General features: G+C 69.1%; 64 protein-coding genes (2 of these 64 running past the window's edge). 55 read left to right on the forward strand and 9 right to left on the reverse strand.

From position 1 onward, the window contains the following. A protein-coding gene (locus ACFVYA_RS01510) for a thiamine pyrophosphate-dependent enzyme (protein WP_285988083.1) crosses the window boundary here: on the forward strand, positions 1–336 show its final stretch. It extends 357 nt beyond the left edge of the window; only the last 336 of its 693 coding nucleotides appear in the window; the start codon falls outside the window, past its left edge; it ends in the stop codon at positions 334–336. After that, positions 333–1,244, forward strand: a complete 912-nt coding sequence (locus ACFVYA_RS01515) for a transketolase family protein (RefSeq protein WP_387041107.1) — start codon at positions 333–335, stop codon at positions 1,242–1,244. Before ACFVYA_RS01510 ends, ACFVYA_RS01515 begins: the two co-directional genes overlap by 4 nt. 317 nt (positions 1,245–1,561) lie before the next feature. On the opposite strand, the gene ACFVYA_RS01520 is transcribed toward ACFVYA_RS01515, so the two are convergent. After that, a complete protein-coding gene (locus ACFVYA_RS01520; protein WP_387041110.1) occupies positions 1,562–2,824 on the reverse strand; it encodes a cytochrome P450 in 1,263 nt (420 codons plus the stop codon). A 187-nt stretch (positions 2,825–3,011) separates the two neighbouring features. Here ACFVYA_RS01520 and ACFVYA_RS01525 point away from each other — a divergent pair, with 187 nt between their 5' ends. From ACFVYA_RS01525 to ACFVYA_RS01545, 5 genes are all read left to right on the forward strand, one after another. Next, positions 3,012–3,467, forward strand: coding sequence for a type II 3-dehydroquinate dehydratase (locus ACFVYA_RS01525; protein WP_285988086.1), 456 nt, complete (start codon positions 3,012–3,014; stop codon positions 3,465–3,467). Between the two features lie 623 nt (positions 3,468–4,090). Continuing rightward, entirely contained in the window at positions 4,091–5,299 is a 1,209-nt protein-coding gene (locus tag ACFVYA_RS01530) for a LuxR C-terminal-related transcriptional regulator (RefSeq protein WP_387041113.1), read from the forward strand. An 886-nt stretch (positions 5,300–6,185) separates the two neighbouring features. Further along, the gene (locus ACFVYA_RS01535) at positions 6,186–9,689 is read left to right on the forward strand and encodes a DNA-directed RNA polymerase subunit beta (RefSeq protein WP_387041116.1); all 3,504 of its coding nucleotides are present in this window, start codon (positions 6,186–6,188) and stop codon (positions 9,687–9,689) included. A gap of 88 nt (positions 9,690–9,777) precedes the next feature. Then, the gene (locus tag ACFVYA_RS01540; protein ID WP_387041119.1) at positions 9,778–13,689 is read left to right on the forward strand and encodes a DNA-directed RNA polymerase subunit beta'; all 3,912 of its coding nucleotides are present in this window, start codon (positions 9,778–9,780) and stop codon (positions 13,687–13,689) included. Positions 13,690–13,854: 165 nt separating this feature from the next. Beyond that, positions 13,855–15,621, forward strand: coding sequence for a hypothetical protein (locus tag ACFVYA_RS01545; RefSeq protein ID WP_387041123.1), 1,767 nt, complete (start codon positions 13,855–13,857; stop codon positions 15,619–15,621). 54 nt (positions 15,622–15,675) lie between these two features. Here ACFVYA_RS01545 and ACFVYA_RS01550 read toward each other — a convergent pair whose 3' ends face one another. Continuing rightward, positions 15,676–16,464, reverse strand: a complete 789-nt coding sequence (locus tag ACFVYA_RS01550; protein WP_387041125.1) for a M15 family metallopeptidase — start codon at positions 16,462–16,464, stop codon at positions 15,676–15,678. Positions 16,465–16,510: 46 nt separating this feature from the next. Beyond that, positions 16,511–17,011, reverse strand: coding sequence for an Lrp/AsnC family transcriptional regulator (locus ACFVYA_RS01555; RefSeq protein ID WP_285988092.1), 501 nt, complete (start codon positions 17,009–17,011; stop codon positions 16,511–16,513). A gap of 95 nt (positions 17,012–17,106) precedes the next feature. On the opposite strand from ACFVYA_RS01555, the gene ACFVYA_RS01560 reads away from it, so the two are divergent. From ACFVYA_RS01560 to ACFVYA_RS01595, 8 genes are all read left to right on the forward strand, one after another. Next, positions 17,107–18,279: an MFS transporter gene (locus tag ACFVYA_RS01560; protein ID WP_387041129.1), complete on the forward strand. Its 1,173-nt coding sequence runs from the start codon at positions 17,107–17,109 to the stop codon at positions 18,277–18,279. A 72-nt stretch (positions 18,280–18,351) separates the two neighbouring features. Beyond that, complete coding sequence (locus ACFVYA_RS01565; RefSeq protein WP_387041132.1) at positions 18,352–18,981, forward strand: zinc ribbon domain-containing protein; 630 nt, start codon at positions 18,352–18,354, stop codon at positions 18,979–18,981. A gap of 212 nt (positions 18,982–19,193) precedes the next feature. Next, positions 19,194–19,916, forward strand: a complete 723-nt coding sequence (locus ACFVYA_RS01570) for a Crp/Fnr family transcriptional regulator (RefSeq protein ID WP_387041134.1) — start codon at positions 19,194–19,196, stop codon at positions 19,914–19,916. Between the two features lie 141 nt (positions 19,917–20,057). Beyond that, entirely contained in the window at positions 20,058–20,765 is a 708-nt protein-coding gene (locus ACFVYA_RS01575) for a hypothetical protein (RefSeq protein ID WP_387041137.1), read from the forward strand. Then, positions 20,762–22,783 (forward strand): hypothetical protein, encoded by a 2,022-nt coding sequence (locus ACFVYA_RS01580; RefSeq protein ID WP_387041140.1) that lies wholly within the window; start codon positions 20,762–20,764, stop codon positions 22,781–22,783. The genes ACFVYA_RS01575 and ACFVYA_RS01580 overlap by 4 nt, the downstream gene beginning before the upstream one ends. Then, complete coding sequence (locus tag ACFVYA_RS01585; RefSeq protein WP_387041143.1) at positions 22,780–24,171, forward strand: hypothetical protein; 1,392 nt, start codon at positions 22,780–22,782, stop codon at positions 24,169–24,171. The genes ACFVYA_RS01580 and ACFVYA_RS01585 overlap by 4 nt, the downstream gene beginning before the upstream one ends. Then, positions 24,161–25,501: a DUF4407 domain-containing protein gene (locus tag ACFVYA_RS01590; protein ID WP_387041144.1), complete on the forward strand. Its 1,341-nt coding sequence runs from the start codon at positions 24,161–24,163 to the stop codon at positions 25,499–25,501. Before ACFVYA_RS01585 ends, ACFVYA_RS01590 begins: the two co-directional genes overlap by 11 nt. Before the next feature lie 66 nt (positions 25,502–25,567). Next, the gene (locus ACFVYA_RS01595) at positions 25,568–25,792 is read left to right on the forward strand and encodes a hypothetical protein (RefSeq protein ID WP_285988100.1); all 225 of its coding nucleotides are present in this window, start codon (positions 25,568–25,570) and stop codon (positions 25,790–25,792) included. On the opposite strand, the gene ACFVYA_RS01600 is transcribed toward ACFVYA_RS01595, so the two are convergent. From ACFVYA_RS01600 to ACFVYA_RS01615, 4 genes are read right to left on the reverse strand one after another with little or no spacing between them, the layout of a single operon-like run. Then, positions 25,773–26,378 carry a hypothetical protein gene (locus ACFVYA_RS01600; RefSeq protein ID WP_387041147.1) on the reverse strand — a complete coding sequence of 202 codons (606 nt, stop codon included), beginning with the start codon at positions 26,376–26,378 and terminating at the stop codon, positions 25,773–25,775. The genes ACFVYA_RS01595 and ACFVYA_RS01600 overlap by 20 nt on opposite strands. Before the next feature lie 2 nt (positions 26,379–26,380). Further along, positions 26,381–27,607, reverse strand: a complete 1,227-nt coding sequence (locus ACFVYA_RS01605; protein ID WP_387041149.1) for a hypothetical protein — start codon at positions 27,605–27,607, stop codon at positions 26,381–26,383. A gap of 11 nt (positions 27,608–27,618) precedes the next feature. After that, complete coding sequence (locus ACFVYA_RS01610; protein ID WP_387041152.1) at positions 27,619–27,966, reverse strand: hypothetical protein; 348 nt, start codon at positions 27,964–27,966, stop codon at positions 27,619–27,621. Continuing rightward, positions 27,966–28,511, reverse strand: a complete 546-nt coding sequence (locus tag ACFVYA_RS01615) for a YbaB/EbfC family nucleoid-associated protein (protein ID WP_387041154.1) — start codon at positions 28,509–28,511, stop codon at positions 27,966–27,968. Before ACFVYA_RS01615 ends, ACFVYA_RS01610 begins: the two co-directional genes overlap by 1 nt. Before the next feature lie 156 nt (positions 28,512–28,667). Here ACFVYA_RS01615 and ACFVYA_RS01620 point away from each other — a divergent pair, with 156 nt between their 5' ends. From ACFVYA_RS01620 to truA, 40 genes are all read left to right on the forward strand, one after another. After that, on the forward strand, positions 28,668–28,823 hold the full coding sequence (locus tag ACFVYA_RS01620; protein ID WP_387041157.1) for a hypothetical protein: 156 nt from the start codon (positions 28,668–28,670) through the stop codon (positions 28,821–28,823). An 867-nt stretch (positions 28,824–29,690) separates the two neighbouring features. Beyond that, positions 29,691–30,065, forward strand: a complete 375-nt coding sequence (gene rpsL, locus ACFVYA_RS01625; protein WP_003102113.1) for a 30S ribosomal protein S12 — start codon at positions 29,691–29,693, stop codon at positions 30,063–30,065. Next, the gene (gene rpsG / locus ACFVYA_RS01630; RefSeq protein ID WP_003102106.1) at positions 30,065–30,535 is read left to right on the forward strand and encodes a 30S ribosomal protein S7; all 471 of its coding nucleotides are present in this window, start codon (positions 30,065–30,067) and stop codon (positions 30,533–30,535) included. Before rpsL ends, rpsG begins: the two co-directional genes overlap by 1 nt. Before the next feature lie 63 nt (positions 30,536–30,598). Further along, a complete protein-coding gene (fusA, locus tag ACFVYA_RS01635) occupies positions 30,599–32,698 on the forward strand; it encodes an elongation factor G (RefSeq protein WP_285988106.1) in 2,100 nt (699 codons plus the stop codon). A 129-nt stretch (positions 32,699–32,827) separates the two neighbouring features. Then, on the forward strand, positions 32,828–34,021 hold the full coding sequence (gene tuf / locus ACFVYA_RS01640) for an elongation factor Tu (protein ID WP_285988107.1): 1,194 nt from the start codon (positions 32,828–32,830) through the stop codon (positions 34,019–34,021). Between the two features lie 439 nt (positions 34,022–34,460). Continuing rightward, positions 34,461–34,766, forward strand: coding sequence for a 30S ribosomal protein S10 (gene rpsJ / locus ACFVYA_RS01645; protein ID WP_003102098.1), 306 nt, complete (start codon positions 34,461–34,463; stop codon positions 34,764–34,766). 34 nt (positions 34,767–34,800) lie between these two features. Further along, on the forward strand, positions 34,801–35,457 hold the full coding sequence (gene rplC, locus ACFVYA_RS01650; RefSeq protein ID WP_013222604.1) for a 50S ribosomal protein L3: 657 nt from the start codon (positions 34,801–34,803) through the stop codon (positions 35,455–35,457). Continuing rightward, on the forward strand, positions 35,454–36,143 hold the full coding sequence (rplD, locus tag ACFVYA_RS01655) for a 50S ribosomal protein L4 (RefSeq protein ID WP_103342410.1): 690 nt from the start codon (positions 35,454–35,456) through the stop codon (positions 36,141–36,143). The genes rplC and rplD overlap by 4 nt, the downstream gene beginning before the upstream one ends. After that, positions 36,140–36,451 carry a 50S ribosomal protein L23 gene (gene rplW / locus ACFVYA_RS01660; RefSeq protein ID WP_003102087.1) on the forward strand — a complete coding sequence of 104 codons (312 nt, stop codon included), beginning with the start codon at positions 36,140–36,142 and terminating at the stop codon, positions 36,449–36,451. Before rplD ends, rplW begins: the two co-directional genes overlap by 4 nt. A gap of 15 nt (positions 36,452–36,466) precedes the next feature. Beyond that, positions 36,467–37,303, forward strand: coding sequence for a 50S ribosomal protein L2 (rplB, locus tag ACFVYA_RS01665; RefSeq protein WP_020643204.1), 837 nt, complete (start codon positions 36,467–36,469; stop codon positions 37,301–37,303). 17 nt (positions 37,304–37,320) lie between these two features. After that, the gene (rpsS, locus tag ACFVYA_RS01670; RefSeq protein ID WP_026468892.1) at positions 37,321–37,602 is read left to right on the forward strand and encodes a 30S ribosomal protein S19; all 282 of its coding nucleotides are present in this window, start codon (positions 37,321–37,323) and stop codon (positions 37,600–37,602) included. A gap of 31 nt (positions 37,603–37,633) precedes the next feature. Further along, positions 37,634–38,053 (forward strand): 50S ribosomal protein L22, encoded by a 420-nt coding sequence (gene rplV, locus ACFVYA_RS01675; RefSeq protein ID WP_013222606.1) that lies wholly within the window; start codon positions 37,634–37,636, stop codon positions 38,051–38,053. Beyond that, positions 38,053–38,892, forward strand: coding sequence for a 30S ribosomal protein S3 (gene rpsC, locus ACFVYA_RS01680; protein WP_013222607.1), 840 nt, complete (start codon positions 38,053–38,055; stop codon positions 38,890–38,892). Before rplV ends, rpsC begins: the two co-directional genes overlap by 1 nt. A gap of 3 nt (positions 38,893–38,895) precedes the next feature. Then, the gene (gene rplP, locus ACFVYA_RS01685) at positions 38,896–39,315 is read left to right on the forward strand and encodes a 50S ribosomal protein L16 (protein ID WP_004558864.1); all 420 of its coding nucleotides are present in this window, start codon (positions 38,896–38,898) and stop codon (positions 39,313–39,315) included. Further along, positions 39,315–39,563 (forward strand): 50S ribosomal protein L29, encoded by a 249-nt coding sequence (gene rpmC, locus ACFVYA_RS01690; protein WP_013222608.1) that lies wholly within the window; start codon positions 39,315–39,317, stop codon positions 39,561–39,563. The genes rplP and rpmC overlap by 1 nt, the downstream gene beginning before the upstream one ends. Further along, positions 39,560–39,838, forward strand: coding sequence for a 30S ribosomal protein S17 (gene rpsQ / locus ACFVYA_RS01695; protein WP_043781942.1), 279 nt, complete (start codon positions 39,560–39,562; stop codon positions 39,836–39,838). The genes rpmC and rpsQ overlap by 4 nt, the downstream gene beginning before the upstream one ends. A 91-nt stretch (positions 39,839–39,929) precedes the next feature. Next, positions 39,930–40,298 (forward strand): 50S ribosomal protein L14, encoded by a 369-nt coding sequence (gene rplN, locus ACFVYA_RS01700; RefSeq protein WP_004558867.1) that lies wholly within the window; start codon positions 39,930–39,932, stop codon positions 40,296–40,298. Further along, positions 40,298–40,612, forward strand: coding sequence for a 50S ribosomal protein L24 (gene rplX / locus ACFVYA_RS01705; RefSeq protein WP_013222610.1), 315 nt, complete (start codon positions 40,298–40,300; stop codon positions 40,610–40,612). The genes rplN and rplX overlap by 1 nt, the downstream gene beginning before the upstream one ends. Then, positions 40,612–41,175, forward strand: a complete 564-nt coding sequence (gene rplE / locus ACFVYA_RS01710) for a 50S ribosomal protein L5 (RefSeq protein WP_103342412.1) — start codon at positions 40,612–40,614, stop codon at positions 41,173–41,175. The genes rplX and rplE overlap by 1 nt, the downstream gene beginning before the upstream one ends. Before the next feature lie 4 nt (positions 41,176–41,179). Further along, a complete protein-coding gene (locus ACFVYA_RS01715) occupies positions 41,180–41,365 on the forward strand; it encodes a type Z 30S ribosomal protein S14 (protein ID WP_285988108.1) in 186 nt (61 codons plus the stop codon). Between the two features lie 85 nt (positions 41,366–41,450). Further along, entirely contained in the window at positions 41,451–41,849 is a 399-nt protein-coding gene (gene rpsH, locus ACFVYA_RS01720; protein ID WP_103342413.1) for a 30S ribosomal protein S8, read from the forward strand. 16 nt (positions 41,850–41,865) lie between these two features. After that, positions 41,866–42,405, forward strand: a complete 540-nt coding sequence (gene rplF, locus ACFVYA_RS01725; RefSeq protein ID WP_387041171.1) for a 50S ribosomal protein L6 — start codon at positions 41,866–41,868, stop codon at positions 42,403–42,405. 2 nt (positions 42,406–42,407) lie between these two features. Next, on the forward strand, positions 42,408–42,806 hold the full coding sequence (rplR, locus tag ACFVYA_RS01730) for a 50S ribosomal protein L18 (protein WP_387041174.1): 399 nt from the start codon (positions 42,408–42,410) through the stop codon (positions 42,804–42,806). Between the two features lie 34 nt (positions 42,807–42,840). Then, on the forward strand, positions 42,841–43,488 hold the full coding sequence (rpsE, locus tag ACFVYA_RS01735) for a 30S ribosomal protein S5 (protein ID WP_093949028.1): 648 nt from the start codon (positions 42,841–42,843) through the stop codon (positions 43,486–43,488). Between the two features lies 1 nt (position 43,489). Continuing rightward, positions 43,490–43,675, forward strand: coding sequence for a 50S ribosomal protein L30 (gene rpmD, locus ACFVYA_RS01740; protein WP_013222615.1), 186 nt, complete (start codon positions 43,490–43,492; stop codon positions 43,673–43,675). Next, positions 43,672–44,118, forward strand: coding sequence for a 50S ribosomal protein L15 (gene rplO / locus ACFVYA_RS01745; protein WP_387041179.1), 447 nt, complete (start codon positions 43,672–43,674; stop codon positions 44,116–44,118). The genes rpmD and rplO overlap by 4 nt, the downstream gene beginning before the upstream one ends. A 355-nt stretch (positions 44,119–44,473) precedes the next feature. Next, positions 44,474–45,169 (forward strand): hypothetical protein, encoded by a 696-nt coding sequence (locus ACFVYA_RS01750; RefSeq protein WP_387041182.1) that lies wholly within the window; start codon positions 44,474–44,476, stop codon positions 45,167–45,169. Between the two features lie 20 nt (positions 45,170–45,189). Next, positions 45,190–45,804, forward strand: a complete 615-nt coding sequence (locus ACFVYA_RS01755) for a LysE family translocator (RefSeq protein WP_387041184.1) — start codon at positions 45,190–45,192, stop codon at positions 45,802–45,804. Between the two features lie 254 nt (positions 45,805–46,058). Then, positions 46,059–47,366, forward strand: coding sequence for a preprotein translocase subunit SecY (gene secY / locus ACFVYA_RS01760; protein WP_013222619.1), 1,308 nt, complete (start codon positions 46,059–46,061; stop codon positions 47,364–47,366). Continuing rightward, positions 47,363–47,917, forward strand: coding sequence for an adenylate kinase (locus ACFVYA_RS01765; RefSeq protein WP_013222620.1), 555 nt, complete (start codon positions 47,363–47,365; stop codon positions 47,915–47,917). Before secY ends, ACFVYA_RS01765 begins: the two co-directional genes overlap by 4 nt. Positions 47,918–47,961: 44 nt before the next feature. Further along, on the forward strand, positions 47,962–48,738 hold the full coding sequence (map, locus tag ACFVYA_RS01770; protein WP_285988113.1) for a type I methionyl aminopeptidase: 777 nt from the start codon (positions 47,962–47,964) through the stop codon (positions 48,736–48,738). Between the two features lie 267 nt (positions 48,739–49,005). Next, positions 49,006–49,227 (forward strand): translation initiation factor IF-1, encoded by a 222-nt coding sequence (infA, locus tag ACFVYA_RS01775; RefSeq protein WP_004558881.1) that lies wholly within the window; start codon positions 49,006–49,008, stop codon positions 49,225–49,227. A 33-nt stretch (positions 49,228–49,260) separates the two neighbouring features. Beyond that, positions 49,261–49,374: a 50S ribosomal protein L36 gene (gene rpmJ / locus ACFVYA_RS01780; RefSeq protein ID WP_004558882.1), complete on the forward strand. Its 114-nt coding sequence runs from the start codon at positions 49,261–49,263 to the stop codon at positions 49,372–49,374. A gap of 205 nt (positions 49,375–49,579) precedes the next feature. Beyond that, positions 49,580–49,960, forward strand: a complete 381-nt coding sequence (gene rpsM / locus ACFVYA_RS01785; RefSeq protein ID WP_034285908.1) for a 30S ribosomal protein S13 — start codon at positions 49,580–49,582, stop codon at positions 49,958–49,960. Further along, positions 49,957–50,142 (forward strand): hypothetical protein, encoded by a 186-nt coding sequence (locus ACFVYA_RS01790; RefSeq protein ID WP_013222623.1) that lies wholly within the window; start codon positions 49,957–49,959, stop codon positions 50,140–50,142. The genes rpsM and ACFVYA_RS01790 overlap by 4 nt, the downstream gene beginning before the upstream one ends. 18 nt (positions 50,143–50,160) lie before the next feature. Continuing rightward, positions 50,161–50,568 (forward strand): 30S ribosomal protein S11, encoded by a 408-nt coding sequence (gene rpsK / locus ACFVYA_RS01795; RefSeq protein WP_004558885.1) that lies wholly within the window; start codon positions 50,161–50,163, stop codon positions 50,566–50,568. Positions 50,569–50,591: 23 nt separating this feature from the next. Then, entirely contained in the window at positions 50,592–51,197 is a 606-nt protein-coding gene (rpsD, locus tag ACFVYA_RS01800) for a 30S ribosomal protein S4 (protein ID WP_285988114.1), read from the forward strand. A 103-nt stretch (positions 51,198–51,300) separates the two neighbouring features. Then, positions 51,301–52,371: a DNA-directed RNA polymerase subunit alpha gene (locus ACFVYA_RS01805; RefSeq protein ID WP_004558887.1), complete on the forward strand. Its 1,071-nt coding sequence runs from the start codon at positions 51,301–51,303 to the stop codon at positions 52,369–52,371. A 44-nt stretch (positions 52,372–52,415) separates the two neighbouring features. Continuing rightward, on the forward strand, positions 52,416–52,967 hold the full coding sequence (gene rplQ, locus ACFVYA_RS01810) for a 50S ribosomal protein L17 (protein ID WP_387041191.1): 552 nt from the start codon (positions 52,416–52,418) through the stop codon (positions 52,965–52,967). After that, a complete protein-coding gene (gene truA / locus ACFVYA_RS01815; RefSeq protein WP_387041194.1) occupies positions 52,942–53,871 on the forward strand; it encodes a tRNA pseudouridine(38-40) synthase TruA in 930 nt (309 codons plus the stop codon). Before rplQ ends, truA begins: the two co-directional genes overlap by 26 nt. Before the next feature lie 62 nt (positions 53,872–53,933). On the opposite strand, the gene ACFVYA_RS01820 is transcribed toward truA, so the two are convergent. Further along, entirely contained in the window at positions 53,934–54,653 is a 720-nt protein-coding gene (locus ACFVYA_RS01820; RefSeq protein WP_285988116.1) for a hypothetical protein, read from the reverse strand. Then, positions 54,650–55,004, reverse strand: the 3' end of a protein-coding gene (eccE, locus tag ACFVYA_RS01825; RefSeq protein ID WP_285988117.1) for a type VII secretion protein EccE. Its footprint extends 827 nt past the window's final position; the window shows 355 of its 1,182 coding nt (coding positions 828–1,182); the start codon falls outside the window, past its right edge; it ends in the stop codon at positions 54,650–54,652. The genes ACFVYA_RS01820 and eccE overlap by 4 nt, the downstream gene beginning before the upstream one ends.

The following is a 55,004-nucleotide window of genomic DNA, read 5'->3' on the forward strand; positions in this document are numbered from 1 at the left end:
ACCGCGCTCGGGCTGCGCGCCCAGGGCCGCGACGCCCGCGTGTTCGTCCTGATGGGCGACGGCGAGTTCGACGAGGGCAGCAACCACGAGACGATGGCGATCGCCGGACGGCTCGGGATCGGCAGCCTCACCGCGATCGTCATCGACAACAAGACGGCGAGCCTCGGCTGGCCGGGCGGCATCGCCGGGCGCTTCGAACAGGAGGGCTGGGCCGCCACCACGGTCGACGGCCGCGACCACGACGCGCTGGAGAAGGCGCTCACCGGGGAGACCGACGGACGGCCGCGTGCGGTCATCGCGGAAATCCTCCCGATCGAGGAAGGGAGCACCGCATGACCGCCCAGGTGACCAGGAAGCAGATGCGGACCGTCTTCGCCGAGACGGTGATCGGGTCGCTGGCCACGGACCCGCGGGTGGTCATGCTGACCGCCGACATCTCGTCGTGGTTCTTCTGGGAGGTCAAGAAGGACTTCCCGGACCGCGTCCACAACTTCGGCATCCGCGAGCAGGCGATGATCGACATCGCCGGCGGCTTCGCGCTGGCCGGCCAGCGGCCGGTGGTGCACACGTACGCGCCGTTCCTGGTCGAGCGGCCGTTCGAGCAGATCAAGATCGGCCTCGGCCACCAGGACGTCGGCGCGGTGCTGGTCAGCGTGGGCGCCTCCTACGACGACCCGTCGTGGGGCCGCACCCACCAGGCGCCGGGCGATGTGGCGCTGCTGGACACGCTGCCGGGCTGGACGGTGCACGTCCCGGGCCACGAGGACGAGGTCGGGCCGCTGCTGAGCAAGGCCATCGCGGGCGACAACCGGGTCTACGTCCGGCTGTCCGAACGCGCGAACAGCGAAGCGGTGCCGGTGTCCGACGGGTTCACGGTGCTGCGCCGGGGCAGCGCGGGCGTGGTCATCGCGGTCGGCCCGGTGCTGGACCAGGTCCTGGCCGCGACGGCCACGGCGGACGTGACGGTGCTGTACGCGTCGACGATCCGCCCGTTCGACCACGCGGGTCTCCGCGCGGCGGTGGGCGCGGCGGCTCCGAACGTGGTGCTGGTCGAGCCGTACCTGCGCGGGACGTCGGCGTTCGAGGTGACCGAAGCGCTGGCGGACGTACCGCACCGCCTGAGGTCGTTCGGAACGTGGCGCGACCGCGAGGCCCGTGTCTACGGAACGCCCGAGGAACACGACCGCCTGTTCGGCGTGGACGCCGAGTCGCTGGCGGATTCGATCACCCGCTTCGTCGGCTGAGCCACGAGCGGCCCCCGACCGGCTCCACGCCGCACCGTCAACCCCCAGGCGGTGTGGCGCGGAGCCGGTTTTCGTCGCGCCCTGCTGACGGCCCACGGCCCACGGCGCGCACGGCCCACGGCGCACGGCGACGCGCGGATCGGCGGCTTGATCGCGGGCCAGGGTGCTTCCACCGGCCGCAGATTTCTGGCGGCTGATCGATGCCCAGGCCGAGCCCAGCCCAGGCCGAGTCCCGCTGAGCCACCCGGCGAGCCGCGCGCCCCACACACGCAAAAGCCCGGACCGCCGTCGACGGTCCGGGCCTCTTTCTCCGCGTCCTAGGGAGCGTCCCAGGCGATCGGGAGCGAGTGCACCCCGTAGGTCAGCATGTCGTTGCGCAGGGGGACCTCCTCCGGCGGTACCGCCAGGCGGAGGTTCGGCAGGCGGCGCAGCAGCTCGGCGTAGCCCGCCTGCATCTCCATCCGGGCCAGCTGCTGGCCGAGGCACTGGTGCACGCCGTGGCCGAACGCCAGGTGCGGGCCGCGGGGGCGGGTCAGGTCGAGGTCCGGGTCCGGCCACTGCCGCTCGTCGCGGTTGGTGGCCACCACGGAGACCACCACGGTCGAGCCGGCCGGGATGTGCTCGCCGGCGAACTCCAGGTCCTCCTTGGCGAACCGGAAGATCCCCGGGTTCACCACGGACAGGTAGCGCAGCAGCTCCTCGACCGCGTCGGCGATGCGGGACGGGTCGTCGCGCAGCGTGGCGAGCTGGTCGGGGCGCTGCAGCAGCACGAAGATGCCCAGCCCCAGCATGCTCGCCGTGGTGTCGTAGCCGGCGATGAGCAGCAGGTTGGCGATGTTGATCAGCTCGTCGTCGGTGAGCGCGGGGTCGGCGCCGGCGTGGTGGATCAGGCCGGAGATGAGGTCGCCCGCCGGGTTCTTGCGCTTGTCGGTCACCAGCTCCTGCATGAACGCGCGCAGGGCGTCGGCGTTCTTCACCGCCTCCGCGACCGGGGCGTTCATCTGCAGCAGGGCCGACGCGCGCTGCTGGAACTCCGCCCGGTCCTCGTAACGCACCCCGAGCAGCTCGCAGATCATCAGCGAGGGGGCGGGAAACGCGAACTCGGTCATCAGGTCGGCGGTGGTCCCGCCGGCCAGCATGGCGTCCACCCGGCCGGCGACGATCTCGTCGATCCGGGCGCTCAGCTCGCGGATCCGCCGGACGGTGAACTGCCCGGTGAGCAGTTTCCGGTACCGGGTGTGCTCCGGCGGGTCCATGTTGATGAACGACCCCGCCCGCGCCTTGTCATCACGCAGGCGCTCCCGGAATTCGGGCGACAATTCCTTGAACCGGGGGTGGTACTGGAAGCGGTCGGAGGAAAAGCGCGGGTCCGAAAGCACCGCGCGCGCTTCCTCGTACCCGGACACGAGCCAGAACGGGTCGCCGGCGGCCAGCGTCGCCCGGGCGACGGGACCCCGTTCGGCAACGGCCACCAGAGCGGGCGGCACGTGGAACGGGTCTTCGCGCCGGACGAACTCCGGGGGCAGTGGTGAGCGCAGCGATTCGGTGCTGGGCGCGTTTTCGGTCACTTTGGTCGTCACTGCGGAGGAACTCCATTCCCGGATCGCCGGACAAGCCTCGGCCGGAGCTTAAGTTCCCCGCGGCCGGGTGGGCATCCCTCGGTCTGATAGGTCACCGGGCGCAACTATCAACGTTGGGGTGGTGCCCCCCGAACCGCGTCGACAGCATGAGGTGGTCCGGCCCCCCTGCTGAGCGAGGTGTGTCCCGTTGCCCGACGTCCTTCTGCTGAACGGTCCCAACCTGGGTGTGCTGGGCCGGCGTGAGCCCGAGATCTACGGCACCGACACGCTGGCCGACATCGAAAAGGCGGTCGCCGAGGAGGTGCGGCCCCGTGGGTGGAACGTCGTCCCGGTCCAGCGTGACGGCGAGGGCGAGCTGGTCGGCGCGGTCCACGCGCACCGCGACACGACGGTCGGCGCGATCGTGAACCCCGGTGCGCTGATGATCGCCGGCTGGAGCCTGCGCGACGCGCTGGCCAGCTACGAGCCGCCGTGGATCGAGGTCCACCTGAGCAACGTGTGGGCGCGCGAGCAGTTCCGGCACGACTCGGTCATCGCGCCGCTGGCGAGCGGGGTGGTGGTCGGCCTCGGCGCCTTCGGCTACCGCCTGGCCGCGCGGGCGCTGCTGCACTTGTCGCCCGAACCGCCGAACGGGCTGCGCTGATTGCGCCAGTGCCACCGGTGGCCGGAGCCGGATCGGTAACGGCGATTTTCCGGGCATTCCCGCTGTGACCTGGCCATCTCCCAATGGTCCAGTCCATCGTTACCGTGAACATCGTCCGACCGCATGGTTTGTTGACTACTAACCGTTTGGGCGCTAGGCCATCGGGTTGATTCATGTCGTCGCTTATCGGAGAATCTCCTTGTGAGACAAGGAATGGCGAGTTCACACGGCATTCCAAAGGAGTGTGACCGGGGTCACATGACCGATGACGAAGGGTCTTACCGAAGCTACTGTGAGCCAAGCAAGATGTTAGTTTTTGACATGCCAACCTGGGGAGGTTGTGGTGGTGCGAGCCCGGCGTGCCTGCCGGGACGTCACCACACACTGACTGAACATTCGGTGCTCCGTGTGAACACGTGTTTAACACGGTGCGCATTACATTGGGGGGAACGGCCCCTACGGGGCGTGCCGTTCATGCTCGGTGTCGGGAAAAAATTCCGCTCAAGCGCGGCACGCCGCAATCGATTCCGCTTCGTCTATATCTGGGGGATAGCCGATCGATGTTGGACGTACCAAACTTGCAAATGCCACAGAATCCGTTCGCCGGATTCGGTGACGATTTGATGCAGCGATCCTGCGACACCGCCGGGTTCCTCCGCCGCTCCGCCTCGTCGTGGTTCAACGGGCGGCTCGACGCGGGGTTGCACTGTGCCAGGGCAGCGGCCACGGGCGACCGCCGGGAATCCGACGAACTCAGCCAGCTGGCTCAGTTCTGGTATGTCGGGTTGCTGATCAAGGCCCGGGACCTCGACGCGGGCCGCCGGGTGCTCGAGTCGGCGGATCGGGGCGGGGCAGCCTCCGACCGCATGACCGCCGTCGCGCACAACGTGCGGGGCAGCCTGCTGTTCGCCATGGGCAGCGTCGACGACGCGATGGACGAAATCAGCACCGGGCTGCGGATCGCCGAGCGCTGTGGTGACCGGTCGCTGCGGCCGCCCAGTTACGTGGTGCTGGCGCTGGGTGCCCTTCGCCGCGCGGACATGCGGGCGTGCCGCCATTTCGTCGACAAGCTGTCGGACGAAGCCCTGCTCGGTTACTTCGGGCAGGCGCCGGGAGCGTGGGTGGCCGCCCAGGCGGTGGAAGCCCGCAGCGGCGTGGCGAGCGCGGCGAGCCTGATCGCCGGGATCGTGACGAACCCGGTGGTGCTCAAGCAGCTGCTGGTGTCGGAACCGGCGGCGGCGTCCTGGCTGGTTCGTGCGTGCGTCAAGCTGGGCGCGCACGACCTGGCGAAGGCTTCGGCGGAAGAGTCCGCCGCGCTGGCCGCCGAGCAACCGGAGTTCAGCGTGATCCGCGGATCCGCCCTGCACGCGGCGGGCCTGCTGGAGCAGGACGCGGCCAAGCTCCACGAGGCGGCCGACATCCACCCCGACCGCTGGTGCGCGGCGTCGGCGCGCGAGGACCTGGCGAGCCTGCTGGCCGTCCGGTGTTCCGAGCGCGACCGGACGATCAGGATCCTCGAGTCGGTCTTGGACACGTACGCGTCGGTGAGCGCCACGCGCGACTCGGCCCGGGTGGTGAACAAGCTCCGCGAGTACGGCGTCCGCCGCGGCACGACCCGGACGGTGGAGTGCGAAGGCGCCGTCCCGCACGGGCTGACGAACACGGAGTTCGCGGTGGCCGAGCTGGTGAGCCAGGGCCACACCAACAACGAGGTGGGCCGGCAGCTGTTCATCTCCCGGCACACGGTGGCGTTCCACCTGAAGAAGGTGTTCCAGAAGATGAACATCACCTCGAGGGTGGAGCTGGCGGCGGCGTGGAAGGTGTTCTCGTAGGACGGTGAAGCGAGGCGGGCCGGTGGTCCCCCGTGCGGTTGGGTGCCGTGACGGGAGCGATGACCGGGTCCGGGTGGCCGAGCGGGCACGAAGAGTGGTCACGCCGCAGTGGAGGGCGGCGCGGCCGCGGCGGTCCGGCGGTCCGGCCGCCCCTGGTGCCGGGGGCGGTGGGAGCGGCCGGCGAGCCGAGCCGCGCGGGAGAGGAGTGCCGTCGGCTCCCGGCGGCTCCGTGGGGCCGGGGTGCCTCGGCCGCGGGTGCCACTGGGCGTCGTCACGCCCGTACCGCCGTGGGTGGTGCGGGAGCCGGGGATGCCATCGCGCGTCCTCGCGCGCGCGGTCCGTATAAGCGCTCTCCCGCGCCCTCGAACCGGCTCGCCGAATCCTCCGATCCGCGAAACCCCGCTCCCCGGCACGCCCGGTTCCACTCCGCCCCGGTGGCCTGCGCCATACCCCTCGACCCCGGCAAAACCCCAGGTAGAGCCGCCAAGGTGGCGTTACCGGCTGGTAGCTGGAATGATATTCGGCCGCTCACGCTCCGCTGAACCTCTTCCACGCTGCGCCAACCGGCGGGACCCCCGTGTGGCACCTTGACTGGAGGCGCCGGTGGGGTCACGCTTACTCCCGACGGCGAAACCGGGGCCCTTGCGGGAGGGACCACCGGGTCGCCCGGAGGCATACCTGAAGACGTTGCGAAGCAGGCTGGGCCCCATCGGGAGCGCCCCCTGGACATGCCGCGACGTTCGGGCTAGACTGTCTCTTTGCGCTGCCCTCTTTCAGGCTGCCCGGAGCCGGTAGTTAGGATAGTGGGCACACGGCACCCTTGACAGTCGCTCATAGCTGTTGCTATGGCGGCCGTCACCGCTCATTGTCCCCGGAAGGACGCATCTTGGCAGTCTCTCCCGCGAACCAGGCCACTGCTGCGACCACCTCGGCTGAATCTCGCTCGGAGGCCACGGGAATCCCCGGCGCGCCCAAGCGGGTTTCCTTCGCAAAGATTCGCGAACCCCTGAACACCCCCAACCTGCTCGACGTCCAGATCCAGTCGTTCCAGTGGTTCACCGGGGACGAAGCGTGGTTCCAGCGCCGTGTCGAGGAAGGTGAAGAGAACCCGGTCGGCGGCCTCGAAGAGGTCCTCAACGAGATCTCCCCGATCGAAGACTTCTCCGGTTCGATGTCCCTGTCCTTCTCCGCCCCGCGCTTCGACGAGGTCAAGGCCTCGATCGAGGAGTGCAAGGACAAGGACATGACGTACGCGGCCCCGCTGTTCGTCACGGCGGAGTTCGTCAACAACAACACGGGCGAGATCAAGAGCCAGACGGTCTTCCTGGGCGACTTCCCGGTGATGACCGACAAGGGCACCTTCGTCATCAACGGCACCGAGCGTGTCGTGGTGTCCCAGCTGGTCCGCTCGCCGGGCGTCTACTACTCCAAGGACATCGACAAGACCAGCGACAAGGACGTCTTCAGCGTCCGGGTCATCCCGAGCCGGGGTGCCTGGCTGGAGTTCGACGTCGACAAGCGCGACACCGTCGGCGTCCGCATCGACCGCAAGCGCCGCCAGCCCGTCACCGTGCTGCTGAAGGCGCTCGGCTGGACCACCGAGGCGATCCGCGAGCGCTTCTCCTTCTCGGAGACGCTGCTCGCCACCCTCGAGAAGGACCACACCGCCGGCACCGACGAGGCGCTGCTCGACATCTACCGCAAGCTGCGCCCGGGCGAACCGCCCACGAAGGAGAGCGCACAGACCCTGCTGGAGAACCTGTTCTTCAAGGCGAAGCGCTACGACCTGGCCAAGGTCGGCCGGTACAAGGTCAACAAGAAGCTGGGCCTGTCGACCCCCATCGACAACGGGACGCTGACCGAAGAGGACATCGTCACGATCATCGAGTACCTGGTCCGGCTGCACGCCGGCGAGGACAAGATGACCGCGGCGAACAACACCGAGATCCCGGTCGAGACCGACGACATCGACCACTTCGGCAACCGCCGCATCCGGACCGTCGGCGAGCTGATCCAGAACCAGATCCGGGTCGGCCTGTCGCGCACCGAGCGCGTCGTCCGCGAGCGCATGACCACGCAGGACGTCGAGGCGATCACCCCGCAGACCCTGATCAACATCCGCCCGATCGGCGCGGCGATCAAGGAGTTCTTCGGCACCTCGCAGCTGTCGCAGTTCATGCAGCAGACGAACCCGATCGACGGCCTGACCCACAAGCGCCGCCTCAACGCGCTGGGCCCGGGTGGTCTGTCGCGTGAGCGCGCCGGCATGGAGGTCCGCGACGTCCACCCGTCGCACTACGGCCGGATGTGCCCGATCGAGACGCCGGAAGGCCCGAACATCGGCCTGATCGGCTCGCTCTGCTCGTACGCGCGGGTCAACCCGTTCGGCTTCATCGAGACGCCGTACCGCAAGGTCGTCGAGGGCCGGGTCACCGACCAGATCGACTACCTGACCGCGGACGAAGAGGACCGGTTCGTCAAGGCCCAGGCCAACGCGCCGATCTCCGACGACGGCACCTTCGTCGAAGACCGCGTCCTGGTCCGCCGGAAAGGCGGCGAGGTCGAGCTGATCGACCCGCTCGACGTCGACTACATGGACGTGTCGCCGCGGCAGATGGTCTCGATCGCGACGGCGATGATCCCGTTCCTCGAGCACGACGACGCGAACCGCGCGCTGATGGGCGCGAACATGCAGCGCCAGGCCGTGCCGCTGCTGCGCAGCCAGGCGCCGTACGTCGGCACCGGCGTGGAGCTGCGGGCCGCGATCGACTCCGGCGACATGCTGGTCGCCGAGCAGTCGGGCGTGGTGGAGGAGCTGTCGGCGGACCTGATCACGGTCATGCACGACGACGGCACGCGGAAGAGCTACAGCCTCTACAAGTTCCGCCGCTCGAACCACGGCACCTGCTTCAACCACCGCCCGATCGTCAACGAGGGCGACCGGATCGAAGCCGGCCAGGTCATCGCCGACGGCCCGTCCACCGAAAACGGTGAGGTGGCGCTCGGCAAGAACCTGCTGGTCGCGGTCATGCCGTGGGAGGGCCACAACTACGAGGACGCGATCATCCTCTCCGAGCGCCTGGTGCAGGACGACGTGCTGACGTCGATCCACATCGAGGAGCACGAGATCGACGCCCGCGACACGAAGCTGGGCGCCGAGGAGATCACCCGGGACATCCCGAACGTCTCCGAGGAGGTGCTGGCCGACCTCGACGAGCGCGGCATCATCCGCATCGGTGCCGAGGTCCGTGACGGCGACATCCTGGTCGGCAAGGTCACGCCGAAGGGCGAGACCGAGCTGACCCCGGAGGAGCGCCTGCTCCGCGCGATCTTCGGCGAGAAGGCCCGCGAAGTCCGCGACACCTCGCTGAAGGTGCCGCACGGCGAGACCGGCAAGGTCATCGGCATCCGGGTGTTCTCCCGCGAGGACGACGACGAGCTGCCCCCGGGCGTCAACGAGCTGGTCCGCGTCTACGTGGCCCAGAAGCGCAAGATCCAGCCGGGCGACAAGCTCGCCGGCCGGCACGGGAACAAGGGTGTCATCGGCAAGATCCTGCCGGTCGAGGACATGCCGTTCATGGAGGACGGCACGCCCGTCGACATCATCCTGAACACCCACGGTGTGCCGCGACGGATGAACATCGGCCAGATCCTCGAGCTGCACCTGGGCTGGCTGGCGTCGCAGGGCTGGACGATCGAGGGCGACCCGGACTGGGCGAAGAACCTGTCGCCCGAGCTTCGCGACGTCGAGCCCGGCACGAACACCGCCACCCCGGTGTTCGACGGCGCGAAGGAGGAGGAGCTCACCGGGCTGCTCAGCGCGACCAAGCCGAACCGCGACGGCGAGCGGATGGTCAAGGAGAACGGCAAGGCCAACCTGTTCGACGGCCGCTCCGGCGAGCCGTACCCGTACCCGGTCGCGGTCGGCTACATGTACATCCTGAAGCTGCACCACCTGGTCGACGACAAGATCCACGCCCGCTCCACCGGTCCGTACTCGATGATCACGCAGCAGCCGCTGGGTGGTAAGGCGCAGTTCGGTGGCCAGCGCTTCGGTGAGATGGAGTGCTGGGCGATGCAGGCGTACGGCGCCGCCTACACGCTGCAGGAGCTGCTGACGATCAAGTCGGACGACGTGGTCGGCCGCGTCAAGGTGTACGAGGCCATCGTCAAGGGCGAGAACATCCCCGAGCCGGGCATCCCGGAGTCGTTCAAGGTGCTCCTCAAGGAGCTCCAGTCGCTGTGCCTCAACGTCGAGGTGCTCTCCAGTGACGGCTCCTCGATCGAGATGCGCGACTCCGACGACGAGGACCTCGAGCGCGCCGCGGCGAACCTCGGCATCAACCTGTCCCGCAACGAGTCGCCCTCGGTGGACGACGTCGTGCACTGATCGCGAGCTGAGGCGGGACCTACCTCCCGTGGGTCCCGCCTCGCCCGCCACCCCTCTCTAGCCGAAACAACCCCAAGGGGATCTAGACGTGCTGGACGTCAACTTTTTCGATGAGCTCCGCATTGGTCTCGCCACGGCCGACGACATCCGTCAGTGGTCGTACGGCGAGGTCAAGAAGCCGGAGACCATCAACTACCGGACGCTCAAGCCCGAGAAGGACGGCCTCTTCTGCGAGAAGATCTTCGGTCCGACCCGGGACTGGGAGTGCTACTGCGGCAAGTACAAGCGCGTCCGCTTCAAGGGCATCATCTGTGAGCGCTGCGGCGTCGAGGTGACCCGCGCCAAGGTGCGCCGCGAGCGGATGGGCCACATCGAGCTGGCCGCCCCGGTCACCCACATCTGGTACTTCAAGGGTGTTCCGTCCCGCCTGGGCTACCTGCTGGACCTGGCGCCGAAGGACCTCGAGAAGATCATCTACTTCGCTGCTTACGTCATCACCGGCGTGAACACGGAGCTGCGCCACAACGACCTGCCGACCCTCGAGAACGAGATCGGCGTCGAGCGCAAGAACCTCGAGACCAAGCGTGACGCGGACATCGAAGCCCGCGCGCAGAAGCTCGAAGCCGACCTGGCCGCGCTGGAGGCGGAGGGCGCCAAGTCCGACGTCCGCCGCAAGGTCAAGGAGGGCGGCGAGCGCGAGATGCGCCAGCTCCGCGACCGCGCCGGCCGCGAGCTGGACCGCCTCGAGGAGGTCTGGACGACCTTCACGAAGCTGGACACCCGCCAGCTGATCGCCGACGAGATGCTCTACCGCGAGCTCGTCGACCGCTACGGCGAGTACTTCACCGGCGGCATGGGCGCGGAGGCCATCCAGAAGCTGGCCGCCGAGTTCGACGTCGCCGCGGAGGCCGACAACCTGCGCGACACCATCCGCAACGGCAAGGGGCAGAAGAAGCTCCGCGCGCTGAAGCGGTTGAAGGTCGTCGCGGCGTTCCAGGCCACCGGTAACGACCCGCGCGGCATGGTGCTCGACGCCGTACCGGTCATCCCGCCGGACCTGCGCCCGATGGTGCAGCTCGACGGTGGCCGGTTCGCGACGTCGGACCTGAACGACCTGTACCGCCGGGTGATCAACCGCAACAACCGCCTCAAGCGGCTGATCGACCTCGGCGCGCCCGAGATCATCGTCAACAACGAGAAGCGGATGCTGCAGGAGGCCGTCGACGCGCTGTTCGACAACGGCCGCCGCGGGCGTCCGGTCACCGGCCCGGGCAACCGGCCGCTGAAGTCGCTGTCCGACCTGCTCAAGGGCAAGCAGGGCCGGTTCCGCCAGAACCTGCTCGGCAAGCGCGTCGACTACTCGGGCCGTTCGGTCATCATCGTCGGCCCGCAGCTGAAGCTGCACCAGTGCGGTCTGCCGAAGGACATGGCGCTCGAGCTGTTCAAGCCGTTCGTCATGAAGCGGCTGGTCGACCTGAACCACGCACAGAACATCAAGTCCGCCAAGCGGATGGTGGAGCGCTCGCGGCCGCAGGTGTGGGACGTGCTGGAAGAGGTCATCACCGGCCACCCGGTGATGCTGAACCGCGCGCCGACGCTGCACCGCCTCGGCATCCAGGCCTTCGAGCCGCAGCTGGTCGAGGGCAAGGCCATCCAGCTGCACCCGCTGGTCTGCGAGGCGTTCAACGCGGACTTCGACGGTGACCAGATGGCGGTGCACCTGCCGCTGTCGGCCGAGGCGCAGGCCGAGGCCCGGATCCTGATGCTGTCGGCGAACAACATCCTGTCGCCGGCGTCGGGCCGTCCGCTCGCCATGCCGCGGCTGGACATGGTGACGGGCCTGTTCCACCTGACCCGCCTCACCGAGACGGCCGAGGGCGCGGGCAACGCGTACTCGTCGACGGCCGAGGCGATCATGGCGTACGACCGCAAGGTGCTGAGCCTGCACGCGCCGGTCAAGATCCGCATCACCGACCGTCAGCCGGCGAAGGCCGACGAGGCGAAGCTCGCGGAGAAGGGCTGGGAGCCGGGCAAGGCGTGGCTGGCCGAGACGACCCTGGGCCGCGTGCTGTTCAACGAGCTGCTGCCGGCGGACTACCCGTTCATCAACGAGCCGATGCCGAAGAAGCGGCAGGCCGCGATCGTGAACGACCTCGCCGAGCGGTACTCGATGACCCAGGTCGCGCAGACCCTGGACCGGCTCAAGGACGCCGGTTTCTACTGGGCGACCCGGTCGGGTGTCACCGTGGCGATCTCCGACGTCCTGGTGCCGGAAGGCAAGAAGGCCATCCTCGACGAGTACGAGGGCAAGGCCTCCCAGGTGGAGAAGCGCTACCAGCGTGGTCAGCTGTCGCACGCCGAGCGCAACAACGAGCTCGTCAAGGTGTGGACGCAGGCCACCGAAGAGGTCCACAAGATCATGGAGACGGCGCTGCCGGACGACAACCCGATCGCCATGATCGTGAAGTCGGGCGCCGCCGGTAACATGACGCAGGTCCGGTCGCTGGCCGGTATGCGTGGCCTGGTGTCGAACCCGAAGGGTGAGTACATCCCGCGTCCGATCAAGGCCAACTTCCGTGAGGGCCTGTCGGTGGCGGAGTACTTCATCGCGACGCACGGTGCCCGCAAGGGCCTGGCGGACACGGCGCTGCGGACCGCCGACTCGGGTTACCTGACCCGGCGTCTGGTGGACGTCTCGCAGGACGTCATCGTCCGCGAGACCGACTGCGGCACCACCCGCGGCATCATGATGCCGATCGGCGAGGACATCGGCGACGGCAAGATCCTGCGCGACCAGCACGTCGAGACCAGCGTGTACGCGCGGAACCTCGCGACGGACGCGGTGGACGCCAAGGGCAACGTCGTGCTGAACGCCGGCGACGACATCGGCGACCCGGCCATCGACAAGCTGATCTCCAGCGGCATCGCGAAGGTCAAGGTCCGCTCGGTGCTGACCTGCGAGTCGGTCGTCGGTATCTGCGCGACCTGCTACGGCCGCTCGATGGCGACCGGTCTGCTCGTCGACGTCGGCGAGGCGGTGGGTATCGTCGCCGCCCAGTCGATCGGTGAGCCGGGTACGCAGCTGACGATGCGTACGTTCCACCAGGGTGGTGTGGCCGGTGACGACATCACGACCGGTCTGCCGCGTGTCCAGGAGCTGTTCGAGGCCCGCGTCCCGAAGGGCAAGGCGCCCATCGCCGACGTCGACGGCCGCGTGCGGATCGAGGAGAGCGAGCGGTTCTGGAAGATCACCCTCATCCCGGACGACGGGGGCGAGGAGATCGTCTTCGACAAGCTGTCCAAGCGGCAGCGGCTCGCGAACACCCCGAACGGCCCGCTGGGCGACGGTGACCACGTCCACGTCGGTCAGCAGCTGCTCGAGGGCACGCCGGACCCGCACGAGGTCCTGCGGGTCATGGGGCCGCGCGAGGCGCAGATCCACCTGGTGGACGAGGTCCAGAAGGTGTACCGCGCGCAGGGTGTGTCGATCCACGACAAGCACATCGAGGTCATCGTCCGGCAGATGCTGCGCCGGGTGACGGTCATCGATTCGGGTGGCACGGACTTCCTGCCGGGCGAGCTGCCCGAGCGGACGAAGTTCGAGGCGACGAACCGGGCCTCGGTCGCCGAAGGCGGCGAGCCGGCTTCGGGCCGTCCGGTGCTGATGGGCATCACGAAGGCCTCGCTGACCACGGACTCGTGGCTGTCGGCGGCGTCGTTCCAGGAGACCACGCGAGTCCTGACCGACGCGGCCATCAACGGCCGCTCGGACAAGCTCGTCGGCCTCAAGGAGAACGTGATCATCGGTAAGCTGATCCCGGCCGGTACGGGTATCAACAAGTACCGCAACATCCAGGTGCAGCCGACCGAAGAGGCCCGGGTCGCGGCGTACGCGATCCCGTCCTACGACGACGGTTACTACACCCCGGACGTGTTCGGTACGGGTACCGGTGCCGCGGTTCCGCTGGACGACTACGACTTCGGCCGCGACTTCCGCTGAAGCTGATTCGACGAAAGGCCCTCGCCGGTTTCCGGCGGGGGCCTTTCGGCGTTTCGCAACTGTCACCCAAACGGGTATTCACCCCGCTTCGATCTCGCTAGAGTGAGCCGGTTCACGCGGCTCGGGGGCTTTGCGCGTTCAACGGGTAATCAGGGGTGACTGTTCGTGAACATATCCAAGAGTGCGAGATCGCTCGCGCGCGGTTTCGCCACGCTCACGGCCGCGGCCGTGCTGACCAGCGTGTTCGCCGGCCCGGCGGCCGCGGACGAGCCGACACCGACCGCCACCGCACCGGCCACATCCGAAGCGCCGTCCACTTCGGAGGCCCCGGTTCCGGAGCCGAGTTCCGCACCGAGCTCCACCGAGCCGGAGAACAAGCCCGCGGCGGCGCAGCCGCAGGCCGCGGGGGACGACAAAGCGCAGGTCACTGCCACGGCCGCCCTCGGCAAAAAGGTGTACCAGTCCGACGAGGACGTCCCCTTCACCTTCACACTGACCAACACCGGAACGGTCCCTGCCAAGGGCATCCACATCGCCCAGGGCATGAGCAAGCCGACCGACCTGCTCGTCTTCTTCGACGACAACGGCTGGGGCAAGCTCGTGCAGCAGTCGGGTGTGGACCTCCAACCGGGGGAGAGCTTCGAGCTGAAGAAGACGGGGAAGATCCGGGACATCACCCAGACGGAGGTGGTCCTCGAGGGGCAGGTCTTCGACAGCGACGGCCGCCGGGTCGCCGACTTCGGCGCCACGGCGAAGGTCGAGCAGACGCTGCTGCCCGCCCGGGCCACGGTGTACGGCGACCGGAACGGCAACGGCGTCTTCGACGACGGCGAGCAGCTGACCGGCATCCCGGTCACGCTGCGGTACCCGTACGGCTCGAACCAGTACGCGGCCACGAGCGGCCCCGAGGGGAAGATCGACTTCGGCAAGGTCCCGTCGGCCACGTACTACCTCGGTGGCGTGCCGGCCGGCGACTGGCTGATCCCGTTCCAGAACGTCCACGTCGGAACGGGCTCGAAGGACCTGCTCATCCGGGCCGTGCCGCCGCTGCACGGCGCGCTGAAGGCGTCGATGGTGTTCACCCAGGACAGCTACCAGCCCGGCGACCTCGCGCACCTCACCGTGACGCTGTCCAACTCCGGCTCGATCCCGCTCACCGGCATCGTGGCCTCGTGCGACCGCTTCGGCTCCGACTTCGCGCTGAAGGGCGGCCCCGGGTGGGGAGATCTCGACACCTTTGCCGACGGCGTGACGATCGCTCCCGGACAGACGCGGACCTTCGACGTCACCGAGCGGGTGCCGGACGCGGCTCGGAACAGCGGCGTCGTCACGGCGGACTGCGACTTCGGCTACCGCGAGGTCGGCATCGAGGAGCACCCGAACGCGAGCGCCCAGGCGGCGGTGCCCGGGGTCAAGGCGACCGTGGTCGGCGACGTGGCCGTCTACGACGACCGTGGCGAGATCAAGCAGCCGGTCGCCGGCGTCAAGGTCGTGCTGGTGTCCGACCGGCACTGCCCGGTCACGGCCGAACAGACGACCGATGCGAAGGGCCACTTCGAGTTCCACGACGTGGTGCCCGGGCCTGAGTACCGGCTGTTCTTCCTGCCGCCGGCGGGGTGGAAGATCAAGGAAGAGAACCCCTGGTCGATCTTCGTCCGCGGCCCGGCCGACCGCCCGGTCAAGCTCCAGGTCGAAGCGGAGCAGGGTGATGCGCCGCTGCCCGCGGTGCCGGCCAACCCGGCGGACTGCACCGCCGGTGCCCCGACCTCGACGACCGGCGCACCGGGCGGGACCGGCGGTGGCCAGAGCGGCGGCTCCGGGCTGGCCAGCACCGGCGTCGACGCGATCGGGCTCGGCGCGCTCGCGCTGCTCGCCCTCGCCCTCGGCGGCGGCCTGGTGTTCGGCGCCCGTCGTCGCCGGCGCACGATCTGACGCTGGAAAGCGAAGCGCCCCCGGTCCACAGTGGACCGGGGGCGCTTTTTCGCGTCAGTGCAGGCTTCCGCGGGACACCGGGAAGTCGAAGTAGGTGTCCGGGAACGGCTCGCCGTTCAGCGTGAAGTGCCACCACTCCTCGGGCAGGTTGCGGAAGCCCGCCGCGGCCATCGTCGAGCGCAGCAGGTCGCGGTGCTTCCGGGCGACACCGGTGATCGCCGGGTTGTCGGTGTGGGCGAGCGGGTCGAAGCAGTCGTAGCCGGTGCCCATGTCGACGGTGTTGTCGGGGAAGCGCTGGTCCCGCGGCGCGAAGCACGCCTTGAGCGGTTCGCCCGGGACGTACGGCCGCTGGAACGGTGGCGGGAGGCGGACGAGCGTGAGATCCATCGTGCTGCCGCGGCTGTGCCCGGACTTCTCGGCGATGTACCCGTCGGCGAAGAGCCGGTCCTTGGTGACGTTCGGGTAGAACTCCGCTTTCATCTTCTCGTCGGCGAGGTCCTTGGCCCACCGCACGAAGTGGTCGACGGCGCGCTGCGGGCGGTAGCAGTCGTAGACCTTGAGCGTGTAACCGCGCTTGACCAGCTGAGCCTGTGCCTTCCGCAGGCCTTCGGCGGCCTGCCGGGTCAGGAGGCACAGCGGTTGGCGGTACCCGTCGACGCGGCGGCCGACGAAGTTGTGCCGCGTGTCGTAGCGGATGTCCTGCAGGATCGACGGCGCGACGTCGGAGAGCGCGACGAAGGCCCGGGACGTGGTCGTGGCCTGCGCGGGCGTGGGGACGGCGAGACCGGCCGCCGCGGCGAGGGTGACGGCGAGGGCGCGCACCCGGCGAGTGAAGATCGGCATCCCTCTCGTCTATCAGCTCGGCCCCCGGCGCACAGCCGCCGACCGGTCAGGACCAGCCTTCGGACGTTGTCGCGCGCAGGAAGTCGTCCGAGGGTGGCTGCACCGGCCGTCCCTCGAACTGCGTGGAAAGCACCACCGACGACCGCAGCTCGCCGTGCTTGCCCAGCCGTTCCAGCAGCCCCTCGAAGTGCTCGAGCGACGCCGCCCGGATCTTCAGCATCGTGCAGTGGTCGCCGCTCAGCCGGTGGATCTCGACGACCTCCGGGTAGTCCTCGGCCTTCGACGTCTTCAGCAGGCAGCTGCTCAGCGCGCACCGCATCTCGACGAACGCCTGCAGCGGCTGGCCCGCGCGCCGCGCGTCGACCTGGGCGCGGTAGCCGGTGATCACCCCGGTCTCCTCCAGCCGCCGCACCCGCTCGGCCACCGCCGGCGCCGACAGGTTGATCCGCCGCCCGAGCTCCTTGAACGACAGCCGCCCGTCGGCCTGCAGCAGGTCCAGCAGCCGCCAGTCGACGTCGTCCAGCGCCTTTTCCGAACGGAAGGTCATGGGCCTCATCTTCCTTCCGATGCACGGGCGGGGCGAGCGAAATCCCGTGCATCGGCCCTTCGAACCGCGGCCGGATTTCCCTAACGTTGCCGCTCATGGGGACTTCGACGGTGACCGGCCGGACCCGGTCGATGGGGGCACTGTTCACCGGTGTCGCGTTGCTCAACACGGCCACGGTCGGCCTCGGTACCGCGGCCACGCTGATCGTCGCCGCCGGCAGCGGCGCGGTCTGGAGCGGGCTGCCGAGCGTGGCGAACGTGCTCGGCACCGCGGCGGGCGCGCTCGGCGCCGGGAGGCTGCTGCCGGTCCACGGCAGTCGCCGGGTGCTGGCCGGTGGCTACGGCCTCGCCGCGGCCGGCGCGCTGGTGGCGTTCGCGGGCGCGCTGGCGACGTCGGTCGTGCCGCTGCTCCTCGGCATCCTGCTGGTCGGGCTGGGCAACGGCGGTGCGCAGCTCTCGCGGTACCTGGCCGCGGACCTGTACCCCGAGGACCGCCGGGGGCGCGCGCTCTCGACCGTCGTCTGGAGCGGGACCATCGGCGCGCTCGCCGGGCCGGCCCTGATGGCTCCGGCGGCCGGCGCCGCGGCCGGCTTCGGCTGGCCGTCGCTGTCCGGCCCGGCCGCGGTGGCGGTCCTGGCCACGGCGGGCGCGGCGCTGGCGGCGGCGTTCCTCCCGCGGCACGTGCCGCCGGGGCCGGTCGTGGCCGCGCCCGGCCCGGTGCGGCCGGCCGGCGTCGTGCGGCCGCTGGTCGCGATGGTCGCCGCGCAGCTCACGATGGGGGCGGTGATGACGATGACGCCGTTGCAGCTGCAGGCGCACGGGCACGGCCTCGGCGTCGTCGGCTGGGTGCTGAGCGCGCACCTGTTCGGGATGTTCGCGCTGGCGCCGCTGTCCGGCCGGATCGCCGACCGCTGGGGCCCGCACGTAGCCGTCAACGCGGGCCTCGGCGTCCTCGCGCTGGCCGCGGCGACCGCGCTCGCGGCGCCGACCGCGCACACCTCCGGGCTGCCGATCGCGCTGTTCCTCCTGGGCTACGGCTGGAACCTGGTGTTCGTCGGCGGCAGCGCGCAGCTCAGCCGGGACCTCGCGCCGGAGACGCGCCGCCGGGTGCAGGGCACCGTCGACGCGGTCGTCTGGTCGGCGTCCGCGCTGGCCGGCCTGGGGTCGGGGGCGCTGTTCGCGGGCGGCGGGTACGGGCTGGTCGCGGTGGTCGGCGGGGTGCTGGCCCTGCTCCCGCTGGCGTTCTCCGCCGCCCGTGACGGCCGGTGACCGGGCCGTTGTCGGCAAATCTCTCGTCCCCGCGGCCGCGGCCGGGCGCCAAGATGGGCCGTGGCTGACTCGGTGCCTTTCACGGACAACTTCTCGGACCTCTCGAACACGCAGGGGTACCAGTTCGAGTTCCGTTGCGAGCGTTGCGGCAACGGTTTCCGTTCCGCCTTCCAGCGCGACAACGTCGAGACCGGCCGAAGCGTGCTTCGCGCGGTGGGCTCGTTCTTCGGTGGGACGCTGCGCGACCTGAGCAACTCGGCCGACCAGTGGCGCTACGACCGCGCGACGAACTCGCCGGCCAAGGACAAGGCCCTGGCGGCGGCGGTCGAGGAGATCACCCCGAGTTTCCGCCAGTGCCGCGGCTGCGGCGACTGGATGTGCCAGGACCAGTGCTGGAACGAGGAGATCGGCCAGTGCCTGCGCTGCTCGCCGAGCGTCGCGGAGGAGATCTCGCGCGCCCAGGCCGCGGCCCAGCGCGACCAGATCTGGGACAAGGCCCGCGATAAGGACTGGACGGCGGGCCTGGACCTCGAAACCCGGGCCAAGGTCACCTGCCCGGGCTGCGGCCTGAAAGCGGACGGTGGCAAGTTCTGTTCGTCCTGCGGCACGTCGCTGGCCTTGAAGGTCGCCTGCGGCGGCTGCGGCAGTGAGAGCAACAAGCCGGGAGCGTTGTTCTGCTCCGATTGCGGCGCCGAACTCTGAGCCGGGGCGCGCTCCGAAAACCGGCGTCTTACCACCCTTTCCCACGAATTCCGTCAGGTTCCGCCGACACGGCCCGCGATGCGGGCCGTGTCCTTTTTCCGGGCATCGACAACCGCCTTCGCCGCGGGTATTTGTCTAGGGTGCGCGAGGGGGGCTCGCGGGCACGGAACCGGAACGGCGGTCGTTCCGGGACTCGTCGAGGAGGGTGCGGCGTGGCGGTCGGCGGTGCGGGCGGAAACGGCACGGAATGGCCGGGTGGCACGGTGATGTCGCGGCTACCGGGTGCGCTGGCCGGTGAGCTGCTGAGACTGGGGAGTCCGAAACCGTGTCCCGCCGGGACGGTTCTGCTGCACCAGGGGGAACCCAGCACGCACGTTTTCCTGCTCGGGCACGGGAAGCAGCCCAGGCTGGCGTGCGTCAAGGTCACCGCGGCGGACCGGAACGGCACCGAAAGCCTGCTGGGCATCAGGGTGAGCGGTGATCTCGTCGGCGAGATGGGGGTGCTGCGGGAAGGCCCTCGCTCGGCGACGGTGACGGCGTGCCGGGCGATGACGGTGCACCGGATCCCGCTGGAGCACTTCCGGCTCTTCCTGCGGCGCCGGGAAGAAGCCTGGCGGGTGGTCTGCCACATGATCGCCGACCGGCTCGACTGGGCGAACCGCCGACGGCTCGACTTCGCCGGGTACGACACGGCGGTGCGGCTCGCCCGGGTCCTGCTCGAACTGGCTGAGTACCACGGTGCCCCCGGTGAGGCCGGGATCAGGCTGGGGATCCAGCTTTCGCAAGCGGAGTTCGGCAAGCTGATCGGGGCGGGCCGGGACGCAACCCAATTGGCTGTCCGCCAATTGAAGGAGAAGAACTACATCGCGTACCGATACCGGACAGTAACCATTCTTGACCTGAACGGGCTAGTGATGTTCGCTGAACCTGGCTAACGAACCGGTGCAGATCACGGAATTTTCCGGAGTCTTGGTCACGTAGTGCAGGCAGACTCTGCGCTCATCTCCTGACGGCTCCGAAAAAGGACAATGACCTTGGCTCGCGGCAGCGATTTTTCCCGTCATCTGCTCGTTTCCATGGACGTGCAAGGCTACGGCGGCCGGGACGACCGGCAGCACGCTTCGATCCAATCCGGCCTGCTCGCCGTGGCGGACACCGCCGCCGGCCGGTGCGGCCTGGACCGGACGACCTGGCACCGGCAGGGCGCCGGTGACGGCGAACTGGCGATCCTCCCACCGGACACCCCCGAACCGGCGGTCGTGGACGACTACGTCCGCGAGCTGGTCGCGGCGCTCGCCGACCACAACCACGACCTCGCGGCCGAGACCCGGATGCGCATCCGGATCGCGATCCACCACGGGGTCGCGATGCCCGGCGCGAACGGCTGGACGGGACAGGGCGTGGTGGGCGTGAGCCGCCTCGTCGACAGCGCGCCCGTCCGCGGCGCCCTCCACGCGTTCCCGGACGCCGACCTGGCCGTGCTCGTTTCGCGGCAGATCTACACCGACGTCGTGGCCCAGCGCCACACCTCGCTGAAACCCGGGCAGTTCCGGGAAGTCGTGGTGCGGCAGAAGGAATTCACCGACGTGGCGTGGCTCCGGGTCCCGGGACACGACGTGCACGACGCCCGGCTCTCGGCCGACCGGCCCCGGCTCCCCGCCGATCCGGCGGGCACCCGGGTGACCGGCACGGCCGGGCCGCACTACCGCGCCGAGGCGATCACCGTGGTCAACGGGAGCGTCGACGCGACGAACGCGGTCTTCGGGATCAAGCACGGCTCATGAGCGAGGAAGAACCGGCGGAAAAGCCGGCCGAGACGCCGGAGCCCCCGCCCGGCGACGACTACACCGAACAGCTCGCGGGCGCGGTGAACCAGTTCAACGGCCCGATCTACGCCGACGGCGCCCAGTTCGGCATCGGCCCGCAGCGGCCGGCACGCGTCAAGGCCGCGGCCGGCAAGCTCGACGACGCCGATGTCCGGGCCGAGCTGAGCCACTACGTCACGCCTGCCGGCTACGACACGGCGCTCGGCGCGCTGCGCAAGGACCACGTCGTCGGCCTGCACGGCGACCGGGGGACCGGGAAGCGGGCCGGCGCGATCGCGCTGCTGCGCGAAGTCACCGACGGGCCGCTGTACCTGCTGTCCCCGATGAACCGGCTCAAGAGCCTGGCCGAACGCGACTACACGGCGGGAAGCGGTTACATCATCGCCGACCGCATCGCGGAGCGAAAAGCCGCCGACGTCGACTTCACGTGGCGGACGGTCCGCGACCGCGTCCGCGACCAGGGGGCGCACCTCGTCGTCACCACGACCACACCGACCGGGTGCGGTGAAGTCGACGCCGTCGCCCACGTGCGGTGGGAACAGCCCGACCCGCGGCAGGTGCTGCGCGTCCGGCTCGCCGGCCTCGACGGCGCCGACGAGGTCGTCGAACGGGTTCTGCGTGCTTGGCCCGACGGCGGGCAGCTGACCGACCTCGCCGCCGTCGCGGCCGACCTCGGCGAGGGGCTGACGGTCGAGGAGGCGCTGCCCAAATTGGACGCGTCCCTGCACGACCGGGTCCGGACGTGGTTCGACGAAGAGCGGGACGAACGGGACTTCCTGGCCGCCACCGCACTGGCGTTCCTCGACGGGGCGCGGCAACGGACCTTCGAGTCGGCGCTGGGAAAGCTGGCGGCGAAGCTCGCCGAGTCGGTCGTGGGCGACGAGCCGGACCTCGGCGAGCGCCCACAGCCCGAGTTGCTGCGGCAACACCGGCTCAAGCTCTACGCGTCCGACAGCCTGATCAAGGTCGAGCGGGCCGGCTCGGACGGGGTCGCCCGGCACTGCCCCCGGTTCCGGGAGCCGCGGTACCGGCGGTTCGTGCTCGCCGAACTGTGGGCCCGCGAAGAAGCGCCGTTCTGGGACGGCGTCTCCGCGTGGCTCGACGAGGTGATGCCGGAGGAGGGCCTGCGGGTCGCCGCCGGGCTCGCCGAACTCGCGCGGTACGCCTTCGACGAGGTCGACGACATCCTGGCGCCGTGGGCCGACGGCAAGCGCGGCTGGCCGGGCCAGACCACCGCGACCCACGTGCTGTGGCTGCTGAGCTACGACGAAGCCCTCGCCCCGGAGGCGCTCCAGCTGGCGGCGCAGTGGGCCGGGCGCGGCACCCCGGCCGAACGGTGGACGGGCGCGGTCGCGCTGAGCGGCGAGCTCGGCGCCCGTTACCCGCACGAAGCGGCCAACCGCCTCTGGCAGCTCATCCTGCAGAGCCACACGGTCACGGGGGACGCGCACGTCGCTCTCGCCGCGCTGTTCGTCACGTTGACCCGGCGCACCGAGGACGCCGGGGTCGTCTTGACGCTGCTCGACGGAAAAGTGCGGCGGCTGGACAACCCGGGCACCAAGCCGGAGTACATCCGGGCGGCCACCCGGGCGACCCTCAGCGTGCTCGCCGCGCGCGACCGGGTCTCCGGCCGGCACGCCGCCACCACGCACCTCTGCCGCGCGGGGGACCGAACCGCGCCCGTCCAAGGGCGGCTGTGGGCCGCGGTCCTGCGCAACCGGCCGACGCGCAAGCGGGCGCTGACCGTCCTGCGCTCCGCCCTCGACGACCTCAAGCACCTCTGCGACGACCCCGTCGCGGTCGCGACTTCGCTCGGGCTGGCCATTTCGGCGGCCCTGCCCCCCGGCGAAGCCGGCCTCCTCCGCGCGGACTTCGCCGCGCTGGAGGCACGCACCCGCAAAGACAGTTCCCCTCTGGTCGAGCACCTGCTCGCCGCGATCTCCCACCTGCACCGAGAGGCTGCCGCACTGCCATGACCGAGCCTTACCCGATCGTCGAACAACGCCCACTGGATCCCGCGCAGACCAAGGGGAAGTTCTTCTGGCGCAAGGAATATCGCGAACACGGCGAACTGCCGAGGCCGAACGCGCACCAGGTCTTCGTCTACCGCGTCGACGGCGAATACGTCCTCGACAGCGCCCAGCGGCGCCTGGACGAAGAACAGGTCGTGCGAGCCACCCACGTCAGCCTGGTGGACCTGACCCGCGACGCCGAGGTGATCGTCGAGCTGGCCATCCCGTCCGCCGAAGCCGACGACTTCACCATGCGCGTCACGTTCGTCTGCACCGTGACGAACCCCGTCAGCGTCGTCCGGGAGGGGCGAGGCGACGCGCAAACGCTGCTGCGGGCCTACCTCAAGAGCCACCACCGGATCTTCGAGCTGGGCCTGGAGTACCGGCTGCTGCAGATCAACGACGTCCGCCGGGACGTCAACGCCCAGGTGAAGGCCTTCACCACGCTCAAGCCGCCGGTGATCTCCGGCATCGCCGTGGAACTCCGCAGCGTCGAGGTGCTGACCCCGGACGAGTACCGGCAGCTGATGGGCAACCGCCGCAGCATCGAGTACCAGCACGAGCTGGACACGACGCAGCAGCGCCTGGACCATTCGCTGACCGCGGAACGCCAGCACCACGACCAGTACCTCGAGCGCGACCGGAGCGGGCACGACCACCGGCTGAGCACCGAGCGGCTGGCGCACGAGCAGCGGCTGGAGTGGGAGCGGGTGCACCACTCCGGGGTCGTCGGGATCGAGCAGCAGCGGTACGAGCTCGACCGCCTGGCCGACCGGAAGGCGTTCGACCGGCACCAGCGCGGGCAGGACCGCGAGGAGATGACCGCGCTGGCGGAGATCATCCGGAACAACCCGGACAGCGCGCTGGCGAACGCGTACGTGGCCGGCTCGCTGGACGCGACCGAGATGGCCGAGCGGCTGCTCGTCGAGAACCGCCACCGCGGCGAGATCGAGCGCACCGAGCGGCAGGCCGCGTTCGACCGCCGTCACGAGGAGCGGCTCTACGAAATCGAGCACCGGAACGAGCAACGCCGGTGGAGCCGCGAGCAGTCCCGCGAGGAACGCAAGTGGCGGCGCGAAGACCACGGCCTGGCCCGCGCGGAGACCCGGCGCAAGGAGGAGATCACCCTCGAGGTCATCCGGGAGCTCGGCAAGCACGGCTACCTCGACATGACGAACCTGGACCCGAACCTGCTGATCACCAAGCTGACCGGAGGCACGCCGCGGGAGCAGCTCGAGGGCGGCGGCAAGACGGAGCTCGCCGCCGGGGACAAGGCTTCGCCCGCTCCGCGGGCCGAGCCGGAAGACACCGAAGACGACGACACCGGGGTGAGGGAAGAGGATGTCAGTTGAGACCGAGGCGCCCACCCGGGGCGCCCTTCCTCCCGACGTCCCGCTGGGGACCTACCGGCCGGTGGACCCCCACCGCGGGCTCGGCAGGCGGCTGCGGGCCCTGGCCGGGATCCGCGAAGAGATCCTCGACTGGGTGCCGGAAGAGCGGCCGCGCTACACGCGGCTCGGCGCCATCATCTTCAACACCGGCCTGCTGGCCGGGTTGTCGCTGCTGGTGGCGCTCAGCGATCTGTCGACCGTGCCGTGGATCTTCCTGCTGCCCGCCGGTGCGCTGTGGGCCTACGTCATCATCAGCTTCGACGGCTGGCTGATCTCCAGCACGCACGGCATGCTCGGTGGGGGCAAGACCCGGGTGTTCGTGCCCCGGCTGGTGATCTCGCTGCTGATGGGGGCGGTGATCGCGGAACCGCTGCTGCTGTGGATCTTCCAGCCCGCCATCCACAAGGAAGTCCTCGACGGCAGGCAGAACGAGCTGTCCGCCTACGAGAGCCACTACCGCACCTGCAACCCGGAGGGTGCGCCGGCGCTCAAGACCCCCGAGTGCGGGAACTTCCAGCTGACCATCAAGAACTCGCCGGAGGCGGCGCAGCAGGAGCTGGACAAGGCGAGCAAGAACCGGGACGCGGCGAAGTCGGAGTACGACGTCCTCCACACGCAGTGGGACCAGCTGGAGAAGCTGGCGCGCGCGGAGTGCAGCGGCACGCGGGGCGAAGGGCTCACCGGCGTGGCGGGCGACGGTCCCGAATGCGACCGGAACCGGCAGGTGGCGGACCGCTTCCGCACCGACAACCAGCTCGAGAAGCGGCAGGCCGACCTGACCGCGGCCAACACGAACATCGACGCGTTGACCGCGAAGCTGGGCAGCGCCCGGCAGACCGCCGGCCAGCAGGTCAGCGACGCCATCACCGCGAAGGTCACGTCGATGCGCGAGCACCAGGGCGCGATCGGCATCCTCGACGAGGACGAAGCGCTCGGGCGGCTCTCCGACCGCAGCGTGCTCGTGTTCGCGGCCCAGTGGCTCGTGCGGCTGCTGCTGATCGCGATCGACTGCATGCCGGTGCTGACGAAGCTGATGAGCGGCTCGACGGCGTACGACGTGCTCGTCTCCCGGCAGGTCGAGGTCGCCCGCCGGCTGCACGAGAAGCACGTCACGCTGCGGGAACGGCAGGACACCGCGGACAACGACGTCTGGCTGCAGCGGACCGAGTACAACCTCCGGACCAGGGTCGACAGCATCGAGGAGGCCGATCGGTCCGCCCGGGCGCGGCGGGAGTCGGACCTGGACGCCGAGATCGACCGGCTGGCCGCGAAGCTGCGCAACCAGCAGTAGGGGAGTTCCCGGCCGCGCGGGCCCGCTGATCCGGCGGAGCCGCGCGGCCCCGGGCACCATGGAGGCATGACGCCCGTCACCAAACGCCTCACGGTGGTCGCCGTCGTGCTCATCACGGCCGGCGCGGTCCTGCTGTCGGTGGGCGCGATCGGCTTCCGGGCCACTTCCGACCAGCCCGACGCGAACATCGGCGCCGGGTTCGCCCTGCTGGCCGGGCCCTACGTCGTCGGTCTCGGGCTGATCTTCGCCCTGTCGGCGGGCCTGACCCACCTCACGACGCGCCGCCGCTGAGGTTCCACAGCGTCGCGGGCAGGTGGTCGGCCAGGTCGGCGAGGTACCGGGCCTCCGTGGTGAGGTTCTGCCGCGTCGCGCAGCCCGGCCCCCAGGTGCGCGCGGCGCCGTTTTCGACGACGACCTCCCGCTGCCCGAACCGCGGGTTCGCCGCCAGCCAGCGGGCCAGCTCGGCGTCGAGCGCCGAGTCCGGCGGGAGCGTCGGCATGGACACCGGGCGGCCCGGGACGATCCGCAGCTCCGGGCCCGGCGGCACCCGCACCTGGGTGACGTGGAGGTCGCGGAAGTGGATGTGGTCGTCGAAGTGCCGGTAGGACTCCCGCGTGTCGATCCCGAGCACCGGCCGGTCGCCGAGGCGGAACTCGACCCACGGGTCCTCCGGTGCCCCTGTCAGCGGTCGCCCGGTCGGGTGAAACACGCCGAAGCTCGGCGAACCGCTGCCGAACGTGCCACGCCGCTCGGCCGCGAACGCCTTGAACCAATGGTCTTCGCGGCTCGCGGCCGCCTTCCGCTGCGACCGCCACCAGATCGCGGCGGCCACCGCGGCCACGACCACCAGGACGCCGATCGTGAAGAGCGTCTGCATCGTCAGAAGTCCAGGTCCTCGCGGGTTTCCTCGACGGACTGGTCCCGGCCCGTGCCGTCGTGGTCACTCGTCTTCTTCGCGTTCTTGACGTGGCTGTTGAGCTTGCCGAGGTGGTCGTTGACCGTCTTGGCCGGGTTGTCGCCGGGGTTGGCCGGGTTGTAGCCGAGCACGCCCTTGATCGCCGCTTCGCCGCCCTTCTTGAGCGCTTCGGTGGCGCCCGCCTTCAGCATCGTCTTCCGGTAGTCGACCTTGCCGGCGGCGTCGAGCACCGGGTTCTCGAAGGCCTTCGCCCAGCGCTTGCCGATCAGGCCCTTGTCGCCGACGGCCTTCTGGAGGAGGTCCTTGCCCTCGTTCTCCTTCGCGATCTTCGTCAGCGACTTGCCCAGCGTGGTCGAGGCGAACTTCTGCTGCAGCTTCCGGAGCCAGTCGAGCACCTTCTGCAGGAGCTCGCGCAGCTTGTTCACCTTCCGGGTGGTCTTCGCGGTCGTCTGGGCCGCTTTGACCTCGGTCACCGGGGCGGCGGCGGACAGCGAAGCCCCGCACGTCGGCACCGCGGCGGCCAGTGCCGGCACCCACAGCAGGATCAGCCAGGTCACGAACTCGGTGAGAATGGCCTTGATCAGGTCCTCGACGAAGCTCATCAGCATGCTGTTGAGCTGCAGCATCCGGGCCAGGTCGCCGGACTTCCCGGCGACGCCTTCGATGCCGTGCGCGAACTCGCCCAGCGCCGTCTTCGCCGCGTTGCCCGCGTCGCCCTCCCACCCCTTCAGCGACTCGTCGGCGACCTCGGCGAAGTTCTTGGCCAGCTTGTCCAGCCCGGTCGCGATCGCCCCGAAGTTCTCCGCCGCGACCCCCAGCGCCGGGCCGTCGCCGCTGACGAAGTGGATCGCGTCCTGGATCGGCTGGACGGCGTTGACCAGGAAGTTCAGCCCCTGCCCGACCAGCCAGCCGAGCGGGTCGGTGGCGATGTCGGTGATGGTGCTCGAACTCGACTGGATGAAGCTCGCCGTGTCGGTGGCGATCGTGCCGAGCGCGAGGGTGATGTCGGCGCCGTCGTGCTGCGGCGCGAAGACGGCCTTCGTCACCGAGACCGCGTCCTTGCCGACGGTGACCGCGCTCCCGGCGAACGGTGTCGCCTTGATCGCGTTGTCGACGTTGACCCCGAGCACGGTCTTCGGATCGTCGGGCTTGACGGTGATGCCGCTCGCGACGTCTTCGACCTCGGCCATGGCGTTCCCCCTCAGTGCTTCGGCTCGCGCGGGCCGTCGAGCAGGACCTCGACCTGGCCGAAGAAGGTCTTGTGGTCGTCCTCGACGCCTTGGTAGACGTTCGCCGCGTCGGTCAGCTTGGCCTGCGCCGACGCCAGTCCGTCCGAGATGGACGCCAGCAGCGCCTGCAGCTCGCGGAGGGTGTCGTCGTAGCCGCTTTTGGTGAAGAGGCCGACCACCCCCCACGCCTTGTCGCCGACGTCGGCCTGGGCCACCTTTCCGGTGATCTTCGTGCCCTGTTCGCGGTACTCGTCCAGCTGGCCGGCGTACTTGTGCAGCGCGTCGACCCGGACCCGGTAACCGCCGGCTCCGTCGGGCATCAGTCCTCCTCGTCGAACAGGTTGCGCAGGAAGCGGTCGCCCGCCGAGGGGCCTCCCGCGGGTGGTGCCGGCGGCGGGTCGGCCGGGCGGAGCACTCGTTGCTCGGAGAAGTCCTCGGGCCGCTCTTCGGTGAGCGTCTCTTCGGTGAGCTTCGACCGCAGTTCTTCGACGGTGGTCCCGAACGCCACGGCCTGGGTTTCGAGGACCTGGTCGACCAGGCCGAGGTCGTCACCCATGTTCTCTTCGACGATCACCGCCTGCTGCCGCGCGGCCGCGCCGACGGCCTCCCGCAGCGTCGTCAGCAGCGTGGCCGACAGCGCCTGCGGCCCCTTGGCGAGCGCGGCCTCGGTGAACTTGACGTCGAGGACGGCCCCACCGGGCCCGGTGACGACGGTGACGCCCCCGTCCCGCGACGCGGCGCTCGCCCGCAGTTCGGTCAGCTGTTGCTGCATGGTGCCCAGCCCGGCGAACCGGTCGTCGGCGTGGCGGATGCCCGCCTGGAACCGCTCGAACTCGGCCACCAGGTGCTCGAACTCGCCCGACATGCGCCCGCCTTCCGTTTCGTGGTGCACCCATCGTGACCCTCCGGCCGCACTGTGACGCACGGAACGGCCGATCCGATCCCACTGCATCACCCGACCGGGTAATGGGTAGGTTTCGGCCCGAGAGGGAAGCAGGGGACAACGCGCGAGGAGTGTGTGATGACCAGCACCGAAGGGGCCGGAGGCCTGACCGAAGAACCCAAGCCGACGGGCAGTCACGCGGCCCCGGAGGGCGCCGGCGTGCACCCCTTGATCGACCTGTCCCGCGACCCGAACCCGGGCAAGCCGGACCACGCCAAGCCGGACGAGGACTGACGGAGCGGGGCGGTGAAGGCGGCGCGCGGCTGAAGCTGCGCTGCCCGCCGCCCGCTGCCCGCCGCCCGCTGCCCGCTGCCCGCCGCTGCTCGCAGCGGCCGCGGCCGCGGCCGCGCACGCTGTCGGCGGTCGCGCCCGAGGAAGCCGCCCCGGCGGTCGCGCATCGCGTCTGCGGCCGGATGCGGGGAGGCCGCTTCGGTGCCCGCCCAGCGCCAGCACCCGCGCATCGCCTCGGCGGTCGCGCCCGTGGAAGCCGCCCCGCTGCCCGCGCAGCCCAAGCGCCCGCGCAGCGTTGGCATCGGCGCGCCGGCGGTGAGGAAGCCGCCCGCGCAGCGCCAGCACCTGCGCACCTCTCGGCGGCCGCCCGCCGAGGGAGCCGCCCCGCTGCCCGTGCAGCCCAAGCACCCGGGCACCCGTCAGCGGCCCCCTGCGAGGAAGCCGGCGCCCGCCCAGCCCCGGCACCCGCACACCCCGCCGCCACCCGCCCGCCGAGTTCCACACTCGCCGGACCGCCCACCGCGCCGCGACCGTGATCGCCCCCGCGACCCGAGGCGTGGAATGTCCCGCAGGCCCGGGGTGTTGAGAGGTACGCTGGAGGTTCGCCGACCTACAGACCCCCCGCCGCGTTCCTCCCGGACCCGGGCGGGTATCTTTGGAGACCGTGCCCGGCATGCGTCGGGCCGCTCCGCGTGCCGTGCGCATGGACGGGGTGCTCAGGCACCCGGTCACCGGCTTCGGCAGGTCGGGGTTCCGACGGAAATCCCTCCGGGAAGTTACCGGTCGCGAGACCGTGACGCGGGCCGACACGCCCGACCGCGGGGGCCGGTGAAGACACGAAGAAGCAGATCACGACAGGAAGCTGGTCCATTGCCCACGATCCAGCAGCTGGTCCGCAAGGGCCGCCAGGACAAGGCTGCCAAGCAGAAGACCGCGGCCCTCAAGGGGAGCCCGCAGCGGCGTGGCGTGTGCACTCGCGTGTACACCACGACCCCCAAGAAGCCGAACTCGGCGCTTCGCAAGGTCGCGCGTGTGAAGCTGACCAGCGGCATCGAGGTCACCGCCTACATCCCCGGTGAGGGCCACAACCTGCAGGAGCACTCGATGGTGCTCGTGCGTGGTGGTCGTGTGAAGGACCTTCCGGGTGTCCGTTACAAGATCATCCGCGGTTCGCTCGACACGCAGGGTGTCAAGAACCGCAAGCAGGCGCGCAGCCGGTACGGCGCGAAGAAGGAGAAGAGCTAATGCCCCGCAAGGGTCCGGCCCCCAAGCGGCCGCTGATCTCCGACCCCGTCTACGCCTCCCCGCTGGTCACCCAGCTGGTGAACAAGGTGCTGAAGGACGGGAAGCGGTCCCTGGCCGAGCGCATCGTGTACGGCGCCCTCGAAGGCGCTCGCGAGAAGACCGGCACCGACCCGGTCGTCACGCTGAAGCGCGCCCTCGACAACGTGAAGCCCACCATCGAGGTGAAGAGCCGCCGCGTCGGTGGCGCCACCTACCAGGTGCCGATCGAGGTCAAGCCGGGCCGCTCCACGACGCTGGCGCTGCGCTGGCTGGTCTCCTTCTCGCAGGCTCGCCGCGAGAAGACGATGATCGAGCGCCTGCAGAACGAGCTCCTGGACGCTTCCAACGGCCTCGGTGCCTCCGTGAAGCGTCGCGAGGACACGCACAAGATGGCCGAGTCCAACCGGGCCTTCGCGCACTACCGCTGGTGATGACCGCCCGGCTGTCGACCAAGCCATGCCGGGCCCCAAGCTTGAGAACAGGGGAACACTCTCGTGGCACGTGAAGTGCTGACCGACCTGAACAAGGTCCGCAACATCGGCATCATGGCCCACATCGACGCCGGCAAGACGACCACCACCGAGCGGATCCTGTTCTACACCGGGGTCAACTACAAGATCGGTGAAGTCCACGACGGCGCCGCCACCATGGACTGGATGGAGGAGGAGCAGAAGCGGGGTATCACCATCACCTCGGCTGCCACCACCACCTTCTGGGACGACCACCAGATCAACATCATCGACACCCCGGGCCACGTCGACTTCACCGTCGAGGTGGAGCGCAACCTCCGGGTGCTCGACGGTGCGGTCGCCGTCTTCGACGGCAAGGAAGGCGTCGAGCCGCAGTCGGAGCAGGTCTGGCGGCAGGCGGACAAGTACGACGTCCCGCGCATCTGCTTCGTCAACAAGATGGACAAGCTGGGTGCGGACTTCTACTACACCGTGAAGACCATCGTGGACCGCCTCGGCGTGCGCCCGCTGGTCATCCAGCTGCCGATCGGCGCCGAGAACGACTTCGAAGGCGTCGTCGACCTGGTCCGCATGAAGGCGCTGACCTGGCGCGGCGAGGTCCAGAAGGGCGAGGACTACTCGATCGAGGACATCCCGGCCGACCTGGCCGAGAAGGCCGCGGAGTATCGCGAGAAGCTCGTCGAGACCGTCGCCGAGGCGGACGACGCGCTGATGGAGAAGTTCCTCGAGGGTGAGGAGCTGACGGAGGCCGAGATCAAGGCCGGCATCCGGAAGCTCACCATCACCAGCCAGGTCTTCCCGGTGCTGGCCGGTTCCGCGTTCAAGAACAAGGGCGTGCAGCCCATGCTCGACGCGGTCATCGACTACCTGCCGACCCCGCTGGACGTCCCGGCCGTCGAGGGCCTGCTGCCCGACGGCGAGACCGTGGCGTCCCGTAAGGCGTCGGTCGACGAGCCGTTCGCCGCGCTCGCGTTCAAGATCGCCGCGCACCCGTTCTTCGGCAAGCTGACCTACATCCGGGTGTACTCGGGCAAGGTCGCCGCCGGCGCGCAGGTCATCAACGCGACCAAGGAGCGCAAGGAGCGCATCGGGAAGATCTTCCAGATGCACTCCAACAAGGAGAACCCGGTCGACGACGCCCAGGTCGGCCACATCTACGCGGTCATCGGCCTGAAGGACACCACCACGGGTGACACCCTGGCGGACCCGCAGAACCCGATCGTGCTGGAGTCGATGACGTTCCCCGAGCCGGTCATCCGGGTCGCGATCGAACCGAAGACGAAGGCCGACCAGGAGAAGCTGTCCCTGGCGATCCAGAAGCTGGCCGAAGAGGACCCGACGTTCCAGGTCAAGCTGGACGAGGACACCGGCCAGACGATCATCGCGGGCATGGGCGAGCTGCACCTCGAGGTGCTGGTGAACCGGATGAAGTCCGACTACAAGGTCGAGGCGAACATCGGCAAGCCGCAGGTCGCCTACCGTGAGACGATCAAGAAGACGGTCGACAAGCTCGACTACGTCCACAAGAAGCAGACCGGTGGTTCCGGCCAGTTCGCGAAGGTCATCGTGAAGCTGGAGCCGCTCGAGCGCACCGACGGCGCGCTCTACGAGTTCGACAACAAGGTGACCGGTGGTCGCGTGCCGCGGGAGTACATCCCGTCGGTGGACGCGGGCGCGCAGGACGCGATGCAGTACGGCGTCCTGGCCGGCTACCCGCTCGTCGGGTTGAAGTTCACCCTGTTGGACGGTGCTTACCACGAGGTCGACTCTTCGGAGATGGCGTTCAAGATCGCCGGTTCCATGGCGATGAAGGAAGCCGCGAAGAAGGCCGGCCCGGTGATCCTGGAGCCGATGATGGCGGTCGAGGTGACCACGCCCGAGGACTACATGGGTGACGTCATCGGTGACCTCAACTCCCGTCGTGGTCAGATCCAGGCCATGGAGGAGCGGGCGGGCACCCGCGTCGTGAAGGCGCTGGTCCCCCTGTCGGAGATGTTCGGCTACGTCGGCGACCTGCGGTCCCGCACCCAGGGCCGGGCGAACTACTCCATGGTGTTCGACTCCTACGCCGAGGTTCCCGCGAACGTCGCGAAGGAAATCATCGCGAAGGCGACGGGGGAGTAACTCCCCCAGCGCTCGCGGGCATTAAGGGACTCTCCTGAACGTCCGCAGCACCGACGAAGGAACAATCGTGGGGCGGCAGCCACGCCGCCCCACGAGCACAAAGCGAAATCAGTCCAGGAGGACATTCCAGTGGCGAAGGCGAAATTCGAGCGGACCAAGCCGCACGTCAACATCGGCACCATCGGTCACGTTGACCACGGCAAGACGACTCTGACCGCGGCTATCACCAAGGTGCTGCACGACAAGTACCCGGAGCTGAACGAGTCGCGGGCGTTCGACCAGATCGACAACGCGCCGGAAGAGAAGCAGCGCGGCATCACGATCAACATCTCGCACGTCGAGTACCAGACCGAGAAGCGTCACTACGCCCACGTCGACGCCCCCGGTCACGCGGACTACATCAAGAACATGATCACCGGTGCCGCCCAGATGGACGGCGCGATCCTGGTCGTGGCCGCCACCGACGGCCCGATGCCGCAGACCCGTGAGCACGTGCTGCTCGCCCGCCAGGTCGGCGTGCCCTACATCGTGGTCGCGCTGAACAAGGCCGACATGGTCGACGACGAGGAGATCCTCGAGCTCGTCGAGCTGGAGGTCCGCGAGCTGCTGTCCTCGCAGGAGTTCCCCGGCGACGACGCGCCGGTCGTGCGCGTGTCCGGCCTCAAGGCCCTCGAGGGTGACGAGAAGTGGGCCGAGGCCGTTCTCGAGCTCATGGCGGCCGTCGACGACAGCGTGCCGGACCCGGTGCGCGAGCTCGACAAGCCGTTCCTGATGCCGATCGAGGACGTCTTCACCATCACCGGTCGTGGCACCGTGGTGACCGGTCGCGTCGAGCGCGGCCAGATCAACGTCAACGAAGAGGTCGAGATCGTCGGCATCAAGGAGAAGTCGACCAAGACGACTGTCACCGGTGTCGAGATGTTCCGCAAGCTGCTCGACTCGGGCCAGGCGGGCGACAACGTCGGCCTGCTGGTCCGCGGTATCAAGCGCGAGGACGTCGAGCGCGGCCAGGTCGTCGTGAAGCCGGGCACCACCACCCCGCACACCGACTTCGAGGGCCGGGTCTACATCCTGTCGAAGGACGAGGGTGGCCGTCACACCCCGTTCTTCAACAACTACCGCCCGCAGTTCTACTTCCGCACCACCGACGTGACCGGCGTCGTGACCCTCCCCGAGGGCACCGAGATGGTCATGCCGGGCGACAACACCGACATCTCGGTCCAGCTGATCCAGCCGGTCGCGATGGACGAGGGTCTGCGCTTCGCCATCCGTGAGGGTGGCCGGACCGTCGGCGCGGGCCAGGTCACCAAGATCATCAAGTGATTTAGGCGCCCCACCGGGGGCAATACACCCCCGGGTTCGGGGCGTCAAATCACGTGTGCGACACTATTCAGGTTGCTCGTCCTGGGGCGGCCGATCCTCATCGGGGTTTTTCTTCGAGAGGGTCCGGCCGCCCCGGTGCGAGTGGCCACGGTCCGCGGAGCTCTTTCCTTCGGGTGAGGCGAGCGGGCAAAGGCAGTGAGACGGCGGTGTTTGCACAAGCAGTGCTTGCGCAAGCGTGTCGGCTCATAGCCTCCTCACGTTGAGGAAGACCAGGCAAGACGACGATCCCGCGGGATCCGTCTGTGCGTCGGGCGCGACACGCCCGACCGCGTGGACCGGGGACAGGGCCGTTGAACTGCGGAAACCCAGGCTCAGGGTGGCAACACCCAGCGGGGTTTGTGAGATAGCGGCACGAGACGACAAGGAACGAGCAGCCACCATGGCGGGACAGAAGATCCGCATCCGGCTCAAGGCCTACGACCACGAGGCGATCGACACCTCGGCGCGCAAGATCGTGGAGACGGTCACGCGCACCGGTGCCCGTGTTGTCGGGCCGGTGCCGCTGCCCACCGAGAAGAACGTTTACTGCGTCATCCGCTCGCCGCACAAGTACAAGGACTCGCGCGAGCACTTCGAGATGCGCACGCACAAGCGTCTGATCGACATCCTCGACCCGACGCCGAAGACGGTCGACGCGCTCATGCGCATCGACCTGCCGGCGAGCGTCGACGTCAACATCCAGTAGTAGCGGCGGGCGAGCGGCGGAGAGTAAGAGACTCATGTCTGACAGGCAGATGAAGGGCATCCTGGGCACCAAGCTCGGCATGACCCAGGTCTTCGACGAACAGAACCGGGTTGTCCCGGTCACCGTCGTGAAGGCCGGTCCGAACGTGGTCACCCAGGTTCGGACCCAGGACAAGGACGGCTACACGGCCGTGCAGCTGGCGTTCGGCGCGGTCGACCCGCGCAAGGTGAACAAGCCGCGCACCGGCCACTTCGACAAGGCGGGCGTGACCCCGCGGCGGTTCCTCGCCGAGCTGCGCACCACCGACGCCGAGACCTACGAGGTCGGCCAGGAGATCACCGCCGAGGTGTTCGCCGCCGGCGTCGAGGTCGACGTGACCGGGACCAGCAAGGGCAAGGGCTACGCGGGTGTCATGAAGCGCCACGGCTTCAAGGGCCAGGGCGCGAGCCACGGTGCCCAGGCCGTGCACCGCAAGCCGGGTTCCATCGGTGGCTGCGCCACCCCCGGCCGCGTCTTCAAGGGCCTGCGCATGGCGGGCCGGATGGGCAACGACCGGGTCACCACGCAGAACCTGACCGTGCACGCGGTGCGTGCCGACGACGGCCTGCTGCTGATCAAGGGCGCCGTGCCCGGTCCCAAGGGCGGCGTGCTGTTCGTTCGCAGCGCCGCGAAGGGTGGTAACTCCGAATGACAAGCGTCGAGCTGAAGACCCCGGCCGGTAAAGCCGACGGCACCGTGGACCTCCCCGAGGAGATCTTCGACGTGCAGGCCAATGTCGCGCTGATGCACCAGGTCGTGGTGGCCCAGCAGGCCGCCGCTCGCCAGGGCACGCACGACACGAAGACCCGTGGCGAAGTTCGCGGTGGCGGCAAGAAGCCGTACCGGCAGAAGGGCACCGGCCGTGCCCGCCAGGGTTCGACCCGCGCGCCGCAGTTCGTCGGCGGTGGCGTCGTCCACGGCCCCACGCCGCGTGACTACTCGCAGCGCACCCCGAAGAAGATGAAGGCCGCCGCCCTGCGTGGCGCTCTCTCCGACCGGGCCCGCGCCGGCCAGCTGCACGTCGTGACCGAGCTGGTGACCGGTGAGAAGCCGAACACCAAGGCCGCCAAGGCCGCCCTCGCCGCGGTGACGCTGGCGAAGCGCGTGCTCGTGGTGCTGCACCGGGACGACGAGCTGAGCTGGGTTTCCCTGCGGAACCTGCCCGAGGTGCACATCCTCTGGGCCGACCAGCTCAACACCTACGACGTGCTGGTCAACGACGACGTCGTGTTCACCAAGGCCGCGTACGACGCGTTCGTCGCCGGCCCCGTCCGCGGTAAGACCGTCAAGGCTTCCGCGCGGTCGGGCGAGGTCACGGAAGGGAGTGACGAGAAGTGAGTTCGGTCGCCATTCCGGACCCCCGCGACATCCTGCTCGCGCCGGTCATCTCCGAGAAGTCCTACGGGCTGCTCGAGGACCACAAGTACACGTTCATCGTCCGCCCGGACGCCAACAAGACCCAGATCAAGATCGCGGTCGAGAAGGTGTTCGGCGTCAAGGTGGTCAGTGTCAACACGGCCAACCGCCAGGGCAAGCGGAAGCGGACTCGCGCAGGCTTCGGCAAGCGCAAGGACACCAAGCGCGCCATCGTGACTCTTTCGCCCGAGAGCAAGGCGATCGAGATCTTCGGCGGACCCACCGCGTAAAGGACTGAGCTGACAATGGGCATCCGCAAGTACAAGCCGACGACCCCGGGTCGTCGCGGTTCGAGCGTCTCGGACTTCGCCGAGATCACCCGCTCGACTCCCGAGAAGTCGCTGCTGCGTCCGCTGAGCGGCACCGGTGGGCGTAACTCGTCCGGCAAGATCACCACCCGGCACAAGGGTGGCGGCCACAAGCGCGCTTACCGCCTGATCGACTTCCGTCGCAACGACAAGGACGGCATTCCCGCCAAGGTCGCGCACATCGAGTACGACCCCAACCGGTCCGCTCGCATCGCGCTGCTGCACTACGCCGACGGCGAGAAGCGCTACATCATCGCGCCGGAGAAGCTGAAGCAGGGCGACACCGTCGAGAACGGCCCCCGGGCCGACATCAAGCCGGGCAACAACCTGCCGCTGCGCAACATCCCGGTCGGTACCGTGATCCACGCGATCGAGCTCCGCCCCGGTGGCGGCGCGAAGATGGCGCGGTCCGCGGGCGCGAAGGTGCAGCTCGTCGCCAAGGACGGTCCGTACGCCCAGCTGCGTCTCCCCTCGGGTGAGATCCGCAACGTGGACGTGCGCAACCGCGCCACGGTCGGCGAGGTCGGCAACTCCGAGCACGCCAACATCAACTGGGGCAAGGCCGGCCGCAACCGCTGGCGCGGCAAGCGCCCCACGGTCCGTGGTGTCGTCATGAACCCGGTCGACCACCCGCACGGTGGTGGTGAGGGTAAGACCTCCGGTGGTCGCCACCCGGTCAACCCGAACGGTAAGCCCGAGGGTCGTACGCGTCGCCGCAAGGCATCCGACGCGATGATCGTCCGCCGTCGCCGTACCGGCAAGAACAAGCGCTGAGCAGGAGGTAGAAGAACATGCCACGTAGCCTCAAAAAGGGCCCCTTCGTGGACGACCACCTGCTCAAGAAGGTGGACGTTCTCAACGAGTCGGGCAAGAAGACCGTGATCAAGACTTGGTCGCGGCGCTCCACGATCATCCCGGATTTCCTGGGTCACACGATCGCGGTGCACGACGGCCGCAAGCACGTCCCGGTGTTCGTCACCGAGGCGATGGTGGGTCACAAGCTGGGCGAGTTCGCCCCGACGCGGACCTTCAAGGGCCACATCAAGGACGACCGCAAGTCGCGCCGCCGCTGAGCGGGCACGATAAGAGACAAGGGAAGTAGCGATGAACGCCCAGAACGACGCGACGACCGAGGCTGAACTGCCTACGGCGTACGCGCGGGCTCGCTTCGTCCGGGACTCGCCCACCAAGGTGCGCCGGGTGATCGAGCTCATCAAGGGACGTAGCGCCGCCGACGCCTTGGCCGTGCTCCGGTTCGCCCCGCAGGCGGCCAGCGAGCCGGTCGCGAAGGTGCTCGCCAGCGCCGTGGCCAACGCCGAGAACAACCTTCAGCTGGACCCGGAGACGCTCTGGGTCAAGAACGCATACGCCGACGAGGGCCCCACCCTCAAGCGCATCCGTCCGCGGGCCCAGGGCCGCGCGTACCGGATCCGCAAGCGGACCAGCCACATCACCGTCGAGGTGGAGTCGCGTCCGGCCGTCGCGCAGAAGGCTCAGAGCAAGAAGAAGGCAGGTGGCCGGTAGTGGGCCAGAAGATCAACCCGCACGGTTTCCGCCTGGGTATCACCACGGACTGGAAGTCGCGCTGGTACGCCGACAAGCAGTACGCCGAGTACGTGGCCGAGGACGTCAAGATCCGCAAGCTCCTCGCCACGGGCATGGAGCGCGCCGGTATCTCCAAGGTCGAGATCGAGCGCACCCGTGACCGCGTCCGCGTGGACATCCACACCGCCCGGCCGGGCATCGTCATCGGCCGCCGCGGTGCGGAGGCCGACCGGATCCGCGGCGCGCTGGAGAAGCTGACCAAGAAGCAGGTCCAGCTGAACATCCTCGAGGTCAAGAACCCCGAGGCCGACGCCCAGCTGGTCGCCCAGGCGGTCGCGGAGCAGCTCTCCAACCGCGTGGCGTTCCGCCGCGCGATGCGGAAGGCGATCCAGACCTCCATGCGCTCGCCGCAGGTCAAGGGCATCCGCGTGCAGTGCGGCGGTCGTCTCGGCGGTGCCGAGATGTCCCGTTCCGAGCACTACCGCGATGGCCGCGTCCCGCTGCACACGCTGCGCGCCGACATCGACTACGGCTTCTTCGAGGCCAAGACGACGTTCGGTCGCATCGGCGTCAAGGTGTGGATCTACAAGGGTGAGCTCGTCGGTGGCCTGAAGGCCCGCGAAGCCCGCGACGCCGCCGAGCGCGCGCCGCGCGGTGGTCGCGACCGTGACCGCAGCGACCGGCCGTCCCGTCCGCGTCGTTCCGGCGCCTCGGGCACGACCGCCACCTCGACCGAAGCCGGTCGCGCCGCTGCTGCGGCCACGACCGAGGCCCCGGCGGCTCCGGCCACCGAGACCGCAGAAAAGACGGAGGGCTGAGACGTGCTCATCCCGCGCAGGGTCAAGCACCGGAAGCAGCACTCCCCGAAGCGCCACGGCGCCGCCAAGGGTGGCACGAAGGTCAGCTTCGGCGAGTACGGCATCCAGGCGCTTGAGCACAGCTACGTGACGAACCGGCAGATCGAGTCCGCTCGTATCGCCATGACCCGTCACATCAAGCGTGGTGGCAAGGTGTGGACGACCATCTACCCGGACCGCCCGCTGACCAAGAAGCCGGCCGAGACCCGGATGGGTTCCGGTAAGGGTTCGCCCGAGTGGTGGATCGCCAACGTGAAGCCGGGCCGCGTGATGTTCGAGATCTCGTTCCCGAACGAGGAGACGGCTCGCGAGGCGCTGCGCCGCGCGATCCACAAGCTGCCCATGAAGTGCCGCATCGTGACCCGTGAAGGTGGTGAGTTCTGATGGCTAACGCAGGTGCCGCACAGGCATCGGAGCTGCGTGAGCTCACCGCGGAAGAGCTCGTCCTGCGTCTGAAGGAATACAAGGAGGAGCTGTTCAACCTCCGCTTCCAGATGGCGACCGGGCAGCTCGACAACAACCGCCGTCTGCGCACCGTCCGCACGGACATCGCGCGGATCTACACGGTCATGCGCGAGCGCGAACTCGGCCTGTCCGTTGCCCCCGACGCCGAGAGTGAAGGTGCCGCATGAGCGAGCCCACCACCGAGACGCCGGCCCGGAACGACCGCAAGGTCCGCGAGGGCTACGTCGTCTCGGACAAGATGAACAAGACGATCGTGGTCGAGCTCGAGGACCGCAAGAAGCACCCCCGTTACTCGAAGGTCGTCCGCTCCACCTCCAAGGTGAAGGTGCACGACGAGAACAACGAGGCGGGCGTGGGCGACCGGGTCACCCTGATGGAGACCCGCCCGCTGTCGGCGACGAAGCGGTGGCGCCTGGTGCAGATCGTGGAGAAGGCCAAGTAAGCAGGGCTCTTCGGAGTCTTTAGTTCCGCAAGGCTCGCCACTGTGAAACCTCACAAGCGGGCGAGAACCGGCGCGACATACAGGAGTTGACGTGATCCAGCAGGAGTCGCGGCTTCGGGTAGCCGACAACACGGGTGCGAAGGAAATCCTCTGCATCCGCGTTCTCGGTGGCTCCGGGCGGCGCTACGCCGGCATCGGCGACATCATCGTCGCCACCGTGAAGGACGCCATCCCGGCTGCCGGGGTGAAGAAGGGCGACGTCGTCAAGGCCGTCATCGTCCGCACGGTCAAGGAGCGCCGTCGTCCGGACGGTTCCTACATCCGGTTCGACGAGAACGCCGCCGTGCTCATCAAGAACGACAACGAGCCCCGCGGCACCCGCATCTTCGGCCCGGTGGGCCGCGAGCTGCGCGACCGAAAGTTCATGAAGATCATTTCGCTCGCGCCGGAGGTGCTGTGATGAAGGTGAAGAAGGGCGACACGGTCGTCGTCATCGCCGGCAAGGACAAGGGCGCCAAGGGCAAGGTCATCCAGGCTTACCCGGAGCGCGAGCGCGTGCTGGTCGAGGGCGTGAACCGGATCAAGAAGCACACGCGGATCAGCCAGACCCAGCGCGGTGCGCAGTCCGGCGGCATCGTCACGCAGGAGGCGCCCATCCACGTCTCGAACGTGATGGTCGTCGACTCGGACGGCAAGCCGGCCCGGGTGGGTTACCGCATCGGCGAGGACGGCAAGAAGGTCCGGATCTCGCGCCGGAACGGTAAGGACATCTGATGACCACCGCAGAGAAGACCTCGCCGCGCCTCAAGGTGCGCTACCGCGAGGAAATCAAGGGCCAGCTGCAGGCTGAGTTCTCCTTCGCCAACGTCCACGAGATCCCGGGCGTGACGAAGGTCGTCGTGAACATGGGCGTCGGCGACGCCGCCCGCGACAGCAAGCTGATCGAGGGCGCGGTCAAGGACCTCGCGCTGATCACCGGCCAGAAGCCGGAGGTCCGGAAGGCCCGCAAGTCCATCGCGCAGTTCAAGCTGCGTGAAGGCCAACCGATCGGCGCGCGCGTCACGCTGCGCGGCGACCGGATGTGGGAGTTCCTCGACCGGCTGCTGACCATCGCGCTGCCGCGTATCCGCGACTTCCGCGGGCTTTCGCCGAAGCAGTTCGACGGCCACGGCAACTACACGTTCGGTCTCAACGAGCAGTCGATGTTCCACGAGATCGACCCCGACTCCATCGACCGCCCGCGCGGCATGGACGTCACCGTCGTCACCACCGCCACGAACGACGACGAGGGCCGGGCGCTGCTGCGCAAGCTCGGCTTCCCGTTCAAGGAGAACTGAGCCGATGGCCAAGAAAGCCCTGGTCCACAAGGCCTCGAAGAAGCCGAAGTTCGCCGTGCGCGCCTACACCCGCTGCCAGCGGTGCGGCCGCCCGCACGCCGTGTTCCGCAAGTTCGGGCTCTGCCGGATCTGCCTTCGCGAGATGGCGCACGCGGGCGAGCTGCCCGGCGTCCGCAAGTCCAGCTGGTAAGAGCTTCTTTTTAACTCCCACTTCGCCACAGGCCCCGCCCGCTCCGGTGGGCGGGGAACCAGGCGAGAAAGGTTGACAGGTCACCATGACGATGACCGACCCCATCGCAGACTTCTTGACGCGTCTGCGTAACGCGAACTCGGCGTACCACGACGAGGTCAAGCTCCCGCACTCGAAGCTCAAGGCGAACATCGCCGAGATCCTCAAGCGTGAGGGCTACATCGCGGGTTACCACGACGAGCCGGGCGAGAAGCACAAGAACCTCGTCGTCGAGCTCAAGTACGGCCCCAACCGTGAGCGGAGCATCGCCGGCCTTCGGCGCGTCTCCAAGCCCGGTCTGCGGATCTACGCAAAGTCCACCGAACTGCCGTCGGTGCTCGGCGGCCTCGGTATCGCGATCATTTCGACGTCCGGCGGCCTGCAGACCGACCGGCAGGCCAAGCGCAACAGCGTGGGCGGCGAAGTCCTCGCCTACGTCTGGTAAGGGAAGGGGTACAGGCATGTCACGCATCGGAAAGCTGCCGGTCGCCGTCCCTTCCGGGGTCGAGGTGACCATCGACGGTCAGCACATTCAGGTCAAGGGGCCCAAGGGCACCCTGGAGCACACCGTCGCCGAGCCGATCATCGTCGAACGCGACGAGAGCGGCACGCTGCTGGTCAAGCGCCCGGATGACGAGCGCACCAGCAAGGCGCTGCACGGGCTCACCCGCACACTGGTGAACAACCTCGTCGTCGGCGTCACCGCCGGCTACGAGAAGAAGATGGAAATCCACGGCGTGGGTTACCGCGTGCAGGCCAAGGGTTCGGACCTCGAGTTCGCCCTCGGCTACTCGCACCCGGTCAAGATCGAGGCCCCGGAGGGCATCACCTTCAAGGTGGAGACCCCCACCCGGTTCTCGGTCTCGGGCATCGACAAGCAGAAGGTCGGCCAGATCTCGGCCGTCATCCGCAAGCTGCGGCGCCCGGACCCGTACAAGGGCAAGGGCCTGCGCTACGAGGGTGAGAAGATCCGCCGCAAGGTCGGAAAGACGGGTAAGTGATCATGAGCGACACGACTACGAAGCGCAAGCCGGTGGGCAAGGACATCTCGACCCGCCGCCGCGTCGCGAAGGCCCGTCGGCACTTCCGGCTCCGCAAGAAGGTCTCGGGCACCGAGCAGCGTCCGCGCCTGGTCGTCAAGCGATCCTCGCGGCACATCGCCGTGCAGGTGATCGACGACCTCGCCGGCCACACGCTGGCGTCGGCGTCCACCCTCGAGGCGGACGTCCGGGCGGTCGACGGCGACAAGAAGGCCAAGGCCGCCAAGGTCGGGGAACTCGTCGCCGCGCGGGCCAAGAACGCCGGGATCTCGGCTGTGGTGTTCGACCGTGGGGGCAACGCCTACCACGGCCGCATCGCCGCGCTCGCCGACGCCGCCCGTGAGGCGGGGTTGGAGTTCTGACGATGCAGAAGCTTGTTAACGGAAGGAATGCCTGATGCCGGGACGTACACGGCAATTCGGCGGCGGACAGGGCGGACCCGGCGGGCAGGGCGGCAACGACCGCAATGAACGCCGCGGTGGCGGCCGGGACCGGCGCGACAGCGGCCGTGGCGGGGCCGGCCAGGACAAGACCCCGCACCTCGAGAAGGTCGTGACGATCAACCGCGTCGCCAAGGTCGTCAAGGGTGGTCGTCGCTTCAGCTTCACCGCCCTGGTGGTCGTCGGCGACGGCGACGGTCAGGTCGGCGTCGGCTACGGCAAGGCCAAGGAAGTTCCCGCGGCGATCGCCAAGGGCGTCGAGGAAGCGAAGAAGAACTTCTTCCGCGTCCCGCGCATCGGTGGCACCATCCCCCACCCGATCACGGGTGAGGCGTCCGCCGGTGTCGTGCTGCTCCGTCCGGCGTCCGCCGGTACCGGCGTCATCGCCGGTGGCCCGGTGCGCGCCGTGCTGGAGTGCGCGGGCGTCCACGACGTGCTGTCGAAGTCGCTCGGCTCCGACAACGCGATCAACATCGTGCACGCGACCGTGGCGGCCCTGAAGGGTCTGCAGCGTCCGGAAGAGGTGGCGGCCCGCCGTGGCCTGCCGCTCGAGGACGTCGCGCCGGCCCGGATGATGCGCCAACGCGCGGGTCAGGTGGTCTGACATGGCTCAGCTCAAGGTCACCCAGGTCAAGAGCAAGATCGGCACGAAGCACGCTCACCGCGAGTCGCTGCGCACCCTCGGGCTGCGCAAGATCCGCCAGAGCGTCGTGCGTGATGACACCCCCCAGGTGCGCGGCCTGATCCACACCGTCCGCCACCTGGTGGAGGTCGAGGAGGTCCAGGCATGACGGCCATCAAGATCCACCACCTGCGTCCGGCTCCGGGCGCCAAGCGCGACAAGATGCGCGTGGGCCGTGGTGAGGGTTCGAAGGGCAAGACGGCCGGTCGCGGTACGAAGGGCACCAAGGCCCGGAAGAACGTGCCGGCCCGGTTCGAGGGTGGGCAGATGCCCATCCAGATGCGGCTCCCGAAGCTGCGCGGCTTCAAGAACCGCTTCCGCACCGAGTACCAGCCGGTGAACGTGGGCGACATCGCCCGCGTCTTCCCGGACGGCGGCAAGATCGGCGCCGAGGAGCTCGTGCAGGGCGGTCTGGTCCGCAAGGGCAAGCTGGTGAAGGTGCTCGGCAACGGCGATGTGAACGGCGTCAAGCTGGACATCACCGCCGACGCGTTCTCCGGCTCGGCCAAGGAGAAGCTCGAAGCGGCCGGTGGCTCCGCCACCACCAACTGAGCTGAATCTCGTTCGAAGGCCCGTCTGGCTCCGCCAGGCGGGCCTTCGCCGTCTCTTCTCGCGGACGGGTTCCTTGCCGGGACGGCAATCCGGACGGAGGATCGGAAGGGTGGACCGATCGCCGCAGGAGCCTGCAGCCCATCCCGACGGCGCCGAGTCGCCTCTGAGCTTCCCCGTCGAAGCTCCGCGGCCCGACGGCCCCGAGCCGGGAGCGGGCGCGCCGGCGAGCTTCCCCGCTGTGCCGGGGGCAACGCGGCCCACGGACCCGCTGGCATTCCCCGCCGAGGCCGCACCGCGATCCGACCCGCCCCTCTTCCCGCCGCACACCACCGCCGCCCCGTCGCAGGCAGAGCCGTTGCCCTTCCCCGTCGCCGAACTGCCGGTTTCCGCCGCCACACCCCAACCAGCTTCGGGAGCCGAGCCCGAGCCCGCCCCGGCTCCCGCTCCGGCGGCGGCCGGCCTGCTCCGCCGCCTCCCGGCGGTGCTCGCCGCCCTCGCCGCCGTGCTGGCCGTCGGAGGCTGCTTCCTGCCCCTCTTCCGCATGCTCCAGGACCTCAACTTCCGGCAGGGGTTCATCGGCGCCCAGCTGACCATCACCGAGACCGCATGGGGCAACCGCATCGAGATCACCGGGCAGCCGGTCACCGACCGCCCCGGCGTGCCCGTGGGCATCCCCGTCGTCATCGCGGTCGTCGTGCTGGCCGCGGCAGCCATCGCGGCCTTCGCCCGGCCGGACCGCGGCCTCACCCGGTGGCTGCTCTCGGCCGGCGCGCTCTTCACCGCCGGCGTCGTCACCACCACCTGGATGAGCCGGTTCGAGCTGGCCGCCATCGCCGACGAGGAAGCCGGCCTGGCGGTCTCCACCGGGCCCGGCATGTGGCTGCTGACCCTGGCCACCGTGCTGGCGGCCGCCGCGGCCGTACTGGTCTACCTGCCGAACGTCGGCCGCAACCCCGGCTGGGCCGATCCGGCGCTCGCCTACGCCGACACCCCGACGCCGCCCTCCGGGGTCGCCATCACCGTCCTGCCGCCGGACGACGAGCAGCCCTGAGGCGTCGCTACCGTGGAGGCATGTGGGTCTTCTTCGGGGCGTCGGTGCTCATCGCCCTTACGCCGGGGGCGAACAACCTGCTCGGCCTCCACCACGGCATGACGCACGGTGTTCGCCACGGCCTCGCCGGGCTCGGCGGCCGGCTGAGTGCTTTCACCCTGTTGATCGCCGCCGTCGCGGCCGGGCTGGGGCAGCTGCTGGCCGCGTCCGAGACCGCTCTGACGATCATCAAGTGGGCCGGCGCCGCCTACCTGCTCTTCCTCGGCATCCGCCTGCTCTGGTCCACCTTCCGGGGCAAAAGCAGTCCCACGGAGCTGCCCGCGACGCCCATGACGGCGTGGCGCGTCACCCGCAAGGAGTTCGGTGTCGCGCTCACCAACCCGAAGGCGATCCTGATCTTCACCGCCTTCGTCCCGCAGTTCATCGACCCAGGTCACGGGTCATTTCCGGGGCAGCTCGCGCTGCTGGGCGCGGGCTACCTGCTGGCCGAGTTCCTGGCCGGCTCGGTCTACGTCTGCGTCGGCGCCGCGGTGAAGACGATCAAGCTCTCCCGGCGGGCCCGGCGCAACGTCGACCGGGGCACCGGCGTGGTCCTCGTCGGCCTGGCCGGCGTGCTCGCGACGTCCAACGCCTGAGCCGCGATCTGTCAAGGAATACGACCAAGACGGCGATGTGGATCAACCCGCCGGAGCAACCTTGGTACGGAAAACCCACACGGACTGCGGACACGCCCTGTGAAGCTGTTAGAGTCGGCGACACGCTTCGGGACGAGTGTGCCCCGAAGCGTTCCTGGCTTGCGTGCCAGTAGTGCTGTGTGTTCCTGCCGGCCCCGTGCCGGCCAAGCCGATCGTCGGTTAGGACAGCCGACGACGCCGAGGAGGTCCCCCGCGTGCTCAGCGCCTTCCGCTCGGCTCTCGCGACGCCGGATCTACGCAAGAAGATCCTGTTCACGCTAGCCATTGTCGCGGTCTACCGAATCGGTGCGACCATTCCGGCGCCCGGCATCTCCTACGGTGCCGTACAGGCCTGTAGCTCCCAGGCGCAGCAGGAGGGCGTCTACCAGCTGCTGAACCTGTTCAGCGGCGGTGCGCTGCTGCAGCTGTCGCTCTTCTCGACCGGGATCATGCCGTACATCACGGCGAGCATCATCATCCAGCTGCTCACCGTGGTCATCCCGCGGTTCGAGGAGCTGAAGAAGGAAGGGCAGTCCGGCCAGGGCAAGCTGACCCAGTACACCCGGTACCTGACGATCGCGCTGGCGATCCTGCAGGCCACCGGCGTGGTCGCGCTCGCGGACCGCAAGCAGCTCTTCCCCGACTGCCAGTCGCCGATCATCCCGGACAACAGCGTCTACTCGCTGGCCATCATCGTCATCACGATGACCGCGGGCACCGCCGTCATGATGTGGCTGGGCGAGCTGATCACCGAGCGCGGTGTCGGCAACGGCATGTCCGTCCTGATCTTCCTGAACATCGCGGCGCGCATCCCGGTCGAGGGCGGCAACATCCTCAGCAACGCGGGTGGTGTGGGGCTGGCGATCGTCTGCGTCTTCGGCCTGGTGATCATCGCCAGCGTCATCTTCGTCGAGCAGGGGCAGCGCCGGATCCCGGTGCAGTACGCCAAGCGCATGATCGGCCGCCGGATGTACGGCGGCACGTCGACCTACCTGCCGATCAAGGTCAACCAGGCCGGTGTCATCCCGGTCATCTTCGCGTCTTCCCTGCTGTACCTGCCGGACCTGATCAGCCGCCTCGTCGGCGACCAGAACGCCAACTCCGGCTGGCAGGTGTTCATCAAGAACTACATCGTGAACCAGTCCAGCTGGGTGCACATCGCGCTGTACTTCGCCCTGATCATCTTCTTCACGTACTTCTACATCACGATCACGTTCAACGTGGACGAGCGTGCGGAAGAGATGAAGAAGTTCGGCGGCTTCATCCCGGGCATCCGCCCGGGCCGCCCGACCGCGGAGTACCTGAGCTTCGTGCTCGGCCGGATCACCCTGCCCGGCTCGCTCTACCTGGGCATCATCGCGATCCTTCCGAACTTCTTCCTGTCGTTGACCGGGAGCGGGAACAACCAGAACTTCCCGTTCGGTGGCACGGCTGTGCTGATCATGGTCGGCGTCGGCCTCGACACCGTGAAGCAGATCGAGAGCCAGCTGATGCAGCGCAACTACGAAGGGTTCTTGAAGTGACGCGCCTGGTTCTCGTCGGTCCGCCCGGCGCGGGCAAGGGCACGCAGGCGGTGGCCCTGTCCGAGCAGCTGCGCGTCCCGCACATCTCCACCGGTGACCTGTTCCGCGCGCACGTCGGCCAGGAGACCCCGCTCGGCCAGGAAGCGAAGCGCTACCTGGACTCGGGTGAGCTCGTGCCGGACTCGGTGACCAACGAAATGGTCCGAGAGCGGCTCGCCGAGCCGGACGCCAAGGTCGGCTTCCTGCTCGACGGCTTCCCCCGCAACACCAAGCAGGCCGAGGTCCTCGGCGAGATCCTGGGCGACGCGGACGTCTCGCTCGACGCCGTGATCCAGCTGCAGGTCCCGGAGGACGTCGTCGTCGGACGGCTCATGTCGCGCGGCCGCGCGGACGACACCGAAGAGGTCATCCGCCGCCGTCAGCAGATCTACGTGTCGGACACCGCGCCGCTGCTGGAGTACTACGCCGACATCCTGGTGACTGTCGACGGCGTCGGCAGTGTCGAAGAGATCTCGGGCCGGGTGCTGAAAGCGCTGCGCGACCGCACGTGAACCTCGGAGGATTGCGTGTTCTGCAAGTGCTCCGGCGTGGGCGCATGATCGAAGTCAAGACCCCGGACGAGCTGCAGGCGATGCGGGCCGCGGGCCTCGTCGTCGCCCGCACGCTCGCGGCGGTCCGTGCCGCGGCGAAGCCGGGCGTCAGCACCGCCGAGCTCGACGAGCTGGCCGAGCAGACGATCCGGGACGCCGGCGCGGTGCCGTCGTTCAAGGGCTACCACGGTTTCCCGGCGTCGATCTGCGCGTCGGTGAACGAGCAGATCGTCCACGGCATCCCGGCGAAGAGCCAGGTGCTGGCCGACGGCGACATCATCTCCGTCGACTGCGGCGCCATCCTCGACGGCTGGCACGGCGACTCCGCGGTGACACTGGCCATCGGCCAGGTCTCCGACGCCGACCTCGCGCTGTCCGCGGCGACCGAGGCGGCGATGTGGGCCGGGATCGAGGCGGTCACCGCCGGCGGCCGGCTCACCGACATCTCCTACGCCGTCCAGTCCGCCGCCGAGCGCGCGGGCCGTGACGACGGCATCGAGTACGGGATGATCGTCGAGTACGGCGGCCACGGCATCGGCCGCCAGATGCACATGGACCCGTTCCTGCCCAACGTCGGCAAGCCCGGCAAGGGCCCGCGGCTCAAGCCCGGCATGGCGCTGGCGATCGAGCCGATGCTGACCGGCGGCGGCGGGGAGACCCGCGAGCTGGACGACGGCTGGACGGTCGTCACGGCCGACGGCTCCCGCGCGGCCCACTGGGAGCACACCGTCGCGATCACCGAAGACGGCCCCTGGGTGCTCACCGCTCCGGAAGACGCCTGACCTGCGCATTCACCCACATGTGGTGATCGCGATCACGTCCACCTGCACGGTCCTTTAGCATGGTCACCCCCGGTTTGGGGGTCGCGACACGAGTTGCGTACACTGTCAAGTCGGCGCACTTATCGCGCCCGGATCCTGCACGCTCGTGAACTCACGGTCTTGGGAGCCGGGCACCAGTGTGCCACGCACCACCCAACCCGGCACTAGTGCTCCGGTTGGTCACAGACTGTAGCGACAGACAGTGTCGACAAAGGAAATGCGGAGGACATGGCGAAGAAAGACGGGGCCATCGAGGTCGAAGGCCGCGTAGTCGAGCCGCTCCCCAACGCGATGTTCCGCGTCGAGTTGGAGAACGGTCACAAGGTCCTGGCACACATCAGCGGCAAGATGCGGCAGCACTACATCCGCATCCTGCCCGAGGACAGGGTTGTCGTGGAGCTCTCGCCCTACGACCTCTCTCGTGGTCGCATCGTCTACCGCTACAAGTGATCACGAAGAGCAGCTAACAGGAGAGCAGAAGACGTGAAGGTCCAGCCGAGCGTCAAGAAGATCTGCGACAAGTGCAAGGTGATCCGCCGTCACGGCCGGATCATGGTGATCTGCGAAAACCTGCGGCACAAGCAGCGGCAGGGCTGATCGCCTGCACTCGACCAGAGTGGATTGACGGCTACACAACCTCCCCGCACCTGCCGGTTCACGCGAGTGAACCGGTTCACCCCCGGGCTTCAGGCCGGGGCCGGGACACCCGAAGCGCAAGCCGAGGGCACGACAGGCGAGTCGGTCCCGGAACCGGACGGGGAGCAGACCTGAAGATGAAACCGAAGAAGGAGCATCAACGCCAATGGCACGACTCGCTGGCGTAGACCTCCCCCGCGAAAAGCGGTTGGAGATCGCGCTTACCTACATCTACGGCATCGGCCGTACCCGCTCGAAGCAGCTCATCAAGGCTGCCGAGCTCAACGCGGACACCCGCGTCAAAGACCTCAGCGATGACGACCTCGCGAAGCTGCGTGTCTACATCGAAGAGAACTTCAAGGTCGAGGGTGACCTTCGCCGTGAGGTGAACGCCGACATCCGTCGGAAGATCGAGATCGGGTGCTACGAGGGCCTTCGCTGGCGCCGCGGACTTCCCGTCCGTGGTCAGCGCACGAAGACCAACGCCCGTACCCGCAAGGGTCCGAAGAAGACGGTCGCCGGCAAGAAGAAGGCTGGCAAGAAGTGAGCGTCCAGGGCAAGAAGGTCGTGCAGATGGGTGGCGTTCAGCGCCGCGGCTCGGCTTGTGTCTCGCCCAAGGCGCTCTACGCCCGCCCGATGGCGCTCCGCAACCTGTACACCGACGCCGGTTCGATCATCCGGCGCGGACAGGCCGAAGCGGTCGCCGCTCACCAAGAGAACGCGCGCTAACAGGAGATCCCTCACAACATGCCACCGAAGTCTCGTACTGCGGCCGGGGCCAAGAAGGTCCGCCGCAAGGAAAAGAAGAATGTCGCGCACGGTCACGCGCACATCAAGAGCACCTTCAACAACACCATCGTCTCGATCACGGACCCGACCGGTGCCGTGATCGCGTGGGCGTCGAGTGGGCACGTGGGCTTCAAGGGCTCCCGCAAGTCCACCCCGTTCGCCGCGCAGATGGCCGCCGAGAACGCTGCCCGCAAGGCCGCCGAGCACGGCATGAAGAAGGTCGACGTCTTCGTGAAGGGCCCGGGTTCGGGCCGCGAGACGGCGATCCGCTCGCTGCAGGCGGCCGGCCTCGAGGTCGGCACCATCCAGGACGTGACCCCGCAGCCTCACAACGGCTGCCGCCCGCCCAAGCGGCGCCGGGTCTGAGGAACGGGGAGGAGTAAGAAGAAATGGCTCGTTACACCGGCCCCGCGACGCGTATTTCGCGTCGCCTCAAGGTTGACCTCATCGGCGGCGACCAGGCTTTCGAGCGTCGCCCCTACCCGCCGGGCCAGCACGGCCGCGGGCGCATCAAGGAGTCCGAGTACCTCCTGCAGTCGCAGGAGAAGCAGAAGGCTCGCTACACCTACGGCGTTCTCGAGCGTCAGTTCGTCCGGTACTACAAGGAAGCCGTCCGGCGTCCGGGCAAGACCGGTGAGAACCTGCTCCAGATCCTCGAGTCCCGCCTGGACAACGTGATCTACCGCGCCGGCATCGCCCGCACCCGCCGTCAGGCGCGTCAGCTGGTGAGCCACGGCCACTTCCTGGTCAACGGCAAGAAGGTGAACGTCCCGTCGTTCCAGGTCACCAAGTGGGACATCATCGACGTGCGGCCGAAGTCGTTCTCGATGCTGCCCTTCGTCGTGGCCAAGGAGTCCTTCGGCGACCGCCCGATCCCGGCGTGGCTGCAGGTCGTCCAGTCCAACCTCCGCGTGCTGGTCCACCAGCTGCCGGAGCGTGCGCAGATCGACGTTCCGGTTCAGGAACAGCTGATCGTCGAGCTTTACTCGAAGTAGTCCGGCCCCGTCGGACAAGGCGGCGGCGCGACAGGTGCGCCGCCGCCGCGCCATCCCTTCGACGTCATATGGCGGGCGTCGTCTGGAAAGGAATTAGGAAGAAATGCTGATTTCCCAGCGGCCGGCTCTCGGCGAAGAGACGGTCAACGAGACCCGCTCCCGGTTCACCATCGAACCGCTGGAGCCCGGCTTCGGCTACACGCTCGGCAACTCGCTGCGTCGTACGCTGCTGTCGTCCATCCCGGGCGCGGCCGTGACGAGCATCCGCATCGACGGCGTGCTGCACGAGTTCACCACCGTTCCCGGGGTGAAGGAAGACGTCACCGACATCATCCTGAACCTCAAGGAGCTCGTGGTGTCCTCGGAAGAGGACGAGCCGGTCACCATGTACCTGCGCAAGCAGGGCCCCGGTGAGGTCACGGCGGCCGACATCGTGCCGCCGGCGGGTGTCACCGTGCACAACCCGGATCTGCACATCGCGTCGCTGAACGGCAAGGGCAAGCTCGAGATCGAGCTCGTCGTCGAGCGCGGCCGCGGTTACGTTCCGGCCCTGCAGAACAAGCAGGCGGGCGCGGAGATCGGCCGGATCCCGGTCGACTCGATCTACTCGCCGGTGCTCAAGGTGACCTACAAGGTCGAGGCCACCCGTGTCGAGCAGCGCACCGACTTCGACAAGCTGATCCTGGACGTCGAGACGAAGCCGTCGATCACGCCGCGCGACGCGGTCGCGTCGGCCGGCAAGACGCTGGTGGAGCTGTTCGGTCTCGCTCGCGAGCTGAACGTCGACGCCGAGGGCATCGAGATCGGGCCGTCGCCGCAGGAGGCGGACACCATCGCCGCCTACGCGATGCCGATCGAGGACCTGGACCTCACCGTCCGGTCGTACAACTGCCTCAAGCGCGAGGGCATCCACACGGTGGGCGAGCTCGTCTCGCGCAGCGAGGCGGACCTGCTCGACATCCGCAACTTCGGCGCCAAGTCGATCGACGAGGTCAAGCTCAAGCTCGTCGGCCTCGGCCTCGCGCTGAAGGACAGCCCGCCCGGGTTCGACCCGACCGCGGCGGCCGCCAGCTACGACGGTGAAGGCTGGTCGGAGGGTGTCGGTGGCATCGCCGACGGGATTTCGGATGGCCACGACGATGGCCAGGACTACGCAGAGACCGAGCAGCTCTAGGGCTCTGTGCCTGGACGCTGCGAGCTGAACTAGTAGGAGAACCAATGCCCACCCCTACCAAGGGAGCCCGGCTCGGCGGGTCGTCCGCGCACGAGCGGCTGATCCTGGCCAACTTGGCCACGCAGCTGTTCGAGCACGGCAAGATCACGACCACCGAGGCGAAGGCCCGCCGGGTCCGCCCGCTGGCCGAGAAGCTGATCACGAAGGCGAAGCGGGGCGACCTGCACAACCGCCGTCAGGTGCAGAAGGTCGTCCGTGACAAGGACGTCGTGCACAAGCTGTTCGCCGAGATCGGTCCGCACTTCGCGGAGCGTCCCGGTGGCTACACCCGGATCACCAAGACGATGGCGCGCAAGGGCGACAACGCCGCCATGGCCGTCATCGAGCTGGTGGCCGAGAAGACCGTGACGTCCGAGGCCGAGCGCGCTCGCAAGACGAAGTTCGCCAAGGACGAGAAGGCCGCCGCTCCGGTTGCCGAGGAGACCACCTCGACCGAGGAGACCCCCGAGGCTCCGGCCGAGGAGGCCAAGGCCGAGGACACCACCGCCGAGACCGAAGCCCCGGCTTCGGATGACGCGGACGCCAAGAAGGACTGACGTCCTGACGGCCGATTCGACACCGGACGAGCCCGCCACTCCCCCCGGGGAGGGCGGGCTCGTTCGTCTGCGCCTGGACGTCTCCTACGACGGCACGGACTTCTCGGGCTGGGCCCGCCAGCCGGGCCGCCGGACGGTCCAGGCGCTCCTGGAGGAGGCCCTGCAGCGGCAGCCGCCGGGGGCCGCGGTGCCGAAGTCCGTCGTCGTGGCGGGCCGTACGGACGCCGGCGTGCACGCGACGGGCCAGGTGGTGCACGTCGACGTCGTGCCGCTCGCTCCGGGCACCTCCGGCCGCGTCCCGGTCTCCGCCGAAGGTATCCCGGACCTGACCCGGATGGTGGGCCGCTGGAACCGCCTGCTGCCGGGCGATGTGCGCGTGCTGGGCGCCCGGGTCGCTCCCGAGGGCTTCGACGCCCGGTTCTCCGCGGTGCGGCGGCACTACCGCTACCGCGTCTCGGACGCCCCGTGGGGCGTGGACCCCTTGCGCCGCCACGACACGCTGGCCTGGAACCGTCCACTCTCGACGGACGCGATGAATGCCGCGGCCGAGGAGCTCCTGGGTCTCCACGACTTCGCGGCGTACTGCAAGCAGCGTGACACGGGCACGACGATCCGCGAGCTGCAGCGCCTGGAGTGGGCGCGGGTGGACGAGCACCTGCTGGAGGTCCGGGTCTCGGCGGACGCGTTCTGCCACTCGATGGTCCGCAGCCTGGTGGGCGTGCTCCTCCTGGTGGGCGACGGCCGCCGCACCGACGCGTGGCCCGCGAAGGTCCTGGAGAGCGGCATCCGCGACAGCGCGGTGGCCCCGGCCCACGGCCTGACGCTCCTGGGCGTGGACTACCCGCCGGACGAGGAACTCGCGGCGCGGGCCGAGCAGACGAGGAACGTCCGCACTTCCCCCTGACGAACGAAAAGCGGGTGGCTCCCCGAGGGGAACCACCCGCTTTCGCCGGTCCGGAAAGGACGTCAGTCGCCGCGGCGCACCGGGCCGAGGAGCTGCTGCTCCTTGCCCGTCGTCACCAGCCGCAGCGGACGCCAGAGGTTGCGGCCCAGGGCCACCACCTGATCGTCCTTCAACGTCGTCAGCTGGCGCATCATCTGGGGCGGCAGGCGCCAGATGCGCGCCGCCAGCTCGGCCTGTCCGGCCGGGAGGCGCTGCATCAGCACCAGGTCCGCCGCGTTGGCCGTCGCGCCCGCCTGCGGGTGCAGGTACGGGAGCACGTAGACCGTCGTCTGCCAGGGCGAGCGGGGCGGGAACAGGTCCTGCGGCGTCGGGCCGCCGTCGGTCACCACCAGCAGCGGCGCGTCCTCCGACGGCCGCGGCAGCTCGACCGGCGACAGCCGGCGGATCTGCACCAGCGGCGACGGCCGCCCGTCGCGGCTGCCGGCCGCCCGGGAGAGCACCTGCCACTCGGTCGGGCGCCCGGTGGCGACGACGACCCACGCGCCGACCGCCATCGCGCGCATGGCGACCTGGCGGGCCAGGTAGAGCCCGCCCACCAGCACGATCCGGGTGGGGGTCGAGCGCAGCGCCGAGATCGTCAGCGGCTCGCCCTTGAGGCCCGAGCCGAGCACGATGCCGCCGCGGTCACCCGAGGGGCTGATCGCGTCGAGCATCGCGGGGTCCACCGTGAACTCCGGCGCCACGCCGCTGTTCTGCCCGGCGTCACGGACGCGGGAAGTCATGCTGTGCCTCCGATCGGCAAGGTCGCGGCGAACGCGGAGACCTGGAGGCCGCGCAGCGGCGTCAGGTCCACCCCCAGCCGCTCGGACAGCCCCTGCAGCCGCTGGTCGGCGGCGTCGAGCTCACGCGGGTTCCGCGCGCTCAGCCGGACCACGCCGCGCAGCCCGATCTTGCCCTCGTCGGACGCCGGGGAAATCGACATCGCGAGCGTCGCCGACAGCGCGCGGACGCTCGTCAGCGCGTTCAGGCTGTTGGTGACCTTGCCCTTCGGCCAGCCGGTGATGGCGTAGCTCGCGTGCCCGATGCCGGCCGCGGTCACGCCGGACCAGCGTTCCTGCAGCGTCACCTTGGTG

Origin of the sequence: Amycolatopsis sp. NPDC058278, from assembly GCF_042881395.1 — a bacterium.
Lineage (GTDB): Bacteria > Actinomycetota > Actinomycetes > Mycobacteriales > Pseudonocardiaceae > Amycolatopsis.

What these genes read in the sequence shown, in the direction of transcription:
- rplO (WP_387041179.1), top strand. Translation starts at nt 43,672, where the DNA reads ATGACGGCCATCAAGATCCACCACCTGCGTCCGGCTCCGGGCGCCAAG.
- rpmD (WP_013222615.1), top strand. Translation starts at nt 43,490, where the DNA reads ATGGCTCAGCTCAAGGTCACCCAGGTCAAGAGCAAGATCGGCACGAAG.
- ACFVYA_RS01610 (WP_387041152.1), bottom strand. Translation starts at nt 27,966, where the DNA reads ATGCCCGACGGAGCCGGCGGTTACCGGGTCCGGGTCGACGCGCTGCAC.
- ACFVYA_RS01515 (WP_387041107.1), top strand. Translation starts at nt 333, where the DNA reads ATGACCGCCCAGGTGACCAGGAAGCAGATGCGGACCGTCTTCGCCGAG.
- rplF (WP_387041171.1), top strand. Translation starts at nt 41,866, where the DNA reads ATGTCACGCATCGGAAAGCTGCCGGTCGCCGTCCCTTCCGGGGTCGAG.
- ACFVYA_RS01605 (WP_387041149.1), bottom strand. Translation starts at nt 27,607, where the DNA reads ATGGCCGAGGTCGAAGACGTCGCGAGCGGCATCACCGTCAAGCCCGAC.
- rplV (WP_013222606.1), top strand. Translation starts at nt 37,634, where the DNA reads ATGAACGCCCAGAACGACGCGACGACCGAGGCTGAACTGCCTACGGCG.
- ACFVYA_RS01590 (WP_387041144.1), top strand. Translation starts at nt 24,161, where the DNA reads ATGTCAGTTGAGACCGAGGCGCCCACCCGGGGCGCCCTTCCTCCCGAC.
- ACFVYA_RS01595 (WP_285988100.1), top strand. Translation starts at nt 25,568, where the DNA reads ATGACGCCCGTCACCAAACGCCTCACGGTGGTCGCCGTCGTGCTCATC.
- map (WP_285988113.1), top strand. Translation starts at nt 47,962, where the DNA reads ATGATCGAAGTCAAGACCCCGGACGAGCTGCAGGCGATGCGGGCCGCG.
- ACFVYA_RS01550 (WP_387041125.1), bottom strand. Translation starts at nt 16,464, where the DNA reads ATGCCGATCTTCACTCGCCGGGTGCGCGCCCTCGCCGTCACCCTCGCC.
- rpsG (WP_003102106.1), top strand. Translation starts at nt 30,065, where the DNA reads ATGCCCCGCAAGGGTCCGGCCCCCAAGCGGCCGCTGATCTCCGACCCC.
- rplQ (WP_387041191.1), top strand. Translation starts at nt 52,416, where the DNA reads ATGCCCACCCCTACCAAGGGAGCCCGGCTCGGCGGGTCGTCCGCGCAC.
- ACFVYA_RS01805 (WP_004558887.1), top strand. Translation starts at nt 51,301, where the DNA reads ATGCTGATTTCCCAGCGGCCGGCTCTCGGCGAAGAGACGGTCAACGAG.
- rplB (WP_020643204.1), top strand. Translation starts at nt 36,467, where the DNA reads ATGGGCATCCGCAAGTACAAGCCGACGACCCCGGGTCGTCGCGGTTCG.
- ACFVYA_RS01555 (WP_285988092.1), bottom strand. Translation starts at nt 17,011, where the DNA reads ATGACCTTCCGTTCGGAAAAGGCGCTGGACGACGTCGACTGGCGGCTG.
- rpmC (WP_013222608.1), top strand. Translation starts at nt 39,315, where the DNA reads ATGGCTAACGCAGGTGCCGCACAGGCATCGGAGCTGCGTGAGCTCACC.
- ACFVYA_RS01530 (WP_387041113.1), top strand. Translation starts at nt 4,091, where the DNA reads ATGCAGCGATCCTGCGACACCGCCGGGTTCCTCCGCCGCTCCGCCTCG.
- rplR (WP_387041174.1), top strand. Translation starts at nt 42,408, where the DNA reads ATGAGCGACACGACTACGAAGCGCAAGCCGGTGGGCAAGGACATCTCG.
- rplD (WP_103342410.1), top strand. Translation starts at nt 35,454, where the DNA reads ATGACAAGCGTCGAGCTGAAGACCCCGGCCGGTAAAGCCGACGGCACC.
- ACFVYA_RS01820 (WP_285988116.1), bottom strand. Translation starts at nt 54,653, where the DNA reads ATGACTTCCCGCGTCCGTGACGCCGGGCAGAACAGCGGCGTGGCGCCG.
- rpsS (WP_026468892.1), top strand. Translation starts at nt 37,321, where the DNA reads ATGCCACGTAGCCTCAAAAAGGGCCCCTTCGTGGACGACCACCTGCTC.
- rpsH (WP_103342413.1), top strand. Translation starts at nt 41,451, where the DNA reads ATGACGATGACCGACCCCATCGCAGACTTCTTGACGCGTCTGCGTAAC.
- rplC (WP_013222604.1), top strand. Translation starts at nt 34,801, where the DNA reads ATGTCTGACAGGCAGATGAAGGGCATCCTGGGCACCAAGCTCGGCATG.
- ACFVYA_RS01585 (WP_387041143.1), top strand. Translation starts at nt 22,780, where the DNA reads ATGACCGAGCCTTACCCGATCGTCGAACAACGCCCACTGGATCCCGCG.
- ACFVYA_RS01575 (WP_387041137.1), top strand. Translation starts at nt 20,058, where the DNA reads ATGGACGTGCAAGGCTACGGCGGCCGGGACGACCGGCAGCACGCTTCG.
- rpsK (WP_004558885.1), top strand. Translation starts at nt 50,161, where the DNA reads ATGCCACCGAAGTCTCGTACTGCGGCCGGGGCCAAGAAGGTCCGCCGC.
- rpsJ (WP_003102098.1), top strand. Translation starts at nt 34,461, where the DNA reads ATGGCGGGACAGAAGATCCGCATCCGGCTCAAGGCCTACGACCACGAG.
- rplE (WP_103342412.1), top strand. Translation starts at nt 40,612, where the DNA reads ATGACCACCGCAGAGAAGACCTCGCCGCGCCTCAAGGTGCGCTACCGC.
- infA (WP_004558881.1), top strand. Translation starts at nt 49,006, where the DNA reads ATGGCGAAGAAAGACGGGGCCATCGAGGTCGAAGGCCGCGTAGTCGAG.
- ACFVYA_RS01620 (WP_387041157.1), top strand. Translation starts at nt 28,668, where the DNA reads ATGACCAGCACCGAAGGGGCCGGAGGCCTGACCGAAGAACCCAAGCCG.
- ACFVYA_RS01755 (WP_387041184.1), top strand. Translation starts at nt 45,190, where the DNA reads ATGTGGGTCTTCTTCGGGGCGTCGGTGCTCATCGCCCTTACGCCGGGG.
- rplX (WP_013222610.1), top strand. Translation starts at nt 40,298, where the DNA reads ATGAAGGTGAAGAAGGGCGACACGGTCGTCGTCATCGCCGGCAAGGAC.
- rpsE (WP_093949028.1), top strand. Translation starts at nt 42,841, where the DNA reads ATGCCGGGACGTACACGGCAATTCGGCGGCGGACAGGGCGGACCCGGC.
- ACFVYA_RS01600 (WP_387041147.1), bottom strand. Translation starts at nt 26,378, where the DNA reads ATGCAGACGCTCTTCACGATCGGCGTCCTGGTGGTCGTGGCCGCGGTG.
- ACFVYA_RS01615 (WP_387041154.1), bottom strand. Translation starts at nt 28,511, where the DNA reads ATGTCGGGCGAGTTCGAGCACCTGGTGGCCGAGTTCGAGCGGTTCCAG.
- rpsD (WP_285988114.1), top strand. Translation starts at nt 50,592, where the DNA reads ATGGCTCGTTACACCGGCCCCGCGACGCGTATTTCGCGTCGCCTCAAG.
- rpsM (WP_034285908.1), top strand. Translation starts at nt 49,580, where the DNA reads ATGGCACGACTCGCTGGCGTAGACCTCCCCCGCGAAAAGCGGTTGGAG.
- truA (WP_387041194.1), top strand. Translation starts at nt 52,942, where the DNA reads ATGACGCGGACGCCAAGAAGGACTGACGTCCTGACGGCCGATTCGACA.
- ACFVYA_RS01580 (WP_387041140.1), top strand. Translation starts at nt 20,762, where the DNA reads ATGAGCGAGGAAGAACCGGCGGAAAAGCCGGCCGAGACGCCGGAGCCC.
- rpsQ (WP_043781942.1), top strand. Translation starts at nt 39,560, where the DNA reads ATGAGCGAGCCCACCACCGAGACGCCGGCCCGGAACGACCGCAAGGTC.
- ACFVYA_RS01715 (WP_285988108.1), top strand. Translation starts at nt 41,180, where the DNA reads ATGGCCAAGAAAGCCCTGGTCCACAAGGCCTCGAAGAAGCCGAAGTTC.
- ACFVYA_RS01560 (WP_387041129.1), top strand. Translation starts at nt 17,107, where the DNA reads ATGGGGACTTCGACGGTGACCGGCCGGACCCGGTCGATGGGGGCACTG.